The 57,671-nt window shown below is 46.0% G+C and carries 52 protein-coding genes and 1 other RNA gene (1 of these 53 running past the window's edge); 15 read left to right on the top strand and 38 right to left on the bottom strand.

Features of this window, described 5'->3' with window-relative positions; all coding sequences use genetic code 11:
- Window positions 1-970, top strand: the 3' portion of a protein-coding gene (locus ACOV1R_RS08875) for a hypothetical protein (protein ID WP_003640502.1). Its footprint begins 110 nt before the window's first position; only the last 970 of its 1,080 coding nucleotides appear in the window; its start codon lies off the left edge, out of view; it ends in the stop codon at window positions 968-970.
- A 154-nt stretch (window positions 971-1,124) separates the two neighbouring features.
- Here ACOV1R_RS08875 and ACOV1R_RS08870 read toward each other — a convergent pair whose 3' ends face one another.
- The 8 genes from ACOV1R_RS08870 to ACOV1R_RS08835 form a co-directional block, all read right to left on the bottom strand.
- Window positions 1,125-1,802, bottom strand: coding sequence for an ATP-binding cassette domain-containing protein (locus tag ACOV1R_RS08870; protein ID WP_003640500.1), 678 nt, complete (start codon window positions 1,800-1,802; stop codon window positions 1,125-1,127).
- Window positions 1,802-2,560: a hypothetical protein gene (locus tag ACOV1R_RS08865; RefSeq protein WP_015380346.1), complete on the bottom strand. Its 759-nt coding sequence runs from the start codon at window positions 2,558-2,560 to the stop codon at window positions 1,802-1,804. The genes ACOV1R_RS08870 and ACOV1R_RS08865 overlap by 1 nt, the downstream gene beginning before the upstream one ends.
- Before the next feature lie 141 nt (window positions 2,561-2,701).
- The gene (locus tag ACOV1R_RS08860) at window positions 2,702-3,760 is read right to left on the bottom strand and encodes a S66 family peptidase (RefSeq protein WP_015640385.1); all 1,059 of its coding nucleotides are present in this window, start codon (window positions 3,758-3,760) and stop codon (window positions 2,702-2,704) included.
- An 81-nt stretch (window positions 3,761-3,841) separates the two neighbouring features.
- Window positions 3,842-5,185, bottom strand: coding sequence for a GH25 family lysozyme (locus ACOV1R_RS08855; RefSeq protein WP_003645069.1), 1,344 nt, complete (start codon window positions 5,183-5,185; stop codon window positions 3,842-3,844).
- A 147-nt stretch (window positions 5,186-5,332) separates the two neighbouring features.
- On the bottom strand, window positions 5,333-5,821 hold the full coding sequence (locus ACOV1R_RS08850; protein WP_021357192.1) for a GNAT family N-acetyltransferase: 489 nt from the start codon (window positions 5,819-5,821) through the stop codon (window positions 5,333-5,335).
- A gap of 97 nt (window positions 5,822-5,918) precedes the next feature.
- Window positions 5,919-6,998: a S66 family peptidase gene (locus ACOV1R_RS08845; protein ID WP_015640382.1), complete on the bottom strand. Its 1,080-nt coding sequence runs from the start codon at window positions 6,996-6,998 to the stop codon at window positions 5,919-5,921.
- A gap of 153 nt (window positions 6,999-7,151) precedes the next feature.
- On the bottom strand, window positions 7,152-8,492 hold the full coding sequence (locus ACOV1R_RS08840) for a glycosyltransferase family 2 protein (protein ID WP_015380342.1): 1,341 nt from the start codon (window positions 8,490-8,492) through the stop codon (window positions 7,152-7,154).
- Window positions 8,493-8,552: 60 nt separating this feature from the next.
- Entirely contained in the window at window positions 8,553-8,960 is a 408-nt protein-coding gene (locus ACOV1R_RS08835) for a nuclear transport factor 2 family protein (RefSeq protein WP_003645074.1), read from the bottom strand.
- A gap of 195 nt (window positions 8,961-9,155) precedes the next feature.
- Here ACOV1R_RS08835 and ACOV1R_RS08830 point away from each other — a divergent pair, with 195 nt between their 5' ends.
- Window positions 9,156-9,908: an alpha/beta fold hydrolase gene (locus ACOV1R_RS08830; protein WP_003645075.1), complete on the top strand. Its 753-nt coding sequence runs from the start codon at window positions 9,156-9,158 to the stop codon at window positions 9,906-9,908.
- Between the two features lie 128 nt (window positions 9,909-10,036).
- Here the strand turns inward: ACOV1R_RS08830 and ACOV1R_RS08825 are convergent, their stop codons facing one another.
- The 6 genes from ACOV1R_RS08825 to ACOV1R_RS08800 form a co-directional block, all read right to left on the bottom strand.
- A complete protein-coding gene (locus ACOV1R_RS08825) occupies window positions 10,037-11,401 on the bottom strand; it encodes an MFS transporter (protein WP_003645076.1) in 1,365 nt (454 codons plus the stop codon).
- A 262-nt stretch (window positions 11,402-11,663) separates the two neighbouring features.
- Window positions 11,664-11,960: an ArsR/SmtB family transcription factor gene (locus tag ACOV1R_RS08820; protein WP_003640488.1), complete on the bottom strand. Its 297-nt coding sequence runs from the start codon at window positions 11,958-11,960 to the stop codon at window positions 11,664-11,666.
- Between the two features lie 37 nt (window positions 11,961-11,997).
- Complete coding sequence (locus ACOV1R_RS08815; RefSeq protein WP_003644375.1) at window positions 11,998-13,143, bottom strand: THUMP domain-containing class I SAM-dependent RNA methyltransferase; 1,146 nt, start codon at window positions 13,141-13,143, stop codon at window positions 11,998-12,000.
- 169 nt (window positions 13,144-13,312) lie between these two features.
- An RNA gene (gene rnpB, locus ACOV1R_RS08810) (RNase P RNA component class B) lies at window positions 13,313-13,687 on the bottom strand.
- Window positions 13,688-13,702: 15 nt separating this feature from the next.
- Complete coding sequence (gene gpsB / locus ACOV1R_RS08805; RefSeq protein WP_003638751.1) at window positions 13,703-14,044, bottom strand: cell division regulator GpsB; 342 nt, start codon at window positions 14,042-14,044, stop codon at window positions 13,703-13,705.
- 74 nt (window positions 14,045-14,118) lie between these two features.
- On the bottom strand, window positions 14,119-14,688 hold the full coding sequence (locus ACOV1R_RS08800) for a DUF1273 domain-containing protein (protein WP_003640485.1): 570 nt from the start codon (window positions 14,686-14,688) through the stop codon (window positions 14,119-14,121).
- 114 nt (window positions 14,689-14,802) lie between these two features.
- Here ACOV1R_RS08800 and recU point away from each other — a divergent pair, with 114 nt between their 5' ends.
- The 5 genes from recU (at window position 14,803) to ACOV1R_RS08775 (ending at window position 21,584) form a co-directional block, all read left to right on the top strand.
- Window positions 14,803-15,426, top strand: coding sequence for a Holliday junction resolvase RecU (gene recU / locus ACOV1R_RS08795; RefSeq protein ID WP_003644374.1), 624 nt, complete (start codon window positions 14,803-14,805; stop codon window positions 15,424-15,426).
- A gap of 11 nt (window positions 15,427-15,437) precedes the next feature.
- Window positions 15,438-17,741, top strand: coding sequence for a transglycosylase domain-containing protein (locus ACOV1R_RS08790; RefSeq protein ID WP_003640483.1), 2,304 nt, complete (start codon window positions 15,438-15,440; stop codon window positions 17,739-17,741).
- A gap of 184 nt (window positions 17,742-17,925) precedes the next feature.
- Window positions 17,926-18,879: an ABC transporter ATP-binding protein gene (locus tag ACOV1R_RS08785; protein ID WP_003645078.1), complete on the top strand. Its 954-nt coding sequence runs from the start codon at window positions 17,926-17,928 to the stop codon at window positions 18,877-18,879.
- A 12-nt stretch (window positions 18,880-18,891) separates the two neighbouring features.
- Window positions 18,892-19,902 carry an extracellular solute-binding protein gene (locus ACOV1R_RS08780; RefSeq protein WP_003645079.1) on the top strand — a complete coding sequence of 337 codons (1,011 nt, stop codon included), beginning with the start codon at window positions 18,892-18,894 and terminating at the stop codon, window positions 19,900-19,902.
- Window positions 19,899-21,584, top strand: a complete 1,686-nt coding sequence (locus ACOV1R_RS08775; RefSeq protein WP_003645080.1) for an ABC transporter permease — start codon at window positions 19,899-19,901, stop codon at window positions 21,582-21,584. Before ACOV1R_RS08780 ends, ACOV1R_RS08775 begins: the two co-directional genes overlap by 4 nt.
- A gap of 118 nt (window positions 21,585-21,702) precedes the next feature.
- Here the strand turns inward: ACOV1R_RS08775 and ACOV1R_RS08770 are convergent, their stop codons facing one another.
- From ACOV1R_RS08770 to ACOV1R_RS08730, 9 genes are all read right to left on the bottom strand, one after another.
- Window positions 21,703-22,203 (bottom strand): universal stress protein, encoded by a 501-nt coding sequence (locus tag ACOV1R_RS08770; protein ID WP_003645081.1) that lies wholly within the window; start codon window positions 22,201-22,203, stop codon window positions 21,703-21,705.
- Window positions 22,204-22,293: 90 nt separating this feature from the next.
- Window positions 22,294-23,151 carry a MetQ/NlpA family ABC transporter substrate-binding protein gene (locus ACOV1R_RS08765; protein ID WP_015380333.1) on the bottom strand — a complete coding sequence of 286 codons (858 nt, stop codon included), beginning with the start codon at window positions 23,149-23,151 and terminating at the stop codon, window positions 22,294-22,296.
- Between the two features lie 18 nt (window positions 23,152-23,169).
- The gene (locus ACOV1R_RS08760; RefSeq protein ID WP_021357115.1) at window positions 23,170-23,841 is read right to left on the bottom strand and encodes a methionine ABC transporter permease; all 672 of its coding nucleotides are present in this window, start codon (window positions 23,839-23,841) and stop codon (window positions 23,170-23,172) included.
- Window positions 23,841-24,908: a methionine ABC transporter ATP-binding protein gene (locus ACOV1R_RS08755; RefSeq protein ID WP_064578218.1), complete on the bottom strand. Its 1,068-nt coding sequence runs from the start codon at window positions 24,906-24,908 to the stop codon at window positions 23,841-23,843. Before ACOV1R_RS08755 ends, ACOV1R_RS08760 begins: the two co-directional genes overlap by 1 nt.
- A gap of 635 nt (window positions 24,909-25,543) precedes the next feature.
- Window positions 25,544-26,269: a DnaD domain-containing protein gene (locus ACOV1R_RS08750; protein WP_015380331.1), complete on the bottom strand. Its 726-nt coding sequence runs from the start codon at window positions 26,267-26,269 to the stop codon at window positions 25,544-25,546.
- Window positions 26,270-26,346: 77 nt separating this feature from the next.
- Window positions 26,347-27,642, bottom strand: coding sequence for an asparagine--tRNA ligase (gene asnS, locus ACOV1R_RS08745; protein WP_015640374.1), 1,296 nt, complete (start codon window positions 27,640-27,642; stop codon window positions 26,347-26,349).
- Between the two features lie 20 nt (window positions 27,643-27,662).
- A complete protein-coding gene (locus ACOV1R_RS08740) occupies window positions 27,663-28,862 on the bottom strand; it encodes a pyridoxal phosphate-dependent aminotransferase (protein ID WP_016511714.1) in 1,200 nt (399 codons plus the stop codon).
- Between the two features lie 22 nt (window positions 28,863-28,884).
- On the bottom strand, window positions 28,885-29,385 hold the full coding sequence (locus ACOV1R_RS08735) for a DUF5590 domain-containing protein (RefSeq protein ID WP_003644363.1): 501 nt from the start codon (window positions 29,383-29,385) through the stop codon (window positions 28,885-28,887).
- 65 nt (window positions 29,386-29,450) lie between these two features.
- The gene (locus ACOV1R_RS08730) at window positions 29,451-32,255 is read right to left on the bottom strand and encodes a helicase C-terminal domain-containing protein (RefSeq protein ID WP_003645087.1); all 2,805 of its coding nucleotides are present in this window, start codon (window positions 32,253-32,255) and stop codon (window positions 29,451-29,453) included.
- Window positions 32,256-33,099: 844 nt separating this feature from the next.
- Here ACOV1R_RS08730 and mvk point away from each other — a divergent pair.
- The 4 genes from mvk to fni all read left to right on the top strand — a co-directional run bounded on the left by mvk (window position 33,100) and on the right by fni (window position 37,301).
- Entirely contained in the window at window positions 33,100-34,038 is a 939-nt protein-coding gene (mvk, locus tag ACOV1R_RS08725) for a mevalonate kinase (RefSeq protein ID WP_003640469.1), read from the top strand.
- Between the two features lie 25 nt (window positions 34,039-34,063).
- Window positions 34,064-35,041 (top strand): diphosphomevalonate decarboxylase, encoded by a 978-nt coding sequence (gene mvaD, locus ACOV1R_RS08720; protein WP_003644361.1) that lies wholly within the window; start codon window positions 34,064-34,066, stop codon window positions 35,039-35,041.
- 50 nt (window positions 35,042-35,091) lie between these two features.
- A complete protein-coding gene (locus ACOV1R_RS08715) occupies window positions 35,092-36,183 on the top strand; it encodes a phosphomevalonate kinase (protein ID WP_003644360.1) in 1,092 nt (363 codons plus the stop codon).
- Between the two features lie 71 nt (window positions 36,184-36,254).
- Complete coding sequence (gene fni / locus ACOV1R_RS08710) at window positions 36,255-37,301, top strand: type 2 isopentenyl-diphosphate Delta-isomerase (RefSeq protein ID WP_003644359.1); 1,047 nt, start codon at window positions 36,255-36,257, stop codon at window positions 37,299-37,301.
- Between the two features lie 156 nt (window positions 37,302-37,457).
- On the opposite strand, the gene ACOV1R_RS08705 is transcribed toward fni, so the two are convergent.
- From ACOV1R_RS08705 to ACOV1R_RS08685, 5 genes are all read right to left on the bottom strand, one after another.
- Window positions 37,458-38,471: an aldose epimerase family protein gene (locus ACOV1R_RS08705; RefSeq protein ID WP_003644358.1), complete on the bottom strand. Its 1,014-nt coding sequence runs from the start codon at window positions 38,469-38,471 to the stop codon at window positions 37,458-37,460.
- Window positions 38,472-38,495: 24 nt separating this feature from the next.
- Window positions 38,496-40,742, bottom strand: a complete 2,247-nt coding sequence (locus ACOV1R_RS08700) for a glycoside hydrolase family 65 protein (RefSeq protein WP_097558043.1) — start codon at window positions 40,740-40,742, stop codon at window positions 38,496-38,498.
- 13 nt (window positions 40,743-40,755) lie between these two features.
- Window positions 40,756-42,102, bottom strand: a complete 1,347-nt coding sequence (locus ACOV1R_RS08695) for an SLC45 family MFS transporter (protein WP_003644357.1) — start codon at window positions 42,100-42,102, stop codon at window positions 40,756-40,758.
- 493 nt (window positions 42,103-42,595) lie between these two features.
- Entirely contained in the window at window positions 42,596-43,468 is an 873-nt protein-coding gene (locus ACOV1R_RS08690; RefSeq protein ID WP_003645092.1) for a zinc ribbon domain-containing protein, read from the bottom strand.
- Window positions 43,469-43,636: 168 nt separating this feature from the next.
- Window positions 43,637-45,004 carry an RsmB/NOP family class I SAM-dependent RNA methyltransferase gene (locus ACOV1R_RS08685; RefSeq protein WP_054519125.1) on the bottom strand — a complete coding sequence of 456 codons (1,368 nt, stop codon included), beginning with the start codon at window positions 45,002-45,004 and terminating at the stop codon, window positions 43,637-43,639.
- 147 nt (window positions 45,005-45,151) lie between these two features.
- Between ACOV1R_RS08685 and ACOV1R_RS08680 the strand changes: the two genes are divergently transcribed.
- Window positions 45,152-45,961: a Cof-type HAD-IIB family hydrolase gene (locus ACOV1R_RS08680; RefSeq protein WP_003644354.1), complete on the top strand. Its 810-nt coding sequence runs from the start codon at window positions 45,152-45,154 to the stop codon at window positions 45,959-45,961.
- Between the two features lie 181 nt (window positions 45,962-46,142).
- On the opposite strand, the gene ACOV1R_RS08675 is transcribed toward ACOV1R_RS08680, so the two are convergent.
- The 8 genes from ACOV1R_RS08675 to ACOV1R_RS08640 form a co-directional block, all read right to left on the bottom strand.
- Window positions 46,143-47,642, bottom strand: a complete 1,500-nt coding sequence (locus ACOV1R_RS08675; RefSeq protein ID WP_003645094.1) for an APC family permease — start codon at window positions 47,640-47,642, stop codon at window positions 46,143-46,145.
- A 16-nt stretch (window positions 47,643-47,658) separates the two neighbouring features.
- Entirely contained in the window at window positions 47,659-49,008 is a 1,350-nt protein-coding gene (locus tag ACOV1R_RS08670; RefSeq protein WP_097558045.1) for an aspartate aminotransferase family protein, read from the bottom strand.
- A 433-nt stretch (window positions 49,009-49,441) separates the two neighbouring features.
- A complete protein-coding gene (locus ACOV1R_RS08665; RefSeq protein WP_003644351.1) occupies window positions 49,442-49,714 on the bottom strand; it encodes a hypothetical protein in 273 nt (90 codons plus the stop codon).
- A 139-nt stretch (window positions 49,715-49,853) separates the two neighbouring features.
- On the bottom strand, window positions 49,854-50,153 hold the full coding sequence (locus ACOV1R_RS08660; RefSeq protein WP_003644350.1) for a hypothetical protein: 300 nt from the start codon (window positions 50,151-50,153) through the stop codon (window positions 49,854-49,856).
- Between the two features lie 92 nt (window positions 50,154-50,245).
- The gene (locus ACOV1R_RS08655) at window positions 50,246-51,022 is read right to left on the bottom strand and encodes a potassium channel family protein (protein WP_003640453.1); all 777 of its coding nucleotides are present in this window, start codon (window positions 51,020-51,022) and stop codon (window positions 50,246-50,248) included.
- 98 nt (window positions 51,023-51,120) lie between these two features.
- Window positions 51,121-52,038: a prenyltransferase gene (locus ACOV1R_RS08650; RefSeq protein ID WP_003645096.1), complete on the bottom strand. Its 918-nt coding sequence runs from the start codon at window positions 52,036-52,038 to the stop codon at window positions 51,121-51,123.
- A 405-nt stretch (window positions 52,039-52,443) separates the two neighbouring features.
- The gene (lysA, locus tag ACOV1R_RS08645; protein WP_015380320.1) at window positions 52,444-53,769 is read right to left on the bottom strand and encodes a diaminopimelate decarboxylase; all 1,326 of its coding nucleotides are present in this window, start codon (window positions 53,767-53,769) and stop codon (window positions 52,444-52,446) included.
- Window positions 53,770-53,841: 72 nt separating this feature from the next.
- Window positions 53,842-54,036, bottom strand: coding sequence for a 2-hydroxymuconate tautomerase (locus ACOV1R_RS08640; RefSeq protein ID WP_003638693.1), 195 nt, complete (start codon window positions 54,034-54,036; stop codon window positions 53,842-53,844).
- A gap of 269 nt (window positions 54,037-54,305) precedes the next feature.
- Between ACOV1R_RS08640 and ACOV1R_RS08635 the strand changes: the two genes are divergently transcribed.
- The 3 genes from ACOV1R_RS08635 (at window position 54,306) to ACOV1R_RS08625 (ending at window position 56,494) form a co-directional block, all read left to right on the top strand.
- Window positions 54,306-55,745, top strand: coding sequence for a C69 family dipeptidase (locus ACOV1R_RS08635; protein ID WP_003640449.1), 1,440 nt, complete (start codon window positions 54,306-54,308; stop codon window positions 55,743-55,745).
- A gap of 183 nt (window positions 55,746-55,928) precedes the next feature.
- Complete coding sequence (locus tag ACOV1R_RS08630) at window positions 55,929-56,195, top strand: hypothetical protein (RefSeq protein WP_003640448.1); 267 nt, start codon at window positions 55,929-55,931, stop codon at window positions 56,193-56,195.
- Between the two features lie 77 nt (window positions 56,196-56,272).
- Entirely contained in the window at window positions 56,273-56,494 is a 222-nt protein-coding gene (locus ACOV1R_RS08625; protein ID WP_003640447.1) for a CsbD family protein, read from the top strand.
- A 211-nt stretch (window positions 56,495-56,705) separates the two neighbouring features.
- Here ACOV1R_RS08625 and ACOV1R_RS08620 read toward each other — a convergent pair whose 3' ends face one another.
- Together ACOV1R_RS08620 and ACOV1R_RS08615 are read right to left on the bottom strand one after the other, a co-directional pair.
- A complete protein-coding gene (locus ACOV1R_RS08620) occupies window positions 56,706-56,972 on the bottom strand; it encodes a GlsB/YeaQ/YmgE family stress response membrane protein (protein ID WP_003640446.1) in 267 nt (88 codons plus the stop codon).
- 206 nt (window positions 56,973-57,178) lie between these two features.
- Window positions 57,179-57,427, bottom strand: a complete 249-nt coding sequence (locus tag ACOV1R_RS08615; RefSeq protein WP_003644348.1) for a hypothetical protein — start codon at window positions 57,425-57,427, stop codon at window positions 57,179-57,181.
- Between the last annotated feature and the right edge of the window lie 244 nt (window positions 57,428-57,671).

The following is a 57,671-nucleotide window of genomic DNA, read 5'->3' as shown; positions in this document are numbered from 1 at the left end:
GCGCGCACAGCTCCAATTGCAACATCAAGTGCGGCAACACGTGACCGATCAAGCACCACGATTGAAATGGTTATATTATGGAATGGCAGCTTGCTGGTGGCTCGGTGTTATCAGTTTACTAGTCAGTTGCTACTTGGTCAGCGCAAAATTAACCCTGTTGATTTTTCCGATTCGGAGTGTTGTCACAAGCATCGCCTTAATGATCGTTGGCATTATCTTGCTAATGATTCCCGCCTTAGTGTGGCCGACGCAAAGTTATGATTACTTGATTGGTCACTCAACTCAAGACCATCATTGGCAGCTAGCCGATACCGCCACGTTTGAACACTATCGTCGCTTTCAGATTTGGTTGGTTTTGGCATTAGACGTCTTCATCCTGATTGGTTGGATTAGTTGGGCCTACCGGGTCAGCACCGTTCCCATGGTCACTATTGAGTACCTACTAATGGTGGTGGCAATCGCCGTACCAGTTGTGGCATTGATCACGCTGTTAGCACAACTGCCATACTTACATCAAAACCGATACTTGATTCCGGTCAGCGGGCGCTTTGGCACCCAGCATTATCATGCGAATCAGGCACTCATGCAACAACAACCGGACTTAAAGTCACGGCTAATTATCGTTAATGTTGTTCGGATTATTGGTTACGCGTTGGGGTTGTATGCTTTATGGTTGTTATATGCCAACATTCTTGCACCGGCCTTTACGGTCGATACCAGTATCGTTTACCCCGCAGCGGCGTTTGCCATCATCGGATTGTTAATCGTGTTAACAGCGGGCGGTGTGTGGCTTCCCCGTTTCTATGATTACTTGCAATTATTAGATAACAAGACCTTGACGTTCAAATTGGCCGGTAGCGACCGCTTCCGTCGTTTTCGTTTTCATTTGTATTACTTCAAGTTGGCATTCAGTATTTTATGGATCGTTATCTGGGCATTGATCATCGGTTATATTTATTACTTTGGCTAGGTACGCTCACCAATAATACGCAAAACGGTACTCAAACTAATCTGAGTACCGTTTTTTAGTGTCATTTTATGAGACTTGCCAGCGAGGCCAACTTGAGCGCCAAAGGACTCAAAATAAGTGTCGCCATTGCGGCGCAAGAGCCATTACTGTTATATTACTGCGTTTTGAAGAGCGCAACAAAGTCAGCTTGCGCGCTCGCAGCTTCAAACGTTCGCTTGGACAGTGTCGTCACCTGCCGATCATTGAGCCACAGCACTTGGTAATCTGTAAAAGCATGAAGGTCGCGAACGTCATGTGTAATCATCAAGTAGGTTCGCTCAGGATGGGCTTGCATGACCTGAAACAACAACTGCACGTTTTCCCGATCGACCGCTGCTGTTGGTTCATCCAAAACAATCAATTCGCGATCAACTTGTAAGAACAGCAATAACTGAACTAATTTGCGTTGGCCCCCAGAAAGCTGACCATAATGCTGATCCCACAACGGGGCCAAGAATTGATAAGCTTGGGTATCAATAAGTTGTTGGAGCTGTTCAGTTGTCAATCGTAGTCGTCCGTGCTCGATGCCCAAAACCAGTTGGGCAACGTCCCGCACACGAATTGAAGACAGTAACGGGAGTTGTTGGTTCAAATAAATGGCTGCTTTAGGTAGGTCTAATTCACCTTGTGCCGGCCGCAAACCAGTGATGATATCAGCCAGCGTCGTTTTTCCAGCGCCATTTTGACCAATCAAAAAATTGACACCGGGACTTTTTAATTGAAAACTCACGTCCTTGAAGAACGGTTGCCCATTTCTTGAAAAGTAATATGCTAAGTGCTCAACACGCATCATTATAAGCCCTCCGTTGGCAGAATCTTAATGTGCCGATAGCTAAATCCGCCGATAACCAATAATACAATCAGACTCAGAAGATAAGTCGTCATAAAGTGGCTGACGGGGCCCACGCTGATCATCGCAAAAACATTGGTAACTAAGTAAATGGGACTAACCAGGTTGAGTAATGGGTTATTGGCAGACACTGCCAGCATGTTACTCAACATAAAGGTACCTACGACGACGATCAGCGCCAGTGCATTTCCAATCATATCGACAGTTTTACGTCGGAGTGCCAAGGCAATCAAGGGTAAGCCAAAACAAGTGACTGGTAGATACGTAAGCAACACAGTCAACCATAAGCGACCTAGCAACGATAAAAAGGCCAACTTGAAAGTAATCGCGCTCAACAGGGCCACCAACAATAAAGTCATCAAAATTATACCCAAGCTGACCAGCGCTTGACTGACAAGAAAAACTGCAGGGCTAACCACCAAGGTTCGATATTGTTTGAGATAACCCTGCTCGCGAAGAATGGCTACATTGCTGGCAGTCGTTAGACAATTGGAAAAAATCATCCAACCAATGTAGGGCACGACTTGAGCCGTATAAGTTGTCAGCGATAAAGGTTTAAAGAAAGCGCTACTGACATTCATGATTAAAAAGACAAGTGGCAAACAGATCGTGTAAATTAACACCCCGGGAGTATCCCGAATGACCTTAAAAAAATACTGCGTGTAGACCCCCACTTGAACACTATATTTGTGCATCACCATCACACCCCTTTTGTTAATCTAATTGTTTTATTATATGTTTATCATTTATCAAAAAGCAAGTATTCTTATACCAGGCATGTAAGTATGGCCAATTTACAAAGTTTTTGAGCTTGCTAAACGTCTTTAATTGCAAAAGGTAGTCTAAAAATGACTAAACGTCACCGTTCGAGCCTGCGCATCAATCCGGACATCCGCCCCCAATGGCGTACTGAGCATGGGGACTGTATGGCAGCTATCGTAGTCGTAAATAATTGGTAATTGGCGATCCCCCAGCACCTCCTGTAAGATATCGATTGGCAACCGCCCGCTGCCTTGATCATCGTACAACGCGTGTTTTCCCAAAATAATGCCAGAGATTTGATCAAAAACACCAGCCAACGCTAACATTACGAAATTTTTTTCCAGCGTTGCTGCAGTTTTCTCGGCATCTTCAATAAATAAAAGCTCGTTACCAGTTAATTTTGGAAAATAAGGTGAGTTAAAGAAGCCGTACATGGTGTTCAAGTTCCCACCGATCAAACGGCCAGCCAAAACGGGGGTCGCCGTATAATGCCAAGTATTTGCGTGCATGTGTTTCGGATGTTCAAAGGTCTCCCAATTGATCGCTTCATCCGTCCACTGTGCCGGTGCCGGTTCGGTTACGGCCTGCCCCGGTGCTGCGCGGTAGACTGTCAGAAAATTTTGCCAAGTAGTTGTCACGATCTCTGACTCTAAGGCGCCAAGTGAGGCTACTAAGGCCGGTCCGTAAATCACACGACAGTTAGGCGCGTGCGTTTGCACCGCCAATAACACGGCCGTCGCATCGGAGTAACCAACAATTGTTTTGGGATGCTGATTGAGATACTCGTAATCGAGCATTGCTAGAACCGAATTTGCGTTTGTCCCACCAATCGTTGCCATCAAGATGTCCAGCGAATCATCATGAATTAACGCGTTGATTTCGGCCGCCCGTTCTTTGATGGAACCAGCACGGTAACTATCCCGTCGTCCCGTCAAATTACCGGCAACTAAGGTCACTCCTTGGGTTGCCAAGAACCGTCGTGCGCGAGCATAACGGTTTGGCGATAATGCCGTAATCGGCGTTGATGCAGAAAATGTCCCAATTTTCATTGTATTCCCACCCCACAAGATTAAAATATAATTAAAATAAGTGTAGCACTTTTTAATCTTAACGTACTTCCAATCGACGTATTTCCTCAAAAAAACGACTTTCAGCTAATAACTTGCTGAAAGTCGTTTAGTAATCAACTGGCTATGCTCGTTTTGAGCGACTTAATTGACTTATTGTGTGACCACGTTTGAGCGGTTGGCTGAAACGTAATTCCCTTTATTCGTTAAATAATAGCGTGAGCCACCCGACCGTGAGTAAACCTTCGTTACTTTAATTCGATCACCAGCGGCGTGGTAAGCGTGTCGATTAGACTTAACAAAGTTTGAAGATTTATAGGTGTAGAGTCCCACTTTAGCCTTGATCCAGCCACTGGAAGGTACTGATTCATAGTACCAATGATCAGATTTGGAGACCTTCGCCGTGATATAACCACCACTCACCTTAATTCGATAGAAATTCCCACTTTTAACCAATTTACCACTGTAGATGCCACCCTTTTTCAAGGTTTTACCCGTCGAGGTTGTCAAATTAACATCTTTGAACAAAGTGCTCTTTTCACGAAGTTGATATAATCCGTGTTGGCCGACCCAATAGCCGGTGACGTCCTGTGATAAGACCCATTTATTCAGACCACTTAAGTAAACCAGCTGTTTGGAACGACTCTTAGTGACTGACTTGGTTGCTGTGACCTTGTAGTATTTTTTCTTAGCGCTACTGGGCACTTTTGTGCCGTCATAATAGCTCGACGCCCCATTATTGAGGTACACATGTTGCCCTTTCGTATAACTGCTGTAGGCATACGTCGTGCTAGTTGAACTGGTCGACGATGATGTCGAAGTCCCGGAAGTCCACCAGCTTAACGGGTGGTATGTCGTCACGGAAGCACTGTCATACAAACTGTTATCAACATATTGTCCTAGCGAAGATAAATAATAGCTACTGGAATATTGCCACAATGAGAACGAAATCGTCGGCTTCGAGGAGTAATTTGCAATCCACTGGGCATCAAAACTTTGCCGTGCCGTGTTGGCGTATGTGGTTGCAAATGACTGGTACGAATAAAAAATCAACTTCTTGCTCGTTAACGACCGCATCTCAGTATACCAAGCCTTGACAGCCGCGTTGGCCGCCGTGCTACTCATGGAAGTCGTTTCAAAATCCAAGACGTAGAACTTCGTGTTCTTATTTGCGCGTTGATAGAACTTATCTGCCTCGGCTTTGGCAGTCGCGGTACTCGTAAAGGTCGCATAGTCATAGGACCCGAACGGAACACCATATTTCACATAGAGACTCTCATTAGAGGTGTGGTAGAGATCCTCATAACTGCTCCCATATTGCACCCGGTTGATGACAAAATCAGCCTGACTCTTCAAACTTTGAACCTCGGTACTCGTTAACTGACCTTGCCACTCTGAGATATCCGGCACCGCCGCGTGTGCCTGAACGACTCCGGTACCACCTAAAAAACAACCCACGAGCAGCAGTATCAACCGCCACTTTTTCTGCATGACCAAATTACTCGCCTTCCCATCATTAGTTTGATATGTACGTTTACTGCACACCTTATCCTACCGATAAAATGTGCAGATAAGTTCTCAAACTGATTGCAGTCGCTTTACAATTTGTTTACATTATAAACTAATGCAGGAAAGTGTGATTTACTAGTAAAATGATTCATGTGGAAACTTTTCTAATCGATATAGGCCTTCATCATCCGGGTAGATTCCTCCAGGCTTAGGTCGATACCCGAAGTGTTGGTAAAATAAGTGCGCAGTCACGGACGCTGGAATTTCTACACGGTGGGCATGACTGAAATAGACATCCTGTTCAAGGGTATGCAGAATTTGACGCCCACCACCCATGCCTTGAACCTCCGGATCAACAAAAATCGTGAACAGACTGTACTCACCTGGGCGCCCCCAGTATGACCCAATCGCCCCGGTCGCAACGAGTTGCTGCTGAAAATAACCGACATAAAAGTGCGTCGCAGCAGCTTTTTGGCATAGCCAAGCCGGTGTCATCTGGGTAATGAGCCGATCCAAGTATGCTTTGGGATAGTCACCCTGATTACTCGTCAGTAATGTGCGCGCAATCAGTGCCGCCGCTGCTGGCGCATCCGTAGTTTTAAAACGTTGAATTTGTAATTGCATATGACAACTCCTCTCGTATTGCACTATTCTTTGCTCGTTGCAATGAACAACGAATACCTTTTTGATCGTCTGCCGATACCAATTTAACAATAACCACTTAAGCTTCCACAAACCAAGGTTCTAAAATTTTTAACGTAGCTTGCTCAAAATCGATACACACTTGCGCCCCATATGGAAGTGCCGTTCGCGGAAAAGCGTGACCAAAATTAATATTGTACAGAATTGGCAATTTCAAATCGGCTGTCTCATCGATCAAAATTTGGCGGTATTCCTGATAATAATGCTCATTCTGCGGCTTACCTACAATCACGGCGGCTACGTTTGTCAAAATCTCAGCTTGTCGCATTCGTTGCAGCATCCGCTTGAACAAATCTGGCTGCGGCTGTTCGTCACTCGTTTCGATAAACAGAATTTTTCCGCGCCATTCGGCTGCACATGGAATCAGTCTGAACTGTTCCGCAACTTGCCGTTCGTCTGGATAACGGGTCGTGGTCAATAAATCATAAAAGCTGTCCAGACAACCACCAAGTAGCGTCCCACTGATTGTCCCGTGACCACGTAACACTTCGTAATGGTGCATTTCGGTGTGGGTCATGCGCCGTGTTCCCTGCGCCGATTCACTGAAATTTGTTCGTTCGTCATACCACACAGGACTGCTAATAATGCTTGTCTGCTGAGGATTTTCAAAGTAACGCTGCCAAGTCTTCGTGGTATACGGCAACATCGTCGGCCCTAATTCGGCCAAGTCGCTTAAGAAATTGGGGCCATAAAAAGTTTGCAGTCCAAGCTGATAAAACATCAAATGATTGATCGTCGTATCTGAAAAGCCTGTAAACAGTTTAGGCGACCGCCGAACCGCCGTCTTAAACTGCTCATCAGCCATCAAAAATGGCACGGTTCGATACGTATCATCACCGCCAATTGCCGCCACAACTCCACGGATACTTGGGTCTAAGAAAGCCGTCTTCAAATCGGCGGCTCTTAATTCAGGGCGTTGCTGTAAAATCAGTCGCCCTTTCAAAGCATTCGGCATCATGACTGGGACGAGCCCTAGTTGGCGCATCCGTTTTAGCCCCCGATTCAATTGATGTTGCTGCGTGAGTTCTCCGAGCGTGCCGCTCGAAAGACTGACGACAGCCACGTGATCACCAACGTGCAATGGTGCTGGTTTTAACATATTCTCACCCTTTCCTAATTTAATTTAAAATTAATTTTATCATCATTATATAATATTTTAAATTGTTATTTGGTTTTTATTCATTTTCAATGTAACCAACGACTAAATAGGTCACTGAGTCCGCTGCTCTGCATGACTCAGTGACCCGTCGCCCTATTGTAGCCAATCTTTTATGTCAACCAAGCGAATCTTATGCGTACCCGCTGACCATCGTTCTGGCTGTGCCTTAACCATTGTCAGCAACTCTGTTAGTGACTCGGAACCAACAATCAACTGTTGCAGTAATTCAGAAATCAGTGGGGAACGTGGTTGCGCACCAACTAATAAACAATGTTCACCTTCAAAGGCTAACACGTCACCTCCCGCCCGTAAACGGCCAAACGGGCGGTGCAACTTGACGGTACCCAAAATCAGCAAGCCACCTTGTTCAAATAACGTTTTCAACAACCAATAATCGAGTTTAAAGTGGTTAGACCGTTGTCGTAAATCGGCCGGCAATGCTTTAGCTACCGGTATAATCGTTTTGAAATTCCGACTATACTGATGCCACGATTGAGCCCAGTCCTCACGCTCACAGATAAATCGCCGGGGTAATGTCAATTGACCTGCATAATCACAAACTTTTTTAATAGCCGGATCACTCATTATTGACGGACTGGCTTCAAAAATAGGACGCAATTGTCGTATCAGTTCAATAAACTCCGCTAGATAATCGGCAAAGCCTGGCGTTGCTAAATTAATCAAAATTCGCTTAGCGACGCAATAAGTCACCGCATCCTGATACGTCACCTTGGCGTGCTCAATGGCATCTTGATAGGCTGTCATAATATCAAACAGTCGTGGGTTGGTATAATCTAAAGTTGTCGAACCAGCATGTTTATAATAATTATAAAATGGTTGTTGCACATAGGCGACTCGCTCACAGTAACTCAACATGTCCAGCAAAATATCTAAATCCTCGTAGACCATCCGCTGGTAACGATATTTCTGCCAACACGAACGTGCATATAATTTATTTCCGGAATAAGCATTATTTAGACCGTATTTAAGATAAGTCGCAATTGCCACGTGCTCAGTCGCATCTGGCAAGCTCAGCAGACTAGTTGTGCGGTGAGTCGCCGCGTAGATTTTACGAACATCACAAACGACGATTTGGGCATGACTACGCTCAGCCGTTGCTACTAAGGTCGCATACATCGTCGGTTCGACCCAATCATCAGCATCGACAAAACCTAAATAGCGGCCATGCGCGGCGGTAATCCCCGCATTACGTGCAGGTCCCTGTCCTTGGTTACGTTGATGGATAACCCGAAATAGGTGCGGCCAGCGCGCACAATATTGGTCACAAATTGTAGCCGTGCCGTCCGTACTACCATCATCAACAATAATGACTTCTAAGGCCGCTAATGTCTGTTTTTTTAATGAGGTCAAACAACGCCTTAACCAGTGCTCCTCATTATACGCAGCCACAATAACAGAAACTTGAACTTGCATACTGATTCCCCCAACACTCCAAATGATTTCGCTTACATTATGACACACATGCTTCGCATATCACAGCACGGATCCATGATAGGGATAATCATGCGCAGTCGTGGTCTGATACTCTCGTAAATCGTCGATACGTTCTGCTAAATTAAAATGAACTGCTGAAAGCCCATCAAACTGAGTCATCCGGTCAGTAACAGCGGTGAAGGACCACTGGGCAAAGATCATGTTGTCAGTTGCTGACCACAACCGCTGAATCGACCACGCCGTTACCCGTTGAACTCTTAATTGATGTTCAATCCAGGCTTGAACTTCCGCTAATGATAGATATGCTGGTCCATAGCATTCTTGATAATAACAATCGACCGCAAATATTCTTGGTAACGCTTCAAAATCACGAGTGACCCACATCGCAAAATATTGCTGGACTTTTGCTTTTCGGTCCCGAAGTAGTGCCGTTTCGATTTCGGTCATTTATAACACCTTCCGTTTTAAGATTACTTTTTAGAGGCCGTAATTCTAGTTAATAAACAGGCGATTACCATTATTTTAACATCACTAACAATTAACAAGACCAAATATTGACTAAACAAGTCTATCAGTTGTATTCAGCAGTCATTTCTGGCACAGTTAACTTAATCATAATATTAATAAAGTGAGCCGATAAATATGATCAAAGTTACTAACCGACACTTTCAAGATGTGCCTGCGCTGGAAGTTGTTACTACAACCCATTTAGACCAACCGCTGCCACTAGTGATTTTTTACCACGGTTGGCAGTCCAATAAAGAACTCGTCTTGACCCAAGCACGTAAACTGGCTCGCAAGAATTTACGAGTCGTCTTGCCCGATGCCATGAATCACGGTGAACGACACCAAATCGTTAGCCAGATTCCTTCATTTACTTTTTGGAACAGTATCCAAGGTAATCTTGGCGAATTCGAGCTAATTGTGAATTACTACCGGGAGCGCAAACTCATTTTGAATGAGCAGATTGGTGTTGGCGGTTACTCAATGGGTGGCATGACGACCGGGGCTTTATTGACCCATCATCCTGAAATTAAAGCAGCCACAATCATTATGGGGACCCCTAACCTGAACGCGTACGCCCAACTAGTCCGCAAGCATGCGCAGGCCCATGCTTATTACATTCCCAGTGATTTAGCCCTATTGACGAGTTGGCTAGATCACTATGATCTTAACCTGCAACCGGAAACCATCAATCATCGGCCACTTTTATTTTGGCATGGTACTGAGGATGAACGGATTCCTTATTCACAGTCTCGTAATTTCTTTGACCGCGTGCATACCGCCCCGTATGCTGAACAAGTGGCATTTATCACGGGTTATCAAGCCAAACATCTGGTCAAAGTGCCTCTGATGAACAAAGTTGCTAATTTCTTCGATTATTATTTAAATTAATTATCAAAGGCTCAACCATGGTTAACGTTAGCCTTAAAAGAGCGTGCTTAGTCGGTCACCCGATTAAACACGCTCTTTTAAGGCTACTCAAACTATCTGTCACACATTGTAATGATCGTTATTGTCAGCTACAAGTTCTTTGAATTTCTTATTTGCCAAGCACAACCGGCGCCTATAGCTGAAATCAATGCTGTACTAAACATGACTGTTTGAAAGCCAATTGCATTCATCGCGGGTACCCGACTACCCACTGTAAACACCACCACAGCAATTGCCGTGCCAGCCGCACCTCCAAGTAACCGAAAAACGTTGTAAATTCCGGCTGCCTTACCGATAACTGCCGGTGACACTCCCCCCAAAACTGCATGCTGTAACGCGGGGCCCGCCATTGACAATCCCATCCCAGCAATTGCCAGCGGAGCAATCATCATAACATAAGCCGCATGGTTGGCAACTAGGTAACCAAGCATGAAATACCCAAATGTTTGAGATAATAGCCCGATAACTGCCACAATCGCTTCCCCGTAGAGGTCCACAGCTTTGCCAGCAAATGGCGCAACTAATACTAGTGTCCCAGTCCAAGGTAATAAGGACAATCCTGCCTCCCACGCATTATCATGCTGAACAACTTGTAAGAATTGGGGTAAAAAGAAAACGACTCCGTACATCGCGGCATATAATAAAAAAGTCGCCACATTTCCCATCGTAAAAATACGCTTTTTAAAAAGCGTTAACGGCATTAACGGTGCAACGACATGTTGCTGTCGCTTGATAAACCAAGTGCCTGCAACTAAGCCAATTATCAGGCCAACGAACGGACCAATTCCATTAATACTAGTCGAACTGGCAGCTAAGGCCCAAATGATTGCGGTCATCGCTAACATTGAAAGACCTGCGTCCGTTAAATTAATTGGTGTTGCTACCCCGGTACTTTCTGGTAAATAGAACCGGGATAATCCTATGACAATCAGGCCAAGTGGCACATTGATCCAAAAAATCCACTGCCAGGTTAATTTAGCTACAATTAGACCACCCAGAGCCGGCCCGACAATCAGTGCCAGTCCACCGATACCGCTCCAGATTCCTAAAGCTTTCCCACGCTTCGCAACTGGAACTGCAGCCGTTAAAATAGCCATTGACATCGGTGTCATGACGGAGGCCCCAATACCTGCAATGACACGTGCCACTATCAATAATGGCATTCGATTGGCTAATGCACAAAACACTGAACCCAGCGTAAAAACTAAAATGCCGAGATTATAAACCCGGCGGCGTCCAAAGCGATCACCTAATGCAACGCCCACAAGTAACGTTGCTGCAATCGCGACATTGTAAGCGTTGAGGGCCCACTGTAAACTGGCCTCCGAGATGTCGAAATCAATTTTAATTGCTGTTGACGCCGTTGTCACAATCATTGAGTCCATCATTGCCATAAAAAAGCCTAATGAAGTTAACGCTAATAACCAGCCAAACTGTCGCTGTCGATTTTCCATGTTTTCCGCCCCATTATCATTTATTCAGACTTACCAATGCTGAATAAGCCTACTCACAAAGTTTAAATCTACTATGTCAATCTTTTTCTTAGATTTAGTTGGGTGGCCACCCACAATAGTTCAAATATTTTTGAACTATTACAGCGTACCATCCCACTAACGATTCGGCAACAAAAAAATACCAGTTCAAAAGACCAATCGGCACTTAAGAACTGGTATTAGTCAGAATCACAGTTGAAGACCGCCCAAAATACTCAGCAATTTAAAGGCTTTGATAAAAATGGGTAACATAGTGATCAAAAGTTTTGGGGTTCAACATGACGTATTTTTCACGTGCAACTTTTTTGACGGTTATTAATCCTGCTTTTTCCAGCAATTTAAAATGATATGAACCAGCGGTTTTACTAATCCCCATTGCTTGTCCGACTTGCCCACAAGTAACGGCCTGATCCTGCAGCTTCAAATACTTAACAATGTTCAGTCTAACCACGTCAGCCAGCACTTTAAATACTAATAGCTGCTGGGAATCAACTTCAGACCGCGGTATTTCATTTGCCAATATTTTTCACCTACTTTTACCAACAAAGGTCGCTTGCTTATTCCGTCCGTGCTGGCCGAATTCGTTTGCCCCAATATTGGAAATAATCTGTCCGTAACGCACCGTTATAGAGTTTCCGGCGTTTCGTGGCTTTTTGTCCATAGAAGTCTTCAAATTCTAAGTCACTGGTCAAGATATACTTGCTCCAACTTGGCAATTTACTGTAAACTTGGCCCATTTGCCGATAGAGAATCCGGACACTATCTCGATCGCTTAGCCGCTCCCCATATGGTGGGTTCGCAATTAGGACCCCGTTGATCTTGTCAGTCGTAAAGTCTTTGACAGCCAGTTGTTTGAAATGAATGTCATGCAACAGCCCGGCTTCCCGCGCATTCAGCTTGGCGATATCAATCATTTTACCGTCAATATCATACCCACTAATATCCAGCTCAGTGTCGTAATCGGCTAAACTATCAGCTTCGTCTCTCAATTGTTGACTCAGGCCAGCGGGAACCCAGTCCCACTTTTCGCACGCAAATGCGCGGTTGAACCCCGGGGCAATGTTGCGCGCCAGTAAAGCGGCTTCGATTGGAATCGTCCCCGAACCACAAACTGGATCAACAAATGGATTATCCGGATACCACTTAGCTAGCATCACTAAGGCAGCGGCCATGTTTTCTTTTAAGGGTGCGCCCCCCTTTTCGACTCGGTAACCCCGTTTGAATAAACTAGAGCCAGTTGTATCCAGCGTTAACAACACGTGATCCTTATTAATAGCCACTTCTAATGGGAACAAAGCGCCTGTCTCCGGAAGGTGCCCGCTCCGATGATAAGTATCGGCTAACTGATTAACGATCGCCTTTTTGACGATAGACTGCACGTCGGGAACACTGTGGAGTTTAGAGTTGCGCGATTTACCTTCAACTGGAAATTCAGCGTCCATCGGCAATAACTGGTCCCATGGCAATGCGAGAGTCTTTTCAAACAACTCATCGAACGTATAAGCATCAAATTCACCAACGATGATCTTGATTCGATCAGCCGTTCGTAACCACAAGTTGGTCCGCAAAATATCTTTGATCGTTCCGTTAAATCGAACCCGGCCATTTTCAGTTTGAACTTGATACCCTAAATCTCGTAATTCACGCCCCACTAATGCTTCAATTCCGCTAGCGGCGGTGGCAATTAATCTAAATTCTTGCATAGTTTCCTCCTGCGACGCCTGTTCTGTAGGCGTATCTTGTTGAGTAAATATTTCCACTAAATTGGTTTCCTCACCTAGTTTAGCATAAGTTGCTAGTTTGCTAACTGATCGAATAAAAAAACTGGGACAAAAGCGAACTTTTGTCCCAGTCTCCTGTCTAAATGTAAATTCCTGTAGGCCATGTTTTGTACCTAGTTAAAGTACAGGGTCTGTTAACTAGGCGGTAATCATCTATCTCGAGATTACTAATCTCCCCCCACATTTAGTTCAGTTCCTTATGTGAAGCGCCCCTACCGTAGTTTGGGTTGCCCGCTCGTGGGGTTTACCGCGTTCCAACTCAACCGTTTCCAATTGAGTATCGTCACTGTGGCACTTTTCAGGAATACTCGGGCATAGCCGAAGCCTTAGCCGTTTTTTCCGCCGTTACCGATAAATCGGTACCCCGGCTTATTTTTTCACCGAGCACGAACACTACAAGCATCGCAGCTTGTGCGAGCATGGACCTTCCTCAGCCGACATAAGCCGACCGCGATTACCCAGAATTTACATCGAATCACAATTATAGACGGTGTGATTCATTTTGATTATTATCTAATTGGGCACCAAAGACATGACGTTCCAAGTTAGACAAACGTTTCAGAATATCCATATTCGTCACCGTACTAGTCGGTTGAGAAGATGGACTGGTTGCACCGACAGCGACTTGCTTGGTAAGCTCGTCAACCTTGGCCCGTAACCGTTCATTTTCATCTGAAAGTTGTTGGTTATCTTTAGTAAATGACTCATAGTCCTTAATGACATTATCTAAGAAGCCGTCCACGTCGGCAGGATCATAACCCCGCATCTTTGGCTTAAACTCTTTTTGAAGGATGTCTTTGGGAGTAAAATTACGTTTAGCCATATTTAAAAACACCTCATTGTTATTCGCGCGATACCCATTCGGCATCCGCATTACTTAAAACATTGTAGCAGACTTTATTCAAAATTAAAACCATTATTCTGTTTTTCTGCATATTCATTGGCACTTTCCTGTAACCAGTCGAAGTCGATCAGGGTCAATGGGTACGGATGAGTGTCACTAAAGTTCCGAATCAAATCATAGTCATACGTGGGTTTCCCGGGGTTATCTGGATCATATACCAGAGTGGCCGCATCCGTATGGGTAACCATAAATTCTTGGTAATTTTTTAATTGTTGCGGATTTTCATACGGTTGTTTACTGACTGGTGCATGAAAATCGACTTGGGCCAGCAAAGTCTGTAATTTAGCTTGGTTATTTTCATTCCAGCGCCCACCAAATTCACCATATGGTAACATCATTGCCACTTTCAATTCTGGATATGTCTTTTTGAGCGTTAACCCTACTTCCGCTGTCCACTGTTCAATACCGAGCTGACCACCCGTTATCAGCCAATCCATACCATCCTCGATCTGCGTCGTTAAGTAATTAGTTAACGCAAACTTAATAACTTTTAGTTTATCATCCTGATCACCAAAGACATTCAACTCGTAACTCCGGTAACCACTAAGCCACAACCGGCTCATAAAAAAGTCTCCTTTCTGTCACTAAATCGGTCTAAATCAGTTAAAAACTCACAGATATTTCACATTCCCTATTAGTTAATGGTAAAATGTAACATTATTAGGAGGTTGATTAATGTGACGATTCGCTATCCAAACGGTCAAGTTTATCGCCAACCCGGCCCAACTAAATCGAAATCTTCCAAATTTGCCAACGTCAATTTTGGCGATCGTGGAATGAGCTTGGAACAAGAAATCAATGATAGTAACGCCTATTATCTTGAAAATAATATCGCAGTTATTCATAAAAAGCCAACGCCCATTCAAATCGTTAAAGTCGATTATCCCAAACGCAGCGCCGCTGTAATCCGCGAAGCTTATTTTAAACAGGCTTCTACTACTGATTATAACGGTGTCTATCGGGGGAAGTATTTAGATTTTGAGGCCAAGGAGACCAAGAACAAAACGGCTTTTCCGCTAAAAAACTTTCATGAGCATCAAATTAAGCACATGCGCCAGTGCTTAGCTCAAAGCGGAATCTGTTTTGTTATCATTCGGTTTGCGAGTTTGGGGCGCCTATTTTTGTTAACAGCCAGCGACTTATTTACTTATTGGGATCATCAAGGAGATGGTGGTCGCAAGTCAATTCCACTGACGGATATTGAACATTTAGCCGCGGAGCTACATTATCAAATCAATCCACGCATTCCCTATTTGGATGCGCTTGATCATATTATTGATGAGACCTCATCAATTCATTAAAGGAGAACATCATGGCAGGTAACAATGAACAGAACTCACGGGTTGCTCGCAGAAAAAGCCAACCTAAACCACCTAAGAAACACTGGTTTCGGCGGATTATTTTATCCTTAGCTGCACTGTTTGTCATCGGGGTACTCGCTGGTCTAGCACTTTTCTTCTACTATGCGCAGACGGCACCAACAGTCAAACAGAGTGACCTTGTCAATACGGGGACCGCTAAGATTTATGACCAGAACGACAAGTATTTGACCTCTTTGGGAACTAACGACCACGAATACGTTAAGTCTAGTAATATCCCATCCACACTTAAGAATGCCGTCGTCTCAATCGAAGATCGCCGTTTTTACAAGCATAAGGGGGTCGATTATTACCGGATTCTTGGGGCTGCAGTCGGCAACTTAAAAGGTAGCTCACTTGGGATGCAAGGTGGGAGTACCTTGACCATGCAACTCGTTAAACTTGCGGTCTTTTCCACCAGTACTTCGGATCGAAATTTGAAAGTCAAAGCGCAGGAAGCCTGGATTGCGCTTAATCTTGAAAAACATTACAGTAAATCTCAGATTCTGGAATTTTACATCAATAAGGTCTATATGGGTAACGGGATTTATGGTATGGGGACTGCCGCCAAGTATTATTACGGTAAGTCATTAAAAGATCTGAGCCTTAGTCAACTCGCACTGCTCGCAGGTATGCCGCAATCACCAACCTACTACGACCCGACGACTTATCCATCATACGCAACTAGCCGCCGTAATCTGGTGCTGGAAGCGATGTACGATAACAAGGTCATCTCCAAGAGTCAGGAAACTGCTGCTGAAAAAGTCAGTGTCAAGACGGGCTTAACTAGTTCGGGACGTTCAAGCCTAGCGAAGCATGAAAAGACAAATAAAATCTTGGATGCTTACCTGAACGAAGTCCGTCAAGACCTCCTCAAAAAAGGTTATAATTTAACCGATGGCGAGAAAGTTTATACGAACATTGACATGGATGCCCAGAAACGGCTTTATGACATTGCCAACACGTCTCAATACGTCAACTATCCTAATAATGGAAAACAGACTTTCCAATTAGGGGTATCGGTTGTTGACTCATACACTGGCAAGGTCTCAGCTATGATTGGTGGTCGGAAAACCGGTAATGTCACGTACGGAACCAACCGAGCTGTCTGGACATCACGCTCAAACGCTTCGACGATGAAACCGATTCTCGATTATGGACCAGCCATTGAATATTTGAATTGGCCAACTTACAAGTCGTTGTCTGATACGAAATACAAATATCCCGGGACTAACATTTCCGTGCATGACTTTGACAATAATTACTTGGGCAATATGACGATGCGTGAAGCACTGGTTCAATCACGGAACATCCCAGCAATTCGGGCCTTACAAGCCGTTGGTAAAAGCCGAGCCAAAACCTTTGCCAATAACCTTGGGATGAACCTCAAAACCGTTAACTATGCCAACGGGATCGGTGCTGGTGTTTCCACCTTACAAGTTGCCGGTGCCTACGCTGCGTTCGCCAACGGTGGTGTTTATCATAAGCCATACTACATCCGTAAAGTGACTACTTCTGATGGCGTTACGACATCGTATACTAGCACTGGTAAGCGCGCCATGAAGAAATCAACGGCATACATGATTACTGATATGCTGAAAGGGGTCATCAATAGTTCTACTGGGACGGCGACAACCGCTAAGATCAGCGGCGTTTACCAAGCTGGTAAGACTGGTACTGACAACTATGCTTCTCAGTATAAAAACAAAGTACCATCCGATGCCGTCGTTGACTCATGGATGGCCGGTTACACGAAGAATTATTCGGTCGCCGTTTGGACTGGCTATGATAAGTCCACCGAAGCTGGTGGTTATCTAGATACCTCCAACGAAAAGATTTCACAACAAATTTATCGCGCCATGATGAATTACCTTCAACAGTATTCACCAAACTCTGATTGGACCAAACCAAGCTCAGTTGGCACGACTAAGAAGAACGGTATCGAAGAACTTTACGTTGTTGGTCACCTCTTCTCCAGTAGTGAAGCCTCGTCAGGAACCGCTAGTTCAGCTAGCTCTAGTTCAACAACAACGGGTAGTTCAAGCACCAGCACAGAAGCAAGTAGTCGTAGTTCGGAAAGTAGCAGTAGTAGTTCCGAAGCTGCTTCTTCCTCAAGTAGCGCCGAAAGTTCATCTTCTGAATCTAGTTCAGAAAGTAGCAGTAGTTCGGAAGCCAGTTCAAGCTCCGAAGCAAGTTCCGAAGCGACTTCATCGGAAACACCGACCGCTGATACCAATAACACGACTGAAGGACAATAAGAATCACCCAAGACCACTGAATTCGATTCAGTGGTCTTTTTTTATGTGCACTGTTTTACCGAAATAACACACAAAGTTTACATAAACTAAACTCAAAATCAACGTTAACACGGCGAATTACCACTACAATACAAAGTAACTTAATAAACTGAGCAAACCAATTAAGACAAAGGAGTTGCATATCGTGGTTGCCATTAAGCTACACGAATTATCCAAAAGTTTTCAAGGTCCGGTAATCAATCAACTCAGTCTGACGATTCCTGATCAACAAATCACGGCATTAATTGGCCCGTCCGGTTCCGGCAAATCAACGCTCTTAAACATGATTGCGGGTCTCACGACACCTGACAGTGGTCAAATTTCATTTGATAATCAGCCCATTTTTGACGCCGCGACTCATTGGAATCAGCCCCCTGCCCAGCGGCACTTGGCGATGGTTTTTCAAGACTTTGCCCTGTGGCCGCACATGACGGTCCAAGAAAATGTCGCTTTCGCTTTAGAAAAGCATCTGACCAAGCCGGAATTGACTGCTCAAGTCAACTGGGCCCTCGAACAAGTTAGTCTGATTGACTTCCGACATCGTTATCCACGTGAACTTTCTGGCGGGCAACAGCAACGGGTCGCCCTTGCACGGGCACTAGCGACCCAACCGGATTTGATTTTATTCGACGAAGCTTTAAGTGCGCTTGACCCCGAACTGCGCACACGGCTTCAATTAGAAATTCGCGCCCTGATTCACGACCAGCATCTGACGGCCATCTTTGTAACTCACGACCGTCCAGAAGCCTTGCAAGTTGCCGACCACCTCGTATTACTGCAAGGGGGCAACGTGGTGCAGACGGGCACACCAGCACAGCTGTACCAACAGCCAAAATCTCAATTTGTCGCCAATTTTATGGGCACCCTTAATCAGATCAACGCGCACCAGGCCATTCGCCCGGAATATGTCGCAGTCAGTCAAACGGGTACTCAGCAGCCCACTTACCAAGGCTTGGTGCAGCGTTCAACCTTTATGGGCGATCATTTTGATACTTACGTTCAAGTCGGCGCCTATGATTGGCACGTCAAGACCCAGCTACCCTATACCACTGCACCGATCACATTAAGCATCGATCCACATCAAATACTAACTTTTTAGGAGTTGACTCACATGTCTAAAGCAGCAATTATCACATTATCCACGCTCGGCGTGCTCGCAATTGGCACGTCGCTTTATGTTAATCAACATCAGAAAAAAACGTTAACCGCCAATGCGCAAACCAGTCAACAAGTCTTAACAGTATACGCTGCTGGACCTAAACCCCTTTCTGATCAAATCATCCACGGTTTTGAAGCCAAAACTGGCATTAAAGTCAAAAGTTTTGACGGCACGACCGGGAAAATTTTAAGTAAGGTCAAGACCGAGCAAGGCAATCCCCAAGCTGATGTGCTGATTTTAGCTTCAATGGCCGCTGGCGTCGATTTACAAAAGAATGGCCAGCTATTAACCTATCAGCCTTCTCAAGCTAAACACCTGAATAAACAATTTAAAGATACTAGCCACCAGTTGATCAATTACAGTGCTTCGGCAGTCGGCATCACCTACAATACGCAGCACATCAAATCGGCACCGACAGACTGGTCTGACTTGACAACCACTCCGTATCGCAATCAAGTGACCATTCCGGACCCCCAAACCTCTGGTTCTAGCTTGGACTTCATTAACGCTTATCAAATGAAACACGGTACGCAACTACTTAAAGCCCTTCAAGAAAACGGTGCCGATATCGGGGGTGCTAACAAGGAAGTACTCGATGCAGTCATCACTGGCCAAAAAATCGCCGTCTTTGGTGGGGTCGATTACATGAGTCTAACAGCTATTAAAAAAGGCGAAAAAATTGGTTTCGTTTATCCTAAGAGTGGGACTTTGGTCAATCCACGACCGGCGATGATTTTGAAGGCTAGTCGTCATCAAGCCGCTGCCAAACAATTTATTGACTATCTCTTATCAGCTAAAGTTCAAAGACAAATTCAAAAAAGTAACTTAATTCCGGGTACCACGAGCACTTTGACCGATCCACGCAATGGCGAAGCCATCAAAGCCTACACGGTCAATTGGACCAGTGCCAACGCGGCCCTGACTAAAAACGTTGTCGCATTCAATCAGGTCTTTAGCCAATGAGTAATCATCAAATCCGCTTGTCCTTATCAATCATCACCAGTTGCTTGTTGGCAACTCTGATTATCGGCCCGTTAGTCGCCCTGATTGGTCAAACACTAGTCGGGCAATCGCCAAGCCAGCTATGGTCACAACTGACGCAGCCAACCAACCGTGTGAGCATTCAACACAGTCTGTTCCTCAGTGGGGGCACGGTCGTCGGGACAACCCTGCTAGCCACCCCTTTGGCATGGATCATGACGCACACCCGTTTAACAAAGCTCGCCTGGTTGCATTGGCTCTTGTTAGTGCCATTCATGACACCACCATATATTAACGCGATGGGCTGGTTATATTTCTTTCAACCACACGGATTACTGGCTCAGCTTAATCCGAGTTGGCACCACCAATTTCAGTGGCTATTTTCACCGTTCGGGATGGTCATTATCATGAGTCTGCATTTGTATCCCGTGGCATACTTAGGCTTACGCGCAGCCCTCATGCAATTCAACCAGCGCTGGCTTCAAGCGGCCGAAGTTCATGGGGTCAACACCTGGCAACGACTAGTGCGAATCACATTACCAATCATGTTAGTCCCATACTTAGCTGTATGGATTTTAGTCTTTACCAAAACCTTGGCTGAATTTGGAACGCCAGCCACCTTTGGTCGGAGCATCCACTTCGAAGTTCTGACGACTACGATTCAAAAGGACCTCAACCAGTGGCCCTTAGATTTCCAAAACGGGGTACTCACCGGCACCCTCCTACTGACCATTGCCCTGATTGCCTGGGGTATCCAGCAATGGTTGTTACGCCGGCCAGCTGTTAAGTTCACCGGACAACGGTCAGCGTCACAATATCGGCAGCTTGGAGTGACAACATTAGCAGGCACTTTCGTCACCCTAGTCATCAGTATTGCTATTGTCCTGCCATTCAGTGCCATCGTGCTCCAATCGCTACTCAAACAACGCAGTCTTGGTTGGAGTCCGTCTAATTTGACACTTGTACACTATATAGACCTCTTACGCTTTGATAGTCCTGCCTGGCAGGCCATTGTTACGACCGTCGGATTGGCATTACTGATTAGCAGTCTCAATGTGATCGTTGGTTTATTCTTGAGCGTTGGGAGTTTAACAAAACGTTTTCCCAAGTGGCTGCGACAGTTATGTCATACCTTGGGCGCATTGCCACTCGCAATTCCAAACGTCGTCTTAGCATTGAGCTTAATGATGCTCTTTTCACAGGTGCTGGCGTTCACCAAATTATACGGCACCCTAACCATCCTCCTGATCGCGGATGTCACCTTATTTCTACCAACAACGGTGCAATACTTGACGACCGCCCTCAAGGCCTTTGACTCGGAATTGCTGGCTAGCGCACGCATCTTCGAACCTAGTTTCGGCCGCATTATCCTAAAAATTGCACTTCCGATTCTATGGCCCGCGCTACTCAACAGCTTTGTGATGGCTTTCATTGCCACGAGTCGTGAATTAGTCGTTGCCCTATTGTTACTGCCTTCCGGTATGACGACCGTTTCAACATTTATCTATCAATCGTTCGAACAAGGTGAAGCGGCCGCCGGTATGGCCCTAGCGGTATTAACGGTAGCACTGACATTCATTGGACTGATTGCAGCTAATCACCTGCAATCAGCTACTAAGCCAGTACGCCAGCCAAACGGCATCAGTTGGCACTCAAATCGGTAATCGTCAGTAGCGGAAAACGACTTTGTTTTTTCGTCATCGCCTATCCCAAACTAAAAAGGCTGGTCGCACGAGCGTCAATGTTGACGTCGTGTGACCAGCTTCAATCATCACTGACAAGTTATTTAGAATCATCGGCCGAAACATCACCGGTTTGTTCAACCTCTTCAGCTTCATCATTCGGCATGTTAACAACGGTGACGTTAGCCTCCGTATTACGAACAACATACGCTGTCGTTGAACCTAAGAACAGGCGAGAAATCGCATTAGTCCCAGAGCGACCAATCACGATCAAATCAATATTTTGAGCCTTGGGAACATCGACCGCAATTGTCACTTTGGGTACCCCAGTTTGCCGAATTGTTTCGGCGTGCAACTGATGGGCTGCAACTTGATCCTGGGCCCGCTCCAACAGTTTCTTACTCTGGGCTTGATCAAAACTCATCATATCTGGCGCCGCACTCGTAAAAACATCTGGACTGTAGACGCCAAATCGATTAACATCGATGACATTCAATAAAAATAACTGGGAGTCAAAAACCTTCGCTAAGGCAATCGCATGTTCAAGTGCATAATAAGCATTATCGGAACCATCTAATGGGACTAGGATTCGTTTATACATGGTTGAGACCTCCTGATAAGTTCAATGAGTTACAACATTTATTATCATAATCATAACTTATCTATAATCATCCAGCACCCAATATGCTTATTAATTGTCAAAATAAGATAGCGGTTTATTGATGTTAATCTTAGTACCGTAATATTTTTGCTTGATATACTTTTGAATATCCGCCCGATGGTAAAGTTTAACTAGTTTAAGATAACTAGCACGATGCTCGTTCTTAGCGGCCGTTGCTAAGATATTAACATTATCCCTAGTACTCTTATTCAGACTTTCGTGGAAAATCGAATCCCGTAAAACGTGTAAATGTCCTTCCAAAGCAACCGTATTCGAAATCAAAACTGCATCGACACTTTTAATGATCCGGGGACCAGTAGTATCATCGATCTGTTTGAATTTCAGATGACGGGGATTGCTTGTAATATCCTTCACTGAACCTAAGACACCAAAATTAGCTGCCAGTTTGATCAGGCCCGCTTTTTGGAGCAGTAACAAGCCTCGCGAAGCTTGTGAGGGATTGTCAGCAATTGCAATCGTAGCGCCATCCGGAATTTCATCAACGCTTTGATATTTTTTGGAGTAGATTCCCATTGGTTCCAAATAAGTCGTTCCTAACGCCGCCAACTTGGCCTTGGGATTCTGCTGATTATAAGTTTGGTAATATGACCAGGACTGAAAGGCGTTCACATCAACGTTACCGTCCACCGTGGCCTTGTTCAGCTGAACACCATCCGTGATTTGTTTAACCTTAATCGTTAAGCCCATCTTTTTGGCATCTTGGCTTTTAGCAATGTGCTGCCAGACTTCATAGTCCGATCCCATTGATCCGACCGTAATCGTGGCACTCTGTTGTGTACGGGCCGAATAACTCGTTATTTCATGTAATCCCACACAAATACCAACAATTGCAGCAATACCAATCAACCACCATGCTAATCGTTTCATCGGCTAATTCCCCCTTTATTAATGATGTGTGACGCTCTTAACGAGCCAATCACCAAACAGCTGTACAGCAAAGACTAAGATCAAAATGATGATCATTGCGACAAACGTCACGTCGTTTTCAAAGCGAGCGTAACCAATACTGATTGCAATATCACCCAAGCCGCCCGCACCGATCGCACCAGCCATCGTCGTCAGACCAATCAGGCTAATCACCGTCACGATTGAGACGCGAATCAAATCAGGTAGTCCCTCTTTCAAATAAACCCGAAAAATAATTGCAATGGGACTAGATCCCATGGACTGAGCAGCCTCAACGATTCCTTGGTCAACATCGAGTAACGCATTTTGCACTTGCCGGGCATAAAAAGGAAAAACACCAAAAACTAGTGGGACTAACGATGCCGTGGTCCCCACCGTTGTTCCGATTAAATAGCTGGTCAACGGCGAAATTACGGCCAACAGAATAATAAATGGCACCGAACGGAGTAAGTTGGTTAGCTTGTCTAACACTTGATACGAGGGGCCATCAGCTAAAATGCCATGGGGCTGTGTCACCACTAACAGTACCCCTAAACCCAACCCCAGTATTCCTGCAACCAGCGCGGAAACTGCGGTCATATAGAGGGTCTCTAACGTTGCTTGAATAAATTCAGCTTTCATTTGTAAGACATTCGGAATTAATGCTGTCATTAGTCCACCATTCCCTTCACAACTTCTTCATTGATAATGCGAGTGTGGACACCTTGAGCCGACATATTAGTGACCGCCACATTGAAGGCCGTTAAATCCCCCGTAATAATCGCAATCATGTCACCAACATTTTGACCATCGATCTGGTCGATATTGGCAAACAAAATGTTAACGTCGACCCCCAGCGTCTGCGATAACTGCGAGACAATTCCCTGCTTTGTTGATTGACCAAAGAATTTGAACGCAATCAGCTCTTGGTCCGCTGCTAATTCACTCAATTTAATCGTTTTCGTGATTCGCTGAATGGCGGCCCGAACATTGGTAGATGTTTCCACAAAATCAACGGTCAGAGGTGCTTTGGGGGCTGTAAAAACCTCAGCAACGGGGCCCCGCTCAATAATCCGCCCATCAGCCATAACGGCGACATGATGACAAATACTCTTGATGACTTGCATTTCATGCGTAATGAGGACAATGGTAATCCCTAGCTCGCGATTGACCCGTTGTAGCAACTCAAGAATTGCCGCCGTGGTCTTTGGATCAAGCGCACTAGTTGCTTCATCAGAAATCAAGATTTGCGGGTCAGTGACTAGTGCCCGTGCGATTGCCACCCGTTGTTTCTGCCCACCAGATAATTTATCTGGGTAGGTCTGCGCATAGTCCGTTAACCCAACGAGCTTCAGTAGCCGTAATGCTTTGGCGCGTCGGTCCTGTTTACTAATTTTTTGACCCAATAATGGATAAATAACGTTTCCCAACACGGTCCGTGATTGCATCAAGTTGAAGTGTTGAAAAATCATCCCAACGTGTTTCCTGGCTTGACGTAATGCAGCTGGCGATAGCGTTTGTAAGGCCTGGCCATTGACGACTACCTGGCCCGTTGTCGGTGACTGTAATAAATTGATCACCCGTACCAAGGTACTTTTGCCAGCGCCGGAATATCCAATAATGCCATAAATATCACCCGTCTGGATCTGTAGATTGACATCTTGAACCGCGTGAACGACTTGGTGCCCGTCGTCAAAAGTCACTGCGATGTCTTTTAAATCAATGATTGCCTCTGTCATAGTCTGCTTCCTCCCATTAAAAAACGCCCATCGTCTCTAATCTGATTATCAGATTAAGGACGAATGGACGTTTTTCCGTGTTACCACCTTACTTCAAATGACCCTCACAGGCCACCGCACTTCAAGTACCGCCACTGAAAATTCTTAGCGAGACTCTAACCGCATAACGGGCGTAGCCGTCAACGCTTAACCCCGTCAGCTCAGCGTTGAAACTTGCATTATAAGACCATCTTCAACGTTGCGAAATGGCTACCTCGCACCAACCGGCAGTTCTCTAAGGCATTCCAACAACGGCTACTCATCTTAGACGTATTTATTAATATATTTACTTGGTTGTTTACAGTATTGCGCTATTTTAATGAGAAGTCAACATTTAATTATAACCATTTTTTAATTTATAGTGGTGCCCACTGATTTTGGTCCAATGATGTGCATCCCACCGGCTTACCAGGACAGGAAATCCTGGTGGTCCTGTTTTAACCTCAGTACGCTGCGCCAATGACGTGGGCAAACGCCATTGATATGAAACAACGACTAACCCATCCCGAAACAAAGTGGTAGCGACGCCTCGCACAGGCAATCGCCACCACTTTATTTAAAATCAGTTTTCCCCGATAAGCTTTTCAGCACAGTGTTTAAGACTGGTCTTCACCTAATTTGAATAACGGAATCTTCGGACCAGCATTTGCGCCCGTCTGGTGTTGTGGTTGCGGAGCGGAATTCAAGCGTTGCTCAATACTGCGTTGGCGCTCTGCTTCCACCTGGGCAGCCGTTTTTAAGTTACGCTTCTGCCAGTTCAACAGAATTCGGTCCATATACGTCAAGTTATAGACTTGACGCAGAACTGCTTCCCGCAATGCCAATTCGATAACTTCCGGTTCATAATGGTCTTCGTCGAACCACTTACTAATACTTTCCATTTCGATCGGTGATAAGTCACGGCCAAATTCCGTCTGAATTGCCCGAAAAACCTTTTGCCGACTGTTTTCACTCGTGGCTTGTTCCGAAGCTTGAGTGCTAACTGGCTGCTTTTTGAGCGCAACTGCTAACTTATCATACAGGCCGTCAAAATTATAACGGTCATGAATTTTTTGGTCATCAGCCGTGATCGATTCAATCGTCAGCAATTTTTTGGCTAACATTTCATGTAGCCGCTGAAAAACGGCATTTGTCGATTCACCTAAACTCTTGGCAATTACCGCAGCATCTGGGAATTGATTACCCTGATCAATTAACCGTTTGAACTGCAAATAAACCAATAATTCATCGTTTGTGACCCCAATTTCACGATAGTGGGCCAATAATGCGTTCGCAATGGTCGTTTGACCATCATTCACTAACGCGGCAGCTAAGGACTCCATCTCGTTATCATCCTTTCACTATTAAGAGCGTGGGACTAGGTCCCACGCTCTTAATAAAAATAACCTTCAATTAAAGTTTACGGGTAAATCCGGTTCAACAACCGTGGGAACGGAATTGTCTCCCGCACGTGATCTTCGGCCGTAATCCAAGTCAAGAATCGCTCGAGTCCCAAACCAAAACCAGCATGAGGAACACTACCATACTTACGTAAATCTAAGTACCAAGCATAGTCGTCTGGATTTAAGCCGGCTTGTTTGATCTGGTCAAGTAAGTAATTGTAATCAGTTGCTCGTTCTGACCCGCCAATAATCTCACCATAGCCTTCTGGGGCTAATAAATCCGCACAAATCACCACGTCGTCCCGGGTTGGATGCGGCTTCATATAAAATGGCTTGATGGCTTTCGGGTAATTCAAAACGAAGACGGGTTGATCGAAGTGATCAGCCAAGAAGGTTTCTTCTGGTGAACCAAAATCAACACCCCAATCCACGTCAAAGTCATTTTCTTTCAACAATTCAATGGCTTCATCGTAACTGATTCGTGGATAAGGTAACTTGGTGTACTTCTTCAACGTTTCAACATCACGACCTAAAATGTCGAGTGCGTATTGACAATGATCAATCACACCTTGAACAAGAAAGGCAATATAACGTTCTTGAACTTCCAAACTTTGTTCTTGATGCATGAAAGCCATTTCTGGTTCAATCATCCAGAACTCAATTAAATGCCGCCGAGTCTTGGACTTTTCAGCCCGGAATGTTGGGCCAAAAGTAAAGACCTTTCCGTAGGCCAAAGCTCCGGCTTCGGCGTATAACTGACCACTCTGTGATAAGTAGGCATCCCGATCAAAATATTCAGTATGGAACAATTCAGTTGTCCCTTCAGGTGCACTCCCAGTCAAAATTGGTGAGTCCATCTTAATGAAACCTTCTTGATTAAAAAATTCATACGTTCCGCGAATGACTTCATTACGAATGTTCATGATTGCCCATGGCCGCTTAGAACGTAACCATAGATGCCGGTGATCTAGTAAGAAGTCCACCCCATGTTCCTTAGGCGTAATTGGGTATTCTTCACTTTCACCAACGACTACAATGTCTTCAACTTCGATTTCATAACCGAACTTTGAACGACTGTCTTCATGAATCACACCCGTAATCCACATACTGGCTTCTTGCTTAACTTCCTTAGCGAGTTCAAAAACTTCTTCGCTAACTTGGCTCTTAACAACGACACCTTGGAAAAAGGCGGAGCCATCACGTAATTGTAGGAAGGCAATCTTACCACTTGAACGTTTATTAGTGAGCCAAGCCCCAATCTTTACTTTTTCGTCGACATGGTCCTTAGCATCGATAATGTTGATCTGTTGCACCATTTACTTACATCCTCCAATTACTTTGCTTGTTCAGCAATTTTTTCTGTCATAAATTTTTGTAACCGTCGATGGGCCTCTCGCAAGGAATCGATATCAGTTGCATAGCTTAACCGTAAACAACCGGGCATGCCAAACGCCTCTCCAGGCACTAAACCGACATGGGCTTCTAATAACACTGCCGTCACAAAGGCCGGTGCATCTGCATAGCCTGTTAAACGCAATGCTTCCGTAATATCTGGGAACAAGTAAAAGGCTCCCGCTGGTTTGCCAGCAGGCATCTTAAACCCAGGTAAACGCTCGATCAGTGGGTATAGTTCGTTTAACCGCGCTTCAAAGCCCTGACGCATCGTTTCAACAGATGATTGGTCACCACTAAAAGCTTCAATCGCAGCATATTGTGATACGGCGGCTGGGTTGCTAGCAGCGTGACCTAACACGACCCCCATCTTAGCCATGATGGTTTGTGGCCCGGCAGCATATCCGATACGCCAACCAGTCATGGAATAGGCTTTTGAAACCCCATTGATCAAAACCACGTGATCCATATTAGCATCATCTAATTCTAACACGGATGTAAATTCATTACCGTTATATAATAACTTTTCATAAATTTCATCCGCAATTACCAAAACGTCGTGTTCAACGGCCCAATTCACGATCGCCGTCAATTCTGCACGGCTGAAAACCAGACCGGATGGATTCTGTGGCGAATTCAAGACTAAGGCCTTCGTCTTAGGCGTCCGCTGCGCTTCCAAATCAGCAGTGGTAAACCGCAACTGTTCATCGGTGCTAACTTCGACTGGCACACCACCAGCTAATTTAACTTGCTCCGAATAGCTGACCCAGTATGGGACTGGTAATAACACTTCATCGTCGGGATTCAGAATAACTTGGAATAACGTAAACAACGCCATTTTTGCGCCATCCGTTACGACGATCTGATTAGGATCAAAATGGTAGTGATGGTCAGCCTCAATTCGCTGACTGATGGCTTGTTTTAAAGCTGGTAATCCAGTTGCCGGTGTGTAGAAACTCGCTTGACCATTTTGAATACTATCAATGGCTGCTTGCTTAATGTTATCCGGGGTCTGAAAATCCGGTTCACCGATTCCTAAATTGATAACGTCAACGCCGTCCGCCATCATTTGCTTGGCAGTCGCACTGATCTTCAATGTCGCTGACGGTTGAACCTGCATTACTTTACGCGATAATTCCATGTACATCCGCACTCCTTTAACCTTAAATGTTAATAATTGATTTCAGCTGGTTTCCATTAGAATACTGCAAAATTTCATAACATAAATTCTTTTTCTGGTTCAAGTACGTAATTTCCCACACGACCGTCCCATCATACTTCCCAAGCGTCGCTTTGATAACCTTGCTAGGATTGCGTTTAGACCAGACCTTTTTCAAGGCTTTCGTACGTGAAATCCCAGCGGACTGTTTGATAACGGTCGTTTTATGATGTTTATTCGCGTTAATTAACGCGTATACCGGAACATTTTTACTCGACGTTCCCGTAACGACGTAATAACTACTGGTGCCATTGTACTGTGAAAAGGCCGTCGTGGTCTTTAGCTTGCCCTTGCTGACGGCCAGACTATACGCCGTCTTCTGGGCTTGGTGCATTGGCCGTTGTGCGGCCCATAACGTGCCATAGACCGCCACGATAATAGCTAAAATGACGACCAGAATAATCATAATGAGTCGCTCAGGGCGCCTTCTACGTTGAACTCGCATATGCTCTTCCTTTCAAAAACAGATAAATTAATTATAGCAAATTTAACTGATTGCGGAATGGTTTCTTACTTAGTTTTGAAAAAACTTTGAAGTTCCTGCGTAATCATCGTCAATGAACCGGTTGCGGGCGGCAACGTTTTCGGTAAAGCTTTAAGAATCGTCTGCCCGTATCGTTTCGTCATCAAACGGTCATCGAGAATCACCGCTGCCCCTCGGTCTTCATCCGTCCGAATCAACCGGCCGATTCCCTGACGTAACTTCAATGCCGCTTTCGGTAACGCTTCGTTATAGAACGGATTGAGTTGTGCTTGCCTTAGTTGTTGATAACGGGCCTTGGTTGTCGTCTGGTCGGGCGATTCAAACGGTAATTGCGTGACGATCAACAATTCCAACTGTTCTTGTGGCAAGTCGATCCCCTCCCAGAAACTACCGGCACCCAGGAGAATGGCATCGTCCCCCTGCATAAAGCGCCGAAGCAGCTTTTCACGACTACCATTGACGCCTTGAGCCAAAATTTCGCGATCACCAGGTAGATCCGTTTGATGCAAACTGTAAAAGACTGCTTCAATCATATTCAGTGAATTGAACAAGACCAACGTTTGCTTAGGCGCTGCCATCACGATGTCGTGAATCGCATGCGTCAAGTATGCCACGCGCTGCTTGCCACTGGGTGCTTCCGCCGCAGTAGCATCCGTAGCGACGAATAGCCGTGCCTGGTGTTCTAAATCAAACGGTGTTGATAATCGGTGATGCTTAGCCGTTGCTTGGTCAATATCCAATTGCGAATAAACGTACTGAGATTTCCCAGTGGCAAATAGCGTGGCACCAGTTAATAGTGGCGCACTGAAGTAAGGATATAGTTGCGTCTTAAAATACCCTTGCGTATCGATCAAGCTACCCGCGAGCGTGAGGCTGCCGCGATCATGCCATTGATTAAGGCTCACCCAGAAGACCCGTTGTTCCCGCGAAGCTGGCACTAACCACGTTTGTAATAACTCATAGCCCTGACGGAGATGTTGAAGACGATTGTCAAAGTCGTCGAGGACGTGTTGTTCACTAGGCAAGATTTGCGATTGATCATGTTGATACTGCTCATTTAATTGTTGAAACTGTAAAAAACAGTTTTCGATGGCCGTTTGTAATTGTTTGATCAGCGGATTGTGGGCCGCAAAGAAATCAGTCAACTGATCCGTGGTGATTCCTAATTCAGCAGGCTGATTGCCGCCCTTTTGTGCTGGTACAAACGTTCTAGCTAGCGCCGCCTGCAGTTGTTGCAGGTGTAGGTCAGTATCATTCAATGAATTATCTAATAATTTCAGACGATAATCGGCCTGTGGTTGTTCCGCGAACAGTGCCCGTAAATTTAGACTATGTTCCGTGTCAATGCGACTGATCAAGCTGTGGCAGGTCGCCATGTAGCCATTGAAATCAAAGGTCTGCCGTGAGTCACGAACGACACCATCTGCCAGATGCTGGGCCTCATCAAGAACCAGCAGTGGCCGCTCTTGACGGCTACCCAATTGGGCCACGTGGCGCATCAGGTAGGCATGATTGGTAATGATAAAAGTCGCTTGCGCGGTCAATTGATCCCGAAAGCGTAAGAAATCTTCTTTAAAAAACGGGTCATCAGCTTTCAACGAGGCCACGCCATGATGGGCGATTTCGCTAAAGTACGGCGCTTGATACGTGCTCAAGTGCAATTCATCCAGATCACCAGTCGTTGTCATCGTCAACCACACTAGCACGCGCAACTTCAATAATTGCGTTTGCTTCGAATGTTCATGCAACGCCAAGCCACGGGCAAACCGGTTTAAATCAACGTAATGCTGATTACCCTTAATCACAACCGCCGTCACAGGATTAGGCAACAACTGATTCAACAACGCCACGCCCTGATCACGTAACTGCGTCTGTAAGACCGTCGTCGCCGTGCTAACGACCACCTGTTGACCATCCTGTGCCAAGTAGGCAAGTGGCAGCAAATACCCGAGTGTTTTACCCGTTCCGGTCGGTGCTTCAATCAACAATGGTACTTGTTCAGCAGACTGTTTTGAGTAGTGCCGATAAATCTGGTTCATCATCCGGGCCTGTTGTGGCCGATAAGTCAAGCGATCACCAAAGATATGCTGCTTTTGTGCTTTTGTCAACGGATAGCGTGCCGCTTTACGACCCGCGGCTTGCTGTGGCAATCGCTGTTTACGCAGAGCGAGCCCGTTTTTGATCACTAAGTCAGTTGGTAACTGCTGTGGATGTTGTTTGCCCTGTTGAAAGGCGTATGCAAACAAGTCAGCCGTTTCACGTGGTAACTCCGGTGCTAATTGCACCATTTGTTGTAACGTGATCAATGGTAAGTGTGCGAGCCGCTGTTGTAACGTGATAAACAAATGGGCCGTAGCAATTGCATCACTATCCGCAGAATGCGGATGATTATGGTCAATCGCAAGCAAGTGACTCAAGTCCCGCAACCGAAAACTCGAAGCAGTCGGTAACAGAATTTGGCTAAGAGACACAGTGTCAACGGCCTGAATTGGTAGTTCTGGATAACCGACACGCTGCAATTCTGAATTGATAAATGGCAGGTCAAAGTTCACGTTGTGGGCGACAAAAACAGTCCCTTGTAATAAGCTGTATACCGTACCAGCCAGATCATCAAAGGGTGGTGCTTTGCGCACCCGTGCATTGCTGATCCCCGTTAAATTCTCGATAACGGCCGGAACCGTTGTTAACGGATTAACGTCCGTGGCAAATGTATTAATTATTTTATTATTCTTAACAAACGCGCAACCGATTTGAATAATCCGGTCGCCGTCCTTCACACTAGTTCCAGTAGTTTCAATATCAACTACCGCATAAGTTGTGTTTGGTTTCATGGTCATTTCCCCAAGTTATGGATTGTAAAGATGTTCATTAGATTGGTTACCGCTTGAATCCGTCATCAACACTAACGCTGATGTTCGACCAACTAATCGATCTTTATGGCATATCACGTGCGATGTGTTTGTAATCAGACTGAAGGCTGGTCCAAGTAGCGCTACACTTGGTCTCGACCACTAACTTTAACGGTTCGTCGGTCAGCCCAACTTAGCTGAGTTCAACCTACTAAACTGTGCCAGTGACACAAGTCGTCCTGATGACGCAAGCCGCTTGGCTCATCCTCCACACCGATCGTCACACATACGTCACGTCGATCATTGTAAATTATAGCATATTCGGCGTAGGGAACTCAGCCCGACCAACTCTTAAGCCAAATTCGTCAGTCTGAGGACAACGGGCAGAGACTGGTCAAGAGTATGATTGAGCAACGATAAAGTTCATGAAAGTGTCTCGGCGTACATCTGCCATAACACAGTCAGCTGAGTACGCGCGCTTGAATAGCCGGCACTGCTACCCAAAATTTACTTTCCTAATTAGTGAATTCTGGGCCACGTAGTCCGTCACAAGCAGCTCAACTTCTTTTTCATCATTATCGGACTGATTTCTAATCATTTACTAATTTTAACATAGTAATCGATCTTCGTCTGCCGTTGATAACCAGTCTGTCCATACGCCCCTCACGTGAATGATTTAATTTAATTAAATTGTTACTTTCCAAACCAGTTTAACTTACATTTCAACTGAATTCAGCGCGTTCGCCGGGGTTAGCATGGCAAAAGAAGTGCTAATAAGGTATTATGAAGCTATTATTAATCTACTTACAGAAAGGCAGCGACACGATTGAAAGATCTAGCTACCGGTACTAGTCATGCCAAAATTATTTTAATTGGCGAGCATGGTGTGGTTTACGGACAACCCGCCATTGCCTTACCGATTTCGACCATCCAAATGCAGGCCATTATTCACCGCCGTGATGCAGCGCAGACGGTCAAAAGCCGTTACTTCAACGGCGACTTTAAGATGATGTCTGCCAACTTAGGCGGTATTCAGACGCTCATTAGAACCTTGCTTGCACGTTTTGATGCCCCCGAGCAGGGCTTCGATATTCACATCACGAGCGATATTCCCTCTGAACGCGGAATGGGGTCCTCAGCCGCAGCGGCCGTGGCCGTAACGCGGGCTTTTTATGATTTCTTCGACCGACCACTCTCCCACCAAGAATTATTGGCCACTGCCAATGTGGCGGAAAGTTACACGCATGGTCAACCCAGCGGCCTAGACGTTGCGACGGCCAGTGCCAAAAGTCCCGTCTGGTTTGTCAAGGGTCGTGAGAACTTTCCGATTCCGGTAAAGCTTCCCGGCTATTTAGTCATCGCGGACACGGGTATTAAAAGTCAGACCAAAGTTGCAGTGGCGACCGTTCGCAACTTACTAATGGTTGAGGGCGCGACGATTCAAGCACGCATTGATGACTTGGGCCGATTGACTCGTCAGACCCGAACCGCGCTTGAAGATGGTGACATGGGGGCCCTGGCAACAGCCCTGAATGGTGCGCAAGATGACTTACGTTCCATGGGTGTCAGTCATCCTGCCCTTGAACAACTACTCGCAGTGGCTCGCCAAAATGGTGCACTCGCTGCCAAATTAACCGGTAGTGGTCAGGGCGGTTGCTTGATCGCGCTCGCTCCGGAAGCCAGCATCGCCAACCAATTATCACAAAAATTGGCCGCAGCCGGTGCGACTGCGACTTGGGTCGAACCACTTTTGTGCGATGACTAATTTTAATTTTGGAGGAAAAGACATAGTGAAAACCGTTACGGCAAAGGCCCATACTAACATTGCGTTAGTTAAATATTGGGGGAAAAAAGATGCGGCGCTGATGCTACCACAAAATGGGAGTATTTCGCTGACCCTTGATCACTTCTATACCCAGACCAGTGTGACCTTCGATGAGCATCTCGATACTGACCAAATTTACTTTAACCATCAACACTTACCCACGGGCAAATCAGCACGAATCAGCCAGTTCCTCGACCTTATTCGCCAGCGCAGTGGTCAAACCAACTATGCAACGGTCAAAACTGAAAATCATGTGCCGACCTCAGCTGGCTTAGCCTCTTCCGCCTCCGGATTCGCGGCCTTAGCAGGGGCTGCTAGTCGTGCGGCTGGCTTACAACTAGATGCGGCTGATCTATCACGACTAGCACGCCGTGGCTCAGGTTCTGCGACCCGCTCAATTTTTGGCGGTTTTGTCGAATGGCATGCCGGCCATGATGATCAGAGTTCTTACGCGGAAGTCTTACAAGACCCGGTCGATTGGGACATTCAAATGATCGCCGTTGTTTTGAAGGCCACCAAAAAGCCAATCAGCTCAACGGACGGCATGGCACGGGTCGTCGCGACATCCCCCTACTATCCAGCTTGGATCACCACGGCTGAGACGGACTTGAAGCGAATGCGCCAAGCCATTGCCGATCGTGATCTCACTACTGTTGGCCAAATTGCTGAAACGAACGCAATGCGAATGCACGCGCTTAATTTGAGCGCTGAACCCGCCTTTAACTACTTCACCGCGGATACACTGACGGCTATTCAAGCAGTCAACGACTTGCGTTCACACGGGATAAACTGTTATTATACTTTGGACGCTGGCCCAAACGTCAAAATCATTTGTGCGGGTCAAGATACCGACACCATTATGACCGGGTTACAACAACATTTTGACGCTGATCAATTAATCGTCGCTAAACCAGGTCCAGGTATCACGATAACGGAAAAATAATTCAGTTTAATTTAAAATGATCAGCGATGGTCATGAAAGGATATGATGGCATGATAACGGTGAAAGCCCCTGGAAAACTCTACATTGCCGGTGAATACGCCGTAGTGGAAAGTGGTTATCCAGCAATTATTGTTGCACTAGATCAATTTGTGACGGCAACGATTTCACCTAGCGAAACGATTGGGAGCATCGTTTCTGAGCAGTATCAAGAAAACTCAATCGTCTGGCGACGTCAGGGAGACGCGATGGTTTTTGATAATCGTGACAATCCCTTCCATTATATTTTAGCAGCGATCAATCTCACTGAAAGTTATGCCCATGAATTAGGGCGTGAACTTGGTGTTTATCATCTCGGTATCAATAGCGAACTCGATAGTGCTGATGGTAAAAAATACGGTCTCGGCTCTTCAGCAGCAGTGACCGTGGCAACCGTCAAAGCACTATGTCAGTTTTACCATTTACCGATGGATAAAAATAAACTGTTCAAATTAGCCGCGATTGCCCATCTATCCGTGCAAGGCAATGGTTCGCTTGGTGACATTGCTGCCAGCGTCTATGGTGGCTGGATCGCCTACCATTCATTCGATCGGCAATGGTTACACCTACAACAAGCTCAGTCAAGCTTAAGTGATTTGTTGACAATGCCGTGGCCCGACCTAAAAATCGAGTTACTGACCCCTCCAGCAGCCTTACGTTTGATGATTGGTTGGACGGGTTCACCGGCCTCCACATCACACTTAGTCGATAAAGTGGCTTTAGTCAAGGCGAAGCAACGCAGCGAATACCAGACCTTTCTAAAAGCCAGCAAAGCTTGTCTAAAACGTATGATCACTGGTTTTCATCACAGTGACTTGCACGTGATTCAAACCGAGTTGCGAACGAATCGTCAACTACTTCAGAAATTGGGCGATTTCAGTCACGTGACGATTGAAACACCCCTGCTGCAGCGTATGATTCAACTCGCCGAAAGTGCTGGCGCGGCCGCAAAGACTTCGGGCGCTGGTGGTGGTGACTGTGGGATCGTTTTGATTGATCAAACCATCGACCCACGACCATTATTAACTGCGTGGGCTCACGATGGTATCGAACAACTTAACTTAAACGTGCATACGGTTCAGGATACCGTTTTACCAAATTCTTAAGCAGTTTATTGACGAGCCTGGCAGCCTTGCCGGACTCGTTTTCAGATTCTAAATTAATTGGAGGTGGCACCGTGCCACAAAGTCAACAATCTCATCGGAAAGATGAACATGTTTCGTTAGCTGAAAAGTATTTTCATGGCGAACAAGCCAATGCCTTTGACCAGGTCCGGATTCGCCACGACGCGTTGCCGGAAACTGCCGTGGCCGACGTCGATTTAGCCACCACCGTTGGCCAGTGGCATTGGGACAGCCCCCTCTACATTGAAGCGATGACTGGGGGCTCACAGCGAACGGGCGAAATCAACGCTCGTTTAGGCCGCATCGCTGCAGCTTGTGGCTTACCGATTGCGACCGGCTCTCAAAGTGTCGCCATCAAAGATCCCCAAGTAGCCCCCACTTTTGCCACGATGCGTGACCACAATCCGAACGGGCTGATCTTTGGCAATCTTGGTGCCGGCCACCCGTTATCTGCGGCCCAAACAGCGATTGCAATGCTCCAGGCCGATGCGCTCGAGCTCCATCTCAATGTCGTTCAAGAAATCGTCATGCCAGAAGGCGATCGTGACTTTCATTGGCTAACTAACATTTCGGACTTAGTCCAAGCCTTAACGGTACCAGTGATCGTCAAAGAAGTGGGCTTTGGTATTTCCCGCCCCACGATGCAACAGCTCTACGCTGCCGGCGTACGCTACCTAGATTTAGGCGGTCACGGTGGGACTAACTTTGTCGACATTGAGAATCGCCGACGTGCTAACCGCGATATGGCCTACCTTCACGACTTTGGCCTCACCACGGTTGAGTCCTTGCTAGGCGTTCAGAACCGACCGGATGATCTCACGGTCTTAGCTGCTGGTGGCGTTCGACAGCCACTCGACATCTTAAAAGCGTTGATGTTAGGCGCTGACGCGGTCGGCATGGCTGGCACCGTGCTACACGCTTTACTCCATCATACGGACGACGAAGTCATTGCGATGCTGACGGATTGGCAGTCGCAATTAAAACGCCTATTTGCACTCGTCGGCGTAACGCGTGTTGATCAATTCAAAAGTAGCCGTATTCAGGACAAGATTCTGTTATCACCTGAACTTGTTAACTACAAGCAATCGATTAAAGATTAAAACAAAGCGTGTCATCACAAACTACGGAATGTCATTCTATACTTGTGATGACGCGTTTTTGTTATAACCAAGTACACCAAAAAAGCAGTGTGCCCCTATGGCAAGCACTGCTTTTTGATCGTGGTAAAGAAAATAATTTCCATCATCTATTGATTGCTATTTTGACACGTATTGGTAGCGGTTCACGTACGTCCGTGGCTGACCAGCCCGTAGAACAACATCGCCAAAGCCATGATGATTAATAGCATCCGGCAAGGTTTGCAATTCCACGGCCAGCGCATGGTAGTCCCCTAAACGATACGACTGCGTTCGTTCGGGATTAGCGGTAAAGATAACTAAACCATTGCGATCCGTGTTGATGAGCAGTCGCCCGTGAGTCGTTGCCAACACGCCAGCGGGTTCATCCTGGTGGTCAAGCACATAGCAATCATCGTATTCCGTCCTGCCAGTTTCTTGGATCAATCGATCGAGCTGCGATTGAATCGTTGGCTGCTCACGAAAGTCATACGCTGGTGACGGGACGTAGAAGACGCCGGTCGGAACCTTCTCGTGATTCGTATGAACTAGCTTGGTCGAGTTGATACGTAATTGCTGGGGATTAATCAGTGCGGCCTGACCATCAAGATTAAAGTAAACGTGACAGGTCGGATTGAATAACGTATCAGCAGTGGTCACCCCGTGATAGCTGATTTGAACCTCATCATCGGCCGTTAACGTATAGCTTACAGTTACCGTCAAGTCGCCTGGAAAACCATCGTCAGCGCTCGCTAGCGTTGTCGTCAATGTGACAGTGTCGCCATCAGGATCAAAACGAGCTCGAAAATTATGCGTTTGTAAGCCATGATTGCCACCGTGTAGCAAATGCTGGCCGTTATTTGGTGGTAAGTGATACGTCTGCCCATTCAAGGAAAACGTCGCGTTACCGATTCGGCCAGCAACTCGACCCACTGTTTTGCCGACTTGATAAGGCGTCTCGATATAATCCGCCAAGTTATCAAAGTGAAGCACTAATGAGTGTGGCTGGCGGTCGACCTGCACTTCGAAGTCATACCACGTTGCCGCATAACTCAACACTTTTAGTTTGCTATGATGGATATTTTCAATCGTGTATAAATAGACTGACTCGCCTTGATACACACCAAATGGTACTGCAGAAATCGTACGCCTCATTCCCTTCGATCAGTGCGGATTGAACTAGTTCTGTGTCAATGTTTGCGTGGTACCATCCACTTGAACATCAATCGGTTCCCCGGCAATCAACTTCAAAGTCGTCCCATCGTGATCAACCGTGACTTCAATAATCCGATCACGGAAGACCTGACGGAAAGAATACTTCGTCCATTGTTTTGGTAAGAACGGCCGGTAACTCAGTTGTCCATCATGAACACGCATGCCAGCAAATCCTTGGACCATCGCAATCCAACCACCAGTCATTGAGGTGATGTGAAGACCGTCGACCGTATCATTATTGTAATTGTCAAGATCAAGCCGTGCCGTCCGGTTATAGAAAGCCACAGCCTTGTCTTCATAGTGTAAGTCAGCAGCTAACACGGCATGGATGGCTGGTGACAAGCTTGATTCGTGAACCGTCATCGGTTCGTAGAAATCAAAATTGTGTTTCAATTGTGTCTTTGAGAAATCATCAATAAAGTCATACATCACTTGTAACACATCACCTTGCTTGATATAAGGTGACCGTAAGATGTGGTCCCATGACCAATGCTGATTAATTGGTAACTGGTCAGCTGGAATTGCGGAAACGGGCGTTAAATCCTTATCCAGATAACCATCATGTTGAACAAAGATATCCAGATCCTTGTCATATGGTAAATACATCCGATCAACGATATCTTGCCAGTGGGCACGTTCTTCAGCAGTCACGTTTAAGGCCGCTGCTTGGTCGTCACTAACCTGATCTAAAATTTCAAGCGTGTACTTCAACGTCCATTGCGCCAAATAATTGGTATTAAAGTTATTATCAACGTTGTTTTCATATTCATCTGGGCCAGTGACCCCATGAATCATGTACTGCTGATTACGTTTGCTGAAGTGCACCCGGTCTGCCCAGAAACGAGAAATCTCCGTCAACACTTTACTGCCTTCATGTAAGACGTATGATGTATCACCGGTATAACGCGTGTAGTTATAAATAGCAAAGGCAATGTCGCCGTTACGATGGATTTCCTCGAAAGTGATTTCCCACTCGTTGTGGCATTCAATCCCATTGAAGGTCACCATTGGGAACAATGCCCCATCAAGCCCTTGTTGACGAGCATTATGATAGGCACCATCCAACTGCTTATAACGATACATCAGTAAGTTGCGGGTAACTTCTGGTTTGGTAATCCCCAGGTAAACTGGAACGGCAAATGCTTCCGTATCCCAATAAGTCGCACCACCATACTTTTCACCAGTAAAGCCCTTTGGTCCAATATTCAACCGTGGATCATCACCATAATAAGTACTAAAGAGTTCAAACAAATTGAAACGCATGCCTTGTTGGGCCTCGGTATCGCCTTCAATTTGAATATCTGATTGTTGCCACCGATCGGCCCAGCCCGCTTCATGGGCCGCCAATAAATCATCGAAAGATTGGGCGCTGACCGTATCTGTCAGACGTTGAAGTGCAGTCATAATGGCATCATCAGTCGGATAATCCCGCGACGTAACCACGACGACCCGCTTTTCAAAACTAACGCTGGCCCCAGCTTCTAACGTACCGAAGTAGCGATCAACCGTGGCTGTATCAGTCACTTCGGCCGCTTTATGGGTTAAACTCGTTACATAACTAATTTGCATCCCAGAGGTAAACTGTGGGGTCCCAAAATCATTTGGTACCGTCTGAGCAATTAACCGATCATCCGTAACTTCGTGGACGTTCCAGAAATGTTCATCGTAGTTCGCATCTTCGTTCTTAACGTCAGCATCCAGTGCGGAAGCAACTTTTAATTCCACCGCTTGATCGCTCAAGTTTTCAAACGTCACCTTCTGAACCGAAAGTTCTTTTTGCGCAACACTCAAGAAACGCTCAAAGGTCACGCGAACCCGTTGACCATCTTGATCAACGATAAATGATCGTGTCAAAGTCCCGTGTTGCATATCCAAATCAAGTTTAAAATCGCTGAAGTTGGCAGTTGCCAAGTCGATCTTAGTCCCATTGAGTTTGAAATTGATTTTGATGAAATTGACGGCGTTGATAACCTTGCCAAAGTATTCTGGATAGCCATTCTTCCACCAGCCAACCCGGGTCTTGTCTGGATACCAGACACCGCCAAGATAAATACCGGGAAGCGTATCCCCAGTATAATCTTCTTCAAAGAAGCCGCGCATGCCCATGTAACCATTTCCTAGACTAGTCATTGATTCTTGCAGCCGTTTGTTTTCTGGTTTGAAATCAGTCGTCAAGACATGCCATGGATTAACATCAAAAATTCGTTTCATAAGTTAATTCCTCCTAGTTTTTGTACGTTTCTTTGATCAAACCAACTGTGCCCGCACCTACTGCAAGGACGATCCCAGCAAAGATGAACATGTTGGCTTGTGAATTGCCAAATAATGGATATAATGCAAAGCTCAATAAGGACGCAACAATTTGTGGCAGGCAGATTGAGCCGTTAAAGAGACCCAAGTAAGTCCCCATGTGTTCGCCAGATAAGGCGTTGGTTACCATCGTCAATGGATACGTATTCATTGCGGCCCAGGCCATCCCAACCAGAATAAATGAGACGACAAGTGCTGATTGACTGTGAATGAAGAAAATTGAGAAGAAGCCAATTGCACCAAGTAATAAACTCAAAGCATAACCAAGTTTATGCCGATTATTCGGAACCTTGGCTAAAACATATGACCAAACAACCGCGGCAACGGACTGAACAGCAGATAAGATCCCGTACCAGTTACCAGCGGCTTGGTAGCCTGCAGAACTGGCATTAGTGGTGTGCCAAACGTTGGCAGCCATTGCACCGGTTGAGTATGTCCATAAGTATTGAAATGCCATCCAGCAGAAGAATTGAACTAAGGCTACTAACCAGAAAACCTTTGGTGCTTTCTTCAAGAGTGCCAACCAGTTACCACCAGATTTATTAGCGCTTTCATCAATGCCGTGATACTTCGCGTAAGTTACGGGATCATATTCCCGCACCCGGGCAATCGTGATAATCGTTGAAACCACTAAGATTGCTGCTCCAATATAAAATGACCAGATCACTGAATTGGGAATAACACCTTTACTAGCCGTATTGGCGACCCCGAACAAGGTCAACAGGAATGGGAAGATTGCCGCAATGACGGCACCAGTATTCAACAAGAAGCTTTGAATCCCATAGGCGTAACTCTTTTGGTCATCGTTGACCATATCCCCGACCATCATCTTGAAAGGTTGCATTGCGACGTTAGACGATAAATCAAGAAATGCCACGGTAATCGCACCAAAAACTAAGGCCGCCATGGAAGCGTAACCAAATCCAAACGAGCCAGAATTGGGTAGTAGTAACATCACGATTGCCGCAACGACTGTTCCCAGAATCAAGTAAGGTAACCGTCGCCCGCCTAAACGTGGGGCCCATGTTCGGTCGGATAAACTCCCAATGATCGGTTGAACGATCAAACCAGCAAGGGGTGGCAAGATGAAAAACCAGCCAAGGTTATTTGGATCCGCGCCTAAAGTTTGGAAGATCCGGCTCATCTGTGAGCTCTGAAGTGTAAATGCCATTTGAACACCGAGAAAACCTAGACTCATCATCCAAATCTTATTGGATGACAGTTTCGGTAATCCGGCCGTTGTTTTAGATGTTTCTTTCACAATAAAGCCTCCCAAAAATAATATCAATCGCTTGAGTACAAGTTAGATTATAAAACCGCTTCCAAAATTATGCAAGCGTTTGCGTGAAATTGCATGAAGGCGTTTTACTTATTGACATCCGTGCCTATTTGGCATGAAATCGGCTAATATCAAGGGTTCAAATAGTATTAGCTGATACATCGATTCATATAAAATTCACATATAATTCATAAAAAAGTCATTATATTGTATACTGTTGCATGAACAAATAGATGCAGGCGCTGAAACGTTGCGTGCCGTTGCACTAATAAACCGCTCCAGCCGACGGATATCATTTTGTAAATAAATAATAATTTTCAATAATCGATTGTAAATCAGCATCGCTTTCCATTACCCGACACTAATTATTCAGTTTTAAAGCGCCAATACGCCATTTTCTGTCGAATATTGGCGCAAAAAAATCGTGTGTTCAGGCCGACTTAGCATAAACACACGATTCCGAATAATTCAGTTATTAATCCGCATTGGCAATCTTTGCAAAGCCATCTTGTAAATCCGTATTTTGTGAACTAGTGAAGTTAAACGTTGTGGCAGTGGCACTGTCTTGCGAGACCAGAACGTCTGGCGAACCATTATGGAAAACATACAGATACGTAATTACGCCACTAGACGCGTTCGGATCAGTGGCCGCGGCAACGACTTGGTACTTCGCATCGGTATCAGCAGCCGTCGTCCACTTGAGCTTGACTGTGTCACCATTGACCGTAATCTTATCTTGGTACTGATTGTTTTTGATGTCTGAAGGTAAATTCAACTCACCAATAGTTACCGACTGACCATCATAAGTCCCCTCGTACGATTGGTTCATGGTATCTTGCCATGACGACATAAACGAGGCTAACTCGCTCGACTTGGTTGTCGACCACAATGCCGTCTGAGTTGCCGTACTAGCAGATGCCTTGGACGATGATGACGACTCGGCTTTTTCCGATGTAGCAGTGCGCGACGAAGATTTGGCCGTCGTTGTTGCCGTCGAATTACTCTGACGCTGATGTCCCAGCCAGTAATAGCCACCACCAAGTGCCACGGCTAATACCACGATCAAAATAACCCAAGACAGTTTTGACGTTGAACGTGGTTGCGCATTTTGACGCGCATGTTGCGCTGAACGGGTGCCAGGTTCAGGTGCAGTCGGTGCAGCCGAAATCGATGTACTGGCGCTCGGTGCTTCTGAAGCAGCCGTTGACGACGTGGATTGAGTAGCAGAACTTACAGCTGACGCCGGTGTTGGTTGCGCTGAACTGGCTGGGATAATCAGCCGCGCACCACAATTTTCACAAAATAACGCGTCAATATCATTCTTTTTCCCACAATTTGGGCAATACATAAACTCTTCCTCCAATATCACGATTGATTGGGTCCATTTGACCATCAACTTGCGTAGATCGTTCCCCCGATTTTACCACGGATCGAATGATTCATGACGGCCGCTGCTCATCACCTGTTCAGCGTCAATCGCACGCGGACGTTATGACTTAGTCAATATCATGTCAGGTTAGAGCGTCGCGTTTTCAGAGGTCGCCAAGAACCGTAAGCCCTTAGGAAAGAAATTTTTAACCGTCTTGGCGACGATTTTTCCAAACCCAACTGGCAACCCATCACAAGTTAAGACCCGAAAACCAGCTACAGGCGCACTTGTCAATTCAAATGTCTCACCATGGACATACAATGCCCACTGTTCACGCGTTATTTCAGTTTTGGGTAAGGACAAATCATCACTCGCTAAGGCTAACGCGTAACTTGGTTCAAACCGTTTCTTCTTAAACGTTCCCAATAAAATCCCGGGGCGAAAGACCTTGAGCTTTCGCGTAACGGGCATCATCGCTGGCACGCCGTATAACTGATCACCATGTGCCTGTAACACGAGCTGTGGTAAACCGGCCATTGCTTGTTTTTTTAAAAAGTCCGTCCATAGCTGCCGTTGCGTGGCGTTTAACTGTTCGCGAACCACTTTTTTGTCCTTGCCCACCGTCGTGCCATGATAGACCAATTTGGCAATAAAGTGACCCTCACCGCGCATCAAGTGCGGAAATAACCGGGCCGCTTTAGCCAGTTCAGGATTGCCATCCGCCCATTCCGGCTTTGCATCGACCATCCCAGCCGTCTTGGCCAGTGGCTCCAGCTCAAACTCAGGATAAGTTTTTAACAGCCAGGCCATCATCTGTTCGTCCTCTTCCGGTGCAAAGGTACAGGTCGAATAAATCAAATGTCCACCCGGACGCAACATCTTGACCGCTTCCGTCAAAATCTCCCGTTGGCGTTCAGCACACGCCGCTGGATAGTCGGGCGTCCAATACTGAACTGCGTCATGATCCTTACGAAACATCCCTTCACCCGAACACGGCGCATCCACCAAGATCCGGTCAAAAAAGCCTGGCAATTCCTTGGCAAGGGCGGCGGGTGTATCGTTGGTAATCACTGTATTGCGGGCGCCGTAGCGTTCCACATTATCGCCAAGGGCGGTCACCCGTTGCCGATTGATCTCATTTGTCACGAGTAGACCAGTCTGACGCAAATAGCTTAACAGATGCGTCGTTTTGCCACCCGGTGCCGCACATAAGTCTAACACTCGTTCACCAGGTTCTGGTTTTGCAAACTCGCCAACGGTCATGGCACTTGGTTCTTGACTGTAGACGGCACCAGCCAAGTGTTCCAGCGCATTGCCGTTCACCTTGCCATAATACCCAATTGGGCTATACGGAACGGGTGCTGTCATCTTGGCGCGCATCGTGGCCATCACAGTCTTGTTCGGATTAACCCGAAACCCTTTTTCAACAGGGCCATCGAAAGCTGCCAAAAAAGCGGGCGCTTGATCGCCTAGTAGTCGTTGATATTTTTGAATAAATTCTGCTGGTAATTGCACCCAAATTTCCTCCTCAATTAAAAAGCATCCTCAATTAGATTACCACATTTTGCCCCGACTGTAAGGTAGCAAAGATTCGCAATTAGGTGGGATTTATGCTAAATTAAATTAATTAACTGCCGGAAATATGGGAGATGTTTGTTGAATATGGAAAGAAAACTAATTGCGTTAGACTTAGACGGAACCACTTTGAATGCTGAATCCAAACTCAATTCAGCGACGATCCAAACGATGCAACGACTACAAGCAGCGGGTCACATTGTTAGCATTATTACTGGTCGCTCATATCAGGGTTCACAAGCAATCTATGACCAGCTGCGTCTCAAAAGCCCAATGATCAACTTTAACGGTTCTCTGGGCCATTTACCTCACCAAACATGGGCCTCAGAATATCAGTTCACGATCAACAAAGCGATTGTCTTAGCACTCGTTAAATATCGCGAACAATTGGGGATCAATGAAATTATTGCAGAAAATAAAAACAGTACCATGACAGCGGGTCAAGATTTGATTGCTGGTCAATTCTTCCCAGAGATTGCTGACAGCCCCCGACTTACACCAGATACGTTGACTCGTAATCCGAATTCCCTCGTCTTGCTAGTCCAGCTTGATCGGCGGGCTGCCATCATTGACTGGATCACTGAACGCTTTGGCGATCAAGTTGACGTTGGTGTTTGGGGCGGCCCGAATGCCATCCTCGAGATTACCTCCAAAGGCGTCCACAAAGCCAAGGGTGTCGCCTACTTAGCGGATTACTTTCAAATTTCACGGCGCAATATCATCGCCTTTGGTGACGAACATAACGACCTCGAGATGTTAGCATACGCGGGTCTCGGTGTGGCAATGGCCAATGGTACTGACAAGATCAAAGCAACGGCTGACGATGTAACGGCCTATAATAATGATCAAAACGGTGTTGCTCGTTACTTGAACGATTATTTTGCGATTGCGGAATAATCGTTCAGATGCAAGTAGTCGACAGTTGTATCTTAAGTTGCTGACTGCGCATCACTATTAATTTTCGGACTTTACACTAGCTCGTAATCACCACTCAAAAATGGCACTTCCAGATAAAATTCAATTCTGGAAGTGCCATTTTAGTTGTTGTTCAACTATCAAGGGATTGCGTTAGCTAAGTTCAGTCACGCTCTTCAACGGTCGAATCAGCCACCTTCGAAGCTGATTTAGCCGCAGTATCAGTCTTAGACAGACGTTTTTCAGCCAAATATGAGTGACGCATACCATAGCTAAAGTAGATCACTAAGCCGACGATGAACCACACGCCCGCGTATAATTTTGCCTGGATATCTAAGCCCATAAAAACGAACAGTGCGCCTAGAAAGGCAATAGCTGGTAAAACTGGATAGAACGGCATCTTAAAGGCTGGTACCGCAATATCAACACCTTCACGACGCCGCAAAGCATAGATTCCCAGCGAGACAAACATGAAGGCAATCAGGGTTCCCGCTGAAATCAATTGGGCCAGAAAAGCAAACGGGCAAAACGCCCCAATGATAATAGCAACGATTGTTAACACAAGTAGCGCGTTATTAGGTTGATTATGATGTAACTTGCCAAGCCACTTAGGTAACATACCATCACGCCCAAAGGAATAAATTAGCCGTGACCCTGCTAAAGTCATCCCAATCAGCGCAGTAAACATTCCCAGCACGGCAATGGCCTGAATAACACTGGCAACAATCGGATGGCCAGCTTGTCGTAATGCCCAGCCGACTGGTTCAGCGTTATTAGCATATGATGAATATTTGAACATACCGACTAAGACCAAAGCAACAGCCACAAAGAGTACCACCGCAATGACGAGTGAACCAAGAATTCCTCGTGGCATTGTTTTGCCAGGATTCTTAGCTTCCGCTGAATTAGCGGCAATCGAATCAAACCCAATATAAGCTAAGAAAATCATCGATACCCCGGCATAAATTCCTTGCCAGCCCCCAAAAGCACTACCATCAGCGTTTAAATGATACTTGGGGATAAACGGGACGTAGTTTTGCACGTGGATCGCCGTCGCACCCACGACGATAAACGTGAGTACGGCTAACACTTTCAACACCACTAACACGTTTTCGACCCGGGAGGCCTTACTGATTCCACGTGAGAGCAGTAACGAGACCAGCGCAATCACCAAGACGGCAATCAGGTCGACCACACCACCATCAGTCCCAAACGTATTTGACAAAGCTTTCGGTAGAGTTAGTCCTAATGGTGACAAGAGCCCCCGCAGATTGGCGGACAGTCCTGAACCGACGAATGCCAACGCAATAAAGTACTCCGCAAGCAACGCCCAACCAGCGATCCAACCAAAGAATTCACCGAACATTACGTTGATCCACGAATAAGCAGAACCGGCAAACGGCATCGCCGCCGCCATTTCAGCATAAGCAAATGCAACCAGGCCGGCAACGACGGCTGCGACGATGAATGAGAAGACTACCGCAGGGCCCGCATGGTTCGCAGCCACCACTCCGGGTAATGTAAAAATTGACGTTGAAACAATCGTCCCCACCCCTAAAGCCAAGAAGTCCTTGACCGTCAATACTCGAGCTAGGTGAGAATCTTTGTCTTCATATATGCTTGGATCTTCCTTTAAAGTTAACCGTTTTAATAACCGTTGCATCAAAATCCTCCTTATTTTACCAACCAATCTTGCCTTGGGGCCGTTTAACCAGGCCCTGTTCAGCAGCAGCCATTGCCTCATCTAATACGGTTAACGCAGTATCTAATTGCGTCTTCGTGATGACTAGTGGTGGTTGGAACCGCAAAATATTTCCTTTGAGCGTTATCATGACGACACCCCGTTCAAAAGCGGCATAAATGACGTCACTGGCAAAATCAGGATCAGGTTGCTGACTCTGCCGGTCTGTCACCAATTCAATGCCCCCGTTCAGCCCGTACATCCGTACCTGCCCAATTTTAGGATGGCGTTGTTGAAGCGCTAAAAACTGTTCCTTGGCATAGCGGCCATAATTGGCGGAACGGGCAACCAACTGTTCATCTGCTAGAACGTCGATTGTCGCCAGCGCCGCCGCACAACAAACCGGATTGGCCGCCGTCGTAAAGGTGTGCGCCGGCGCTGCTAGACTCTCCATCACTTCACGGCGACCGATCACTGCACTAAGTGGTAATCCCGAAGCCAGTGATTTGCCAACGGACATTAAGTCCGGGCGGATTCCCGGGAAGTTTTGAATGCTCCACATCTTCCCGGTTCGTCCCATCCCTTGATTGACCTCGTCGACGGCAAATAAGATACCGTGCTGGTGACAAAAATCATAGACTAATTGGACATACTCTGCTGGTGCCTTGCGGATACCGCCATCACCTTGAATCGGTTCAATAATGACGCACGCGGTTTCCTCCGCTGGTAAGTATGAGTCAAATGGTGCCTTTAACGCTTCAAAATAGCGTAATGCAAGTTCATGTTCCGTCTCATGCGGCAACGTACGATAACAATCAGGATACGGGACGTGCACGATCCCAGGTAGTAACGGTCCCATCTTACGGACCATATTCAGGCTAACTCCTGAGAGTGACATTGAGCCATACGTTGAACCATGATAGGCATCCGTATAGGCGACTATGTATTGTCGGTTAGTATAGGCCCGTGCAAATTTAATAATGGCATCATTGGCATCCGAACCAGAGTTACCAAAAACCACCTCATTATCAGTGCCGGGAGCTGATTTTGCCAGTCGCTCAGCCAATCGTTGTTCCGGTTGATGATGAAAATATGCTGGCGTGTAATGAATCAACTTGGCTGCCTGTTCCTGAATGGCCTTAACAACGCGAGGGTGCGTATGGCCCACGTTAATGGCCGAAGCACTGGCTAACAAATCGATGTATTGGTTGCCATCAACATCGGTAAGCATGGCCCCGTGAGCATGGTCAATAACTAAATCATAGTAATTGATTCGTGCCGCCGTCGCCATATAATGGTCTTCACGTTCAATAAGTTGCTGATCCAAACGATGGTTTTGACTAATCATTCGCAAGCCTCCATTAATTTAATAAGACTTATTTTAATCATATTTTAATTTATATGCAAGTCCTTGCGCCCATATTTTTGTTTACAAATACCCGTCTTTACCAGCATAGCCCTAGCTTTAGCGTTAATCAATTTTTTAATTAATAAGATGTAAATTAAAAAAATCACCGGTTCATTCAACCAATTGCTAACAGCGAATCAACAAGCTGGGATCATTTTAAATTGTGAACGCGACCACCAAACTTGCCTTGCTGGTCGCCATCATTTTCCTCAGCTCACCTGCTGCGCGCGAGGTCCGTGGCGTGCTAGTGCACGTTGGGAATGGGCGCTCCCACATTGAACGACACCGCTCAGTGCCACATAAGCGGTAAGAAAAAACGATTATCATCCGTCCCCTATCAAGGGTCAGACAACAATCGTTTGTTTACTCAGTCTCACTTGGCCTTAGGTTTTAAGTAAGCGGCTAGGCCCCAACAGACTAGCCCTAAGACGGTCGTTGCCACCAGCAAACGCAAGCTTTCTAGATTTAGCCCCCGTACGGACCAAGGATGGTAAGTTTGCATCATAGTAGGCACCGTGGCGGCCTGCGCTAATTCGCAGCCGGTCAGCCAACCCGTGAAACTCGCAATGATGATTGCCAACACGCGGCAACGTGTTAACGATCTGATTCCGTCGTACTTGACTTGTAACTGATAGCGTGTTTTCATCGAAAAATCACTCCCTCGTGAATTCGCGACCTCGCGGCAATTTGATTAGCCTGAATATAACACGTGAGCATCGTGCCCCCCAACCGTCAAGTACCATTCACAAAGTATCTTTACAGTAAGTAACTTTCATCACGCCGCTTTACATTGTGAATGTAATCGTCGTCCCCCGGGTCATCACGGGCTGCTCGGGTGCTGGTAACATTCCCGCTTGACCAGCTTTAAGCCGCTGAGCTGCTAAGTGCGTAACGGCCGCATACTGAGTCGTTGTGATTGGCACCGAGCAGATTCGCTTTGTTCGTGACTGCTCAAATTGATACCACTGTGCGGCACGTAATGGCACTGGATGCCGCTGTAAATCCCCCACATGAATTTTAAACGTTGATTGACGGGTCACAATTGGGGCTGGTAGCCAGACCCACCGTGTTATTGCTTGTCCCATCTCACCACCACCGTTTCGAATTTGTTACCGTTATTATAGCATAGCAAAACGGACCGCTGCGCCCCATTAAGGGCATCCAACGGTCCGAAAATTCAATGTTGTTTTTTGTAGCCTGATTTTTCTAAACGTTTAACTTGATTTTGTAAATGATCGACCTTCGTCGTCAACGTGTCAATTTTAATCAGTAGTTGTCGCAGCTCGTCATCATGCTGTGGTTCCTCGATCGTGACATTCTGACTGGCTTGCGTTGTGAAGAAGTCAGTAATCGTACTCGTTAACAAACCAATAAAACCAATTCCACCGAACATCAGCCCGACCGCGATCACTTTGCCAACGGCAGTATGGGGCGTATCGTCACCATAACCCACGGTAGTCGCCGTTGTGATGGCCCACCACAGTGAATCTGACAGGCTTTGATGCTCGAAAACGGAAAAGAGCAACGCACTAAGAACAATAATCGCAATACTAATTGAAAACAGGTAGATAAACCCGGTGCTATAGATAAAGCGGTGAAAATCGTGCGTCCACTTACCATCCAGTCCGAGCTTCCAGAACAAATGGTGATATTGGACCATCCGTGCCAAACGCCCAAGTCGAAAGAGTGCAAACACCGGGTGCATGGGAATAATCCCCATCAAATCGAACGCTGAATGAATGAGAAAAGTCTTCCGATCTCGAGAACGAATTAGGCGCACAAAGTAGTCCACCGCAAACATGACTAATAAGCCGTTACTGATGCGGGTTTCAACGTGCCAATCACCGATATGAAACGATAATAGGATCACGTTAACTGCTGACCAGAGTGTCAAAAGTGTGACAATTAAGTGATACACCGCAATTCTTCGTTGCTGTCGCTGTTCTGTTTCCATCCTGCTTACCCCTATTTTATAAACTGGTAATAATATAGTCCACTTTCATAAAAATAACCACGATAAGTGCGAAAAATTAAGTGAGCTTTACTAATTCGTTACAACCAAGTCCCTAAAACAAATAGCACTGGGTATAGAATGAAGAACAGCGAGGCACTCTTGACCGTCGTAATAAACGTCTTCTTTTTATCTTGCACCTCAAAGAACGGGCGCATACCTTGCCACATAATTGGTAGTAAGAGTACGACCCAAATCGTAACAATGGGTGCTAGTCCCAGTAAGACGTTCACGAGCGGCCAAATGCCACCAATAATTAAAAACGCTTGAATCAGCCGTACCGAACCTGGCTTACCAAGGTAGTAGGCCAAGGTGTAGCGATGATTCAAAATATCTTCATCACGGTCCGCTGTGTTATTAGCCAGTTGTAGGCAAAAGAAAATCAGGGTCAGTGGTAAACATAGTAAGAAAGTCGTCCCAACGATCGACCAAGTCAACGGATGCTGTCCATACGTCGATACGACCACACAGGTCAATTCAATTAAAAATGCAATTGCTAACGCCACGACCGTCTCACACAGCGGGGTCGCGTTGATTGGATAGGGCCCAGCTGTGTAAAAAATACCAATCACATAGCCAACTAATCCAAGGACGAGCACTAACCACCCAGTCCGCATGACAAGCCAGATTCCTGGAATCAATGAAATCAGGTACAATCCCAATGCTAAGCGGCCGACACCCGCTACGGGTAACTGCAAGCGACCAATCGGATTCGTCTTCTGCGCATAGCCTTCCCGATCACGAGCATGCCGATAATCATAATAATTATCAGAAACATTGACGGCTAAATCAAAAATAAATACGCTAACTAAACACAGCGTCACGTTAAGCCAATTCACCGTACCTAAGTGATATTGCGCAATGGCGCTTCCGAGAACAAACCACATGATATTAAGTGGTGCCGTATAAATTTCTGTCAGCTCATAGAATACTGGCCAAGTTAGCCATTTTTTAAACATTTTAACAACTCCCCCACCGGTTATTTAAATCGTTAATTATCTATTGGGACCTTATTGACCATCGTCACCGTCGAAGACTTTAACTATCAAATTTTAACAAACTTCACGCCTAACGCAAGCAAAGCGGATAGATTTAACAAAAAAATTAGGGCCAGTATGCAACCGGTCACTTGGAAATCCCACGCCACATGCTGGCACCCCTGCTAGCCATCTTCAGACCAGCGTAATGACTTCATAGCAGCCATTAACATCCTTCAATGATAAGTATACCGTAACTAATAAATTCATACTGCCCATTTTAGCACTGATCCTAGTCAAACGTTGACACAAGCCCTTCGACGACAGCAGCAGACCCAAAAAAGCATTTCAAGAGCCTAACTCTTGAAATGCTTTTTGGTGACTAATCTACTTGGTTTTCTCCGGCACTGAGAGTGGGAGGTCCAGCCGTGTTAAGTCAGCATAGCTTTCACGCTGCACAACAAGTTGACTATGTCCCTGTTCACAAAAAACAACGGCAGGTCGTGGATTCCGATTGTAGTTGCTAGCCATCGAATAACCGTATGCACCAGTATCTAGGACCGCTAACACGTCGCCTGGTGCAGTGGCCGGTAATTGCTGATTCCAGATCAACATATCACCTGACTCACAGTATTTACCAGCAATCGAGGCTACCTGTTCAGCTGGTAAGGCCGGATTCTTGGCTAATACCGCTTCATACTTGGCCTGATATAAAGCTGGCCGAATATTATCACCCATACCTCCATCAACAGACAAATACTTCCGAATGCCCGGAATATCCTTCTCATCGCCAATCGTATACAGGGTCATTCCAGCGGTAGCGACTAACGAGCGTCCAGGCTCGATCCAGATTTCTAACATTGGAACTTGTTTGGCTGCAGTTTGCGCGCGCGTTTCCTTAATAATTGCATCGACAAAATCGGTTGGCTGTAGCGGATGATCTTCGGCAGTGTACTTCACGCCAAAGCCACCCCCCACATTCATAATCTGTGGGTAAAAATCAAGTTCGCGTTGCCAGCGAGCAAACTCACTAACGAGCTTATCAACAATCATCTTAAAACCATTCACTTCAAAAATCTGTGACCCAATGTGACAATGAATCCCGACCAGTTTCAAATATGGTGCGGCTTGCGCGGCTTTGATAGCCTGGTCTGCTTGCCCACTGTCCAAATCAAATCCAAACTTAGAATCGGCCTGACCAGTTGAAATGTAATCATGCGTATGCGCTGAGATCCCTGGGGCAATCCGCAACATAATCGTGGTCGGCTGTTGCCGTTGCGTCGTCAACGTCGTCAGTTGTCGTAGTTCACCGAAATTATCGACCACGATGGTACCAACACCGGCATCTAAGGCCATGGTTAGCTCGGCCAGTGACTTGTTATTACCGTGAAACGAGACGGCGGCCATTGGGAAATCTGCTTGTTGGGCGGTATACAATTCACCACCAGAAACCACATCACAATGAATGTGTTCTTGGGCGATCAATTGATACATCGCGACCGTTGCAAACGCCTTACTAGCATAACTGATTTGATAGTCCACGTGGTTTTCTTCAAAAACTTGCTTGAATGCTGCGATTTCGGCACGAATTTCACCGGTATCATAGACATATAGCGGTGTTTGATATTTTTTTGCAAGGGTCAATGTATCGACGCCCCCGACCATTAAATGGTGCGCCGAATTTAATGCATCCGTCTTAATTTGTTCGTTCACAGTTTAACCTACCTTCTAAACTTTTAAAAAAAGCCGGCCACGTCATATTCGACCGGTCCGGCAATGAACAACCTATTCTGCTTCTTCGTCGCTCTTTAAGACACCACCAACACTATAGCGATTTTTCTGCATCTCACTTAAAATCACGTGAATGTGTTCTGCTGGTGCACCGGTATTCTTGCTGACCGCGTCAGTAACATCTTTCACCAAGTTTTTAAGTTGTTCTTGTGAACGACCAGCAATTAGATCAATGTGTACGATTGGCATGAGGCCACGCTCCTATCTTAATTCACTATTTTCGAATGTTTTAATCTTACTTTAATCTTTTCTATTTTGCAAGCCACGACGTTGTTGATTTAACGGTTCTTTTCTAATGCCCAGCACGCTGACCAATTAAGGCTACCTTGCAAAACTAATCAGAAGCACAAACCGAAAACCCCCATTGATGACTAAACATGCTAAAATTAATTTAACAAAAATGATTATGCCACGATACCGCCATTGACTGCTCGTACCGTGGAGAAAGAAGGCCCCATATGTTGACTCATCAGTTTAATCCTTATTCCGCCTGCACTAGTATCCTAGTGGGTAAAAATGCCAGCGCGGATGGTTCGACCATGATTGGCCGTAATGAAGATTCACGCGCCGCTTGGGCGAAAAAAATGATTATCCACGCGCACCGCGAATTCGAAGAACCACAGACCTTCAAGTCTCAGGATCAAACTCATCCCTTTACCATGACCCTGCCAAAGATTCGTGCGAAATACACAGCCACCCCTGAATGGACTGCCGAATATGGCCTGTTCGAGGAGGATGGCATTAACGAGTACGGCGTGGCAATGAGTGCTACTGAAAGTGCTTACTGTAATACACGCGTACTGGCTGCTGACCCGTATGTTAAGGACGGCATCGGTGAAGAAGCAATGGTCACTGTCACCTTACCGTACATTCATTCTGCTCGTGAAGGCGTTGAACGTCTCGGGCATATTATTGAAGAACACGGCACCTACGAAACTAACGGGATTCTCTTTAGTGATGTCAACGAAGTTTGGTACATGGAAACTGGTGCTGGTCATTACTGGGTCGCACAACGAATCCCGGATGATGCCTATGCAGTCGTTGCTAACCAGCTTGCAATCCAAGAAATCGACTTTAGTGACCATGACAATTATCTTTATGCTAAAGACATTCGTAATTTTGTATTAGACAATCAGTTAGCTTCAATGGACAATGGACTGAATTTCCGGGAAGTCTTCGGTACGGCCGACCTTTCTGATCGATATTACAACACGCCTCGCGTTTGGTATGGTCAAAGATGCTTTACACCAAGTGTCACCCAGACGCCTGAGTCGTTTGACTTACCGTTCATTCAACGGGCGGATGGCTTAATTCATATTGACCAAGTCCAAGGCTACTTAGCGTCCCATTATCAAGGCACACCGTTTGATCCCGTCGGCCAGGGCACTGCTACGGAGAAACATCAGTATCGGCCCATCAGTCTCGCCAAGACGCAAGAATCACACGTCTTACAATTGCGACCGGACCTTCCCGTCACGCTGAGCGGGATTCACTGGCTGGCGATGGGTGTAGCCGCTGAAAGTGTCTACGTTCCATTCTATGCCGGTGCTACGACCACTCCAGCAGCTTATCAAGTTGCTACAGAAAAATACGATGCTACCTCAGCATACTGGATTTTCAAGCACGTCGGTATCCTAGTCGACGCCCACTACCATGAACTACACGGGGAATTACAAACAGTACAAAAGGAATTGGCGATTCAACTTGGTCACCACATTATTGTCACGGATCAGCAAGTTGCCGCTTTGACTGGCGACGAACTCGCTATGGCACTGACCAAAGCCAATCAAAAAGCCGCTGACCAGGCCTTGAACACAATGCAAGCTCTCGCCGCTGACCTGATTACTAAAAGCACCGATATGTCACCGTTGAATTACGATACTGATTTAAACCTATAAATCACACCCCCTATCCGTTTTTGAGGGCAACCATTATTGATGTGGCGCGGCTTTCGGACTGGTCAAAATGCGCTTAGTTCCGTTACTATCCAAATAAAACTCGGTGCACGCCGTTAACCTGGCAATGGTGTATTTTTTCTTAGAAACCATCAGCATGATTATTTCTAAGGGAGGTTACCATTGATGACCACGTTAAAGTATCTACGCCATAGTATCCTAATTGCGTGTTTTTTAAACTTGATTTTTGCCCTGACTCATTGGGCCGGCATTGCCAGCGACCATCTGTTGATCGCTACAAATTACGGGCTCAGCGCCCTGATTATTTTAATGGTTTTGTTGAACACGATCGTTTTGACACATCATCCGACAATCATGCTCCCCCAGCGACAACAAATTTGGCTGATCAACTTTGCTGCCCTACTGATTGCCTTTCTGACCGAGTGGTTATGAGCATTGTGCATATTGGTTGCGTTTTGTCATCACTTATCGCAAACTAAGGTTAATTCTTATATTAGGAGGCGCTTTTTATGAGTGATGTTAACAAGAAGTTCGATAGCAAGAAGGACCAGTTGAGCGGCAAGGCCAAAGAAGTCGAAGGTAAAGTAACCGGGGACCGTGCACGTGAAGCCCAGGGCAAAACACAATCCTTAATGGGCAAAGCTAAGGACAAATTAGCTGACGCAGAAGAAACTGTTAAGGGCGTCGTGGATGAAGCTAAGGATAAAATGAAGAAGAAATCTGACGATTAAAATTTGTCGTGGGCACGGCGCAAACGGATGGTGATCAAAATCACCATCCGTTTTTTTATGATTACGCCACTTCAAATGAGAGCCCCCATCGGCGCACACAAAAACAACTTCGAGTAAGCTAGTACCTCGAAGTCACCTGTGGGGCTGTTTAGGGTGATGTTTAACATTTTTTGATGCCGAGCGTAACAGCCAGGCTGTCAATTGGCACTGTTCAATTGTGTTTTGACCGTCGAACCCGTGCCCACTGAACCACGAACATCATTATCAGAACGACGGCAATTGCACCGATTGCGGCTGGTATCACAGTCATTCCGGCTAACTCAGGCCCCATCGGCCCCAGCACACCTTCACCAATGAGTGCCCCAAGAACGCCAGCAATAATGTGACCGATCCAACCCCGCGATTGACTGGGGCTCATGATAGCACCTGCAAAAGCACCAACCGCCGCGCCAACAATCATTACCCATAACCAATGCATGCTGTCATCCCCTTTTTAGCGGCGGTGTTTGAACTGCCGCACTTCTCGAAACACAGTCAATCCTAATTGCCCAATTGCAATCAATAGTGACAATTTACCCCAAAAACCAGGGGTCTGTCGTTTAATTTTAGCCATTACGGACACCTCCATCTTTTGATAACGCTAACAAGTGCTACTTCAACAAATCCTTTTATGCCTAATCACAATTACTGCGGCTGAAGCGCCTGGGCAGCAACGGTTCCGATCACAATAAGTATCATCGCCCCGCTCACGACTGGCAACAACGTCATTCCAGCAACTGTTGGCCCGAACCATCCAAAAGACAGCTGGCCACCAAGTGCACCGAATAAGCCTGCGATTAAATTAATTGTCGTTTGACGCCGACCATGTGCGCCTACCGCATTTGCAACGATACCTATTGTTAGTCCTAATATCGCAACACCTATCCATCCCATTGTGAACACACTCCATCCCGATATTGTGTGATTAAAATTATCATAACTATAATATTTATATTGAGCAATCAAAATGCTCATTGACCCGACTAATTCAGTAATGATGCATATCATTTCCAGTCAAACTAGTGTTCAAGCTATACTGAGACTATCAAAAGCTTACTAGGGTCCGTCTTAAAACTACTTAAGTAAGATGCAAATTGAGGCAATGTAGACCGTAGCCAGATAAACATGAGCGAGCTTA

Origin of the sequence: Lactiplantibacillus sp. YT640 (assembly GCF_049745435.1) — a bacterium.
Taxonomy (GTDB): Bacteria; Bacillota; Bacilli; order Lactobacillales; family Lactobacillaceae; genus Lactiplantibacillus; species Lactiplantibacillus plantarum.
This window is presented reverse-complemented; position numbering and strand designations above follow the sequence as displayed.

Bases quoted from the DNA above. Each gene is read 5' to 3' on its own strand.
- ACOV1R_RS08715 (WP_003644360.1), top strand. From the start codon at position 35,092: ATGATAACGGTGAAAGCCCCTGGAAAACTCTACATTGCCGGTGAATAC.
- ACOV1R_RS08815 (WP_003644375.1), bottom strand. From the start codon at position 13,143: ATGCAAGAATTTAGATTAATTGCCACCGCCGCTAGCGGAATTGAAGCA.
- ACOV1R_RS08845 (WP_015640382.1), bottom strand. From the start codon at position 6,998: ATGTTAAAACCAGCACCATTGCACGTTGGTGATCACGTGGCTGTCGTC.
- ACOV1R_RS08800 (WP_003640485.1), bottom strand. From the start codon at position 14,688: ATGAGCCGGTTGTGGCTTAGTGGTTACCGGAGTTACGAGTTGAATGTC.
- ACOV1R_RS08765 (WP_015380333.1), bottom strand. From the start codon at position 23,151: ATGAAACGATTAGCATGGTGGTTGATTGGTATTGCTGCAATTGTTGGT.
- ACOV1R_RS08665 (WP_003644351.1), bottom strand. From the start codon at position 49,714: ATGAAAACACGCTATCAGTTACAAGTCAAGTACGACGGAATCAGATCG.
- ACOV1R_RS08670 (WP_097558045.1), bottom strand. From the start codon at position 49,008: ATGATTAGTCAAAACCATCGTTTGGATCAGCAACTTATTGAACGTGAA.
- ACOV1R_RS08705 (WP_003644358.1), bottom strand. From the start codon at position 38,471: ATGAGGCGTACGATTTCTGCAGTACCATTTGGTGTGTATCAAGGCGAG.
- ACOV1R_RS08780 (WP_003645079.1), top strand. From the start codon at position 18,892: ATGTCTAAAGCAGCAATTATCACATTATCCACGCTCGGCGTGCTCGCA.
- ACOV1R_RS08775 (WP_003645080.1), top strand. From the start codon at position 19,899: ATGAGTAATCATCAAATCCGCTTGTCCTTATCAATCATCACCAGTTGC.
- ACOV1R_RS08760 (WP_021357115.1), bottom strand. From the start codon at position 23,841: ATGACAGCATTAATTCCGAATGTCTTACAAATGAAAGCTGAATTTATT.
- ACOV1R_RS08620 (WP_003640446.1), bottom strand. From the start codon at position 56,972: ATGCATTGGTTATGGGTAATGATTGTTGGCGCGGCGGTTGGTGCTTTT.
- ACOV1R_RS08700 (WP_097558043.1), bottom strand. From the start codon at position 40,742: ATGAAACGAATTTTTGATGTTAATCCATGGCATGTCTTGACGACTGAT.
- ACOV1R_RS08755 (WP_064578218.1), bottom strand. From the start codon at position 24,908: ATGACAGAGGCAATCATTGATTTAAAAGACATCGCAGTGACTTTTGAC.
- ACOV1R_RS08615 (WP_003644348.1), bottom strand. From the start codon at position 57,427: ATGGGATGGATAGGTGTTGCGATATTAGGACTAACAATAGGTATCGTT.
- ACOV1R_RS08650 (WP_003645096.1), bottom strand. From the start codon at position 52,038: ATGTTTAAAAAATGGCTAACTTGGCCAGTATTCTATGAGCTGACAGAA.
- ACOV1R_RS08630 (WP_003640448.1), top strand. From the start codon at position 55,929: ATGACCACGTTAAAGTATCTACGCCATAGTATCCTAATTGCGTGTTTT.
- ACOV1R_RS08660 (WP_003644350.1), bottom strand. From the start codon at position 50,153: ATGGGACAAGCAATAACACGGTGGGTCTGGCTACCAGCCCCAATTGTG.
- ACOV1R_RS08735 (WP_003644363.1), bottom strand. From the start codon at position 29,385: ATGCGAGTTCAACGTAGAAGGCGCCCTGAGCGACTCATTATGATTATT.
- ACOV1R_RS08625 (WP_003640447.1), top strand. From the start codon at position 56,273: ATGAGTGATGTTAACAAGAAGTTCGATAGCAAGAAGGACCAGTTGAGC.
- ACOV1R_RS08790 (WP_003640483.1), top strand. From the start codon at position 15,438: ATGGCAGGTAACAATGAACAGAACTCACGGGTTGCTCGCAGAAAAAGC.
- ACOV1R_RS08640 (WP_003638693.1), bottom strand. From the start codon at position 54,036: ATGCCAATCGTACACATTGATCTAATTGCTGGTCGTTCACAAGAACAA.
- ACOV1R_RS08830 (WP_003645075.1), top strand. From the start codon at position 9,156: ATGATCAAAGTTACTAACCGACACTTTCAAGATGTGCCTGCGCTGGAA.
- ACOV1R_RS08870 (WP_003640500.1), bottom strand. From the start codon at position 1,802: ATGATGCGTGTTGAGCACTTAGCATATTACTTTTCAAGAAATGGGCAA.
- ACOV1R_RS08840 (WP_015380342.1), bottom strand. From the start codon at position 8,492: ATGCAAGTTCAAGTTTCTGTTATTGTGGCTGCGTATAATGAGGAGCAC.
- ACOV1R_RS08770 (WP_003645081.1), bottom strand. From the start codon at position 22,203: ATGTATAAACGAATCCTAGTCCCATTAGATGGTTCCGATAATGCTTAT.
- ACOV1R_RS08835 (WP_003645074.1), bottom strand. From the start codon at position 8,960: ATGACCGAAATCGAAACGGCACTACTTCGGGACCGAAAAGCAAAAGTC.
- ACOV1R_RS08675 (WP_003645094.1), bottom strand. From the start codon at position 47,642: ATGCAACGGTTATTAAAACGGTTAACTTTAAAGGAAGATCCAAGCATA.
- ACOV1R_RS08635 (WP_003640449.1), top strand. From the start codon at position 54,306: ATGTTGACTCATCAGTTTAATCCTTATTCCGCCTGCACTAGTATCCTA.
- ACOV1R_RS08655 (WP_003640453.1), bottom strand. From the start codon at position 51,022: ATGGAAACAGAACAGCGACAGCAACGAAGAATTGCGGTGTATCACTTA.
- ACOV1R_RS08750 (WP_015380331.1), bottom strand. From the start codon at position 26,269: ATGGAGTCCTTAGCTGCCGCGTTAGTGAATGATGGTCAAACGACCATT.
- ACOV1R_RS08850 (WP_021357192.1), bottom strand. From the start codon at position 5,821: ATGCAATTACAAATTCAACGTTTTAAAACTACGGATGCGCCAGCAGCG.
- ACOV1R_RS08865 (WP_015380346.1), bottom strand. From the start codon at position 2,560: ATGGTGATGCACAAATATAGTGTTCAAGTGGGGGTCTACACGCAGTAT.
- ACOV1R_RS08680 (WP_003644354.1), top strand. From the start codon at position 45,152: ATGGAAAGAAAACTAATTGCGTTAGACTTAGACGGAACCACTTTGAAT.
- ACOV1R_RS08690 (WP_003645092.1), bottom strand. From the start codon at position 43,468: ATGTATTGCCCAAATTGTGGGAAAAAGAATGATATTGACGCGTTATTT.
- gpsB (WP_003638751.1), bottom strand. From the start codon at position 14,044: ATGGCTAAACGTAATTTTACTCCCAAAGACATCCTTCAAAAAGAGTTT.
- ACOV1R_RS08740 (WP_016511714.1), bottom strand. From the start codon at position 28,862: ATGGAATTATCGCGTAAAGTAATGCAGGTTCAACCGTCAGCGACATTG.
- ACOV1R_RS08825 (WP_003645076.1), bottom strand. From the start codon at position 11,401: ATGGAAAATCGACAGCGACAGTTTGGCTGGTTATTAGCGTTAACTTCA.
- ACOV1R_RS08730 (WP_003645087.1), bottom strand. From the start codon at position 32,255: ATGAAACCAAACACAACTTATGCGGTAGTTGATATTGAAACTACTGGA.